Consider the following 54,346-nt stretch of genomic DNA (forward strand, 5'->3'; position numbering starts at 1 on the left):
ATCGAAGTGGTCGACTTCCCGGCGTTCATCATCATCGACGACAAGGGCAACGACTTCTTCAAGGAGTTGAATCTGGGCTGATTTGTTTTCACCTCTCCCCGCTTGCGGGGAGAGGTCGGATTGCATCGAAGATGCAATCCGGGTGAGGTGGACTCTCCACGAGTCCGACTGTCACCGTCCTCGCGGAGACTCCCCCTCACCCTAACCCTCTCCCCGCGAGCAGGGAGAGGAGACTTCTTAAGCCCTTGCGCCGGTGAACGGGAAGCTACCCATCGGGCCGATACCCATCTCGCCGTTGATGTTGTTACCGGACACCGTGCCGGTAAATTCGAGCGTCAGCGGCATCGGGTTGGTGATCGAGACTTTCCAGGAGACGCTGTCACCGTTGACGGTGCCGTCGAAAATTTCGGCGGTATTGCCGTCCGCGCCCTGCGTGCCCGTGAGCGTGCCGCCGGCTTCCTTCAGGCTCAGCGTCGCCTGGCGCTCGCCCATCGGCGTCGTCATGGTCAAATTCCAATTGCCGTCAACGGCCATTCGCGTCTCCCGAACATTGTCCCGGCGGGTTGCGACGATCCGCAACCAGTCCTGGGGCGAGGCTATAGCGCAACTTGAGGCCGCTGCCTAACGCGGCCATTTAACGCGTCTTTGGCGGCAGTCAGGCGCGCGCGGCGGCGCGCCGGCGGCTGGTGACGACGAGTCTGAACACCACGTACTGCACGGCAAAAGCGAGGGCCTTGGCGCCGCCCGCGACGGCGGAGATGTAGAACGCCCACAGCTTCAGATCGCCGGTGGCGGCGACTGCGATCGTACCGGCACCGAGCACGAACATCAGTGCGGCCCAGGCATAGCCCGCAGCGGTGACATATTCCGGCGCCGTCTCGACCACCATCGGCGGCATGTAGCGCAGCATCCAGCCGCGCTTGAGCATGATCGCGCCGATCGCGAAATGCGCGATCGCAGGCTTGGCCAGCATGAAACGGGGATCGTTGGTCAGCAGCGTCACCGTCCCAAGCACGATGACGAGCGCGACGCTCGCATAGGTCATGTAGCCGAGCTTGTGCCCCTTGACGCGGGCATAGATCACCTGCGCGAGCGCACCCGCTATCGCCACCGACGTCGCGAGGATGACGTTGTCGGTCGCCAGATAGATCACCAGGAAGACGATGGCCGAGAGGAAGTCGGAGGCGAGGCGGGCGAATACGTCCTTCATTGTCGGTCCTGTCTCACTGTGCTTCCGGCAGCGCGCCATCAGGCGCACCATACTTGATCTGGCGATATTCGGGATACCATTTGGTGAAATAGATCGCGCTGTTGCGGGCGGCGAAGGCGACCGCGAGGCCCGACCAGACCGGCAGACCAGGGAAGTAGAGTAGCACGATGTTGGCGGCCATCATCAGCAGGGCGGCGACGGTCCATGCCGCGGTGATGATGTAGTTGGCGGTGAGGAAGCCGGGCATTGCCGCGGTCTCGGCCGGAACGGACTCGATCGCGTATTGCAGCGTGAAGGGCCGGCGCGCCAGCATCGAGCCGAGCGAGATGACGAAGATGCCGATATCAACCGAGAGTTTGACGCCGAGCGTGCTGAGCGTGGGGTGCAGCGCGAGGAAGAGGCCGATGCCCGCGAACAGGATCGCCGAGCCCGCGGCGAGAATCTTCACCGAGCGGCCGCGTGCAACATCGATCGCGATCGTCGCGATACAGATCGCGGATCCCGCGAACACGCTGACCGTCGCCGACGTCATGAACATCAGGAAGGTGTAAACGCCGTAGGGGGCAAGGATCAGGAAGATCGTCATGGTCGCCTCGGTCGCACTAATCTTTACGATGTCAAGATCGATAGTTCAGTACCGCCGCCGGGTCAAGCGAAATCTTTACAGTGTCAAAATGACGTGAATGACCTGTAAAAATTCAATTGTTGCAACGGCTTGATCCGATATCTCGCCGGCCATGGCGGCCCAGGGCAGGCGCGACAGGATGGTCAGCGCGCAGGACACCAGAAGGCCGATGGTCAGGACAATGCCGCCGACGCGGCAGATCGTGAATCGGAGCGAGCCCGGCGTCGCATACATGCCGAGCGGATGCAGCAGCCGCGACAGCAGGAGCGCGCCCATCAGCAGGTGAATGCGCAAGGGCGATGCGCCCGACATCTCCAGAAGCGCCACCATCAGCGCGATGATCGGGACGTATTCCATGAAGTTGCCATGGGCCCGGATCGCACTGCGCAGGTTCTCGTTGCCGCCGTCGCTGAAGGGCGCCTTGCTGCTTCGTCGCAGCCGGATGACCTGCAACGCGAGCGCGACGTAGATCAGCGCGAGGATGGCGAGGTAGTTCGCCGTGATCGCGGGGACGTGCATGTGAAGTCTCCCTGATGACATCAGCGAAGGAGCAGGGGAGAGCTACTGCGCTCCCACCCAATTGCCGTGGAAGCCGTCAGGCACGCGATGGCCGAGCTGCACCAGCGCGGCGGGGCCGGCTTCGATGTCGGTGGCGTTGAACACGGCGAGGTCGCTGCGGTTCTCCCGCGCGCGCCAGACCACCGCCAGCAGCCAGCCATCGCCCTCTGCGGCATCTTTCGATCGCTCGACGAAGACAGGCTCGGAGATCGTGTCGCCTGCCGGCAGCAGATACTGGCCGAGCCGCTTTCCCGTGCCGTCGACATGAACGATGCCTGACAACGCGCCGAACATCGGCAGCCGCGGATTGGCGCAGGCGTACCAGCCGTGACGGCTCTTCAGGCCGGCGCGGCGATCGTCGATGCGCGGGAATTCGCCGGTGAGATCGTCCAGATAAGTCTGCTGGAAGCGGTCGGTATTGCCGGAGAGGTCGAAGGTCCAGCGGCAGTGACGGGCGCGCGATTTCTCCGGATCGGTCGGCCGGCCGTCGGGATGCGGAAACAGCGGGGCTTGCTCGAACTGCATGACGTCGGCGATGATGCGGTCGCCGTCCTCCCAGGCATTCATGACGTGGAAGACGTAGCAGGCCTCAGCGCGGAACCAGACGATGTCCTTTGCCGTGCCGTTGCGCTTCATCACGCCGACATAGGCACCTTTCTCGGGCTCCCAGGCATAGGGCGGCTTGCCGCTCATCGCGCGCTCCATGCTGCCGGTGAGGGGGAGGATGGGAAACAGCACGTGATTTTCGGTGACGATGAAGTCGTGCACCATGCTGGCATAGGGCGTTTCGAAACGCTCGAAGCGCGTCACCTTGCCGCCCGCATCGATCGATCCGTAGGAGAGGACAGGCGTCAGAGGGCCCGCCGCATTGTAGCCGAAGAACACTAGCTCGCCCGTAACAGGATCGACCTTCGGATGCGCGGTGAAGGCACCGACGATGCGGCTCTGGTAATCGCAATAGCCGCGCGTTGCCAGCGTGCCCGGCTCGATCTCGGTCGGCAGATGTCCTTCCTCGAGCGCGAGCAGCTTGCCGGCATGAAAGACGATGTTGGTGTTGGCGACGCCGCCGTCGGTCAGGTTCGTGGGCGCATCCGGCAGCTTGCGTCCGAAGACGCCGAACAGCGCGCGGCCTGCATCGTGCTCGGCGAGCCATTTTGGGGTCCGGACCCAGCGATTGCGGTAGGAGGCGCGTCCCTCTTCGAGATGAAAGGCGTGCAGCATGCCGTCGCCGACGAACCAGTGCGCGCCGGGCGAATCGAATTGTGGATTGGGGCCATTGCGATAGAGCGTGCCGTTCAGCTCGCGCGGCAATTCGCCGACGATCTTGAGGAAAGGCGCGTCCGCCTCGAACGGGATCGGCGCAATATTGTTGCGGCGCTCGGCGATGGCGTCCTGCTGCACGGCATAAGCCTCCCTATCTTTACATCGTAAAGATTGCATAGGACCATGCGCGGCTTTCGTCAAGTGAAATCTTTACACTGTCAATATTGCGTCATATAGCTTGCAAATGGCCAGAACCGACACCAAAGGCGTAACGGCGCGAAGCCCGCGCCCCCCGAAAAAGACATCGCCGGCGTCACGCGCGGCGCGCCGCCCCGCAATTGCGAAGACCGAGACGCCCTATCACCACGGTGCCTTGCGCGAGGCGCTGCTCCGGGCGGCCGAACGGGTGCTGGAGCGCGATGGGCTCGCCGGCCTGACGCTGCGCGCGGTGGCGCGCGAGGCGGGCGTCTCGCATGCCGCACCGACGCATCATTTCGGCGATCTCACGGGCCTCGTCAGCGAGCTTGCCGCGATCGGCTTCCGCCAGTTCAACGCAGCGATGGCCTCGGCTTGCGATACGGCCACCTCGCCTTTGGATCGGGCACTGGCGCGGCCAAAAGCCTATGTCGCCTATGCCCAGGCCCATCCCGGCATGTACGGCCTCATGTTCCGCACCGAGCGGCTCGACTATTCTAGGCCGTCGTTGCATGAAGCCGCGGAATCCTCCTTTGCCGGGCTTGCCAATGCCATCAGCGCGATGCGGCAGGAGCCGATCAGCGGCAACGCGCTGACCATCGAGCAGGGCGCCGCGATCGCGCGGGCCTGGTCGATGGTGCACGGCTTCACCATGCTGCTGCTGGACGGACGGCTCGAGGATATCTTGGAGCGGCTGCCCGCGGGCACGACTGCGGAGCAGCTTCTGGAAGCGATCCTGAAGTCGACGGTAGCAGCCAGGATGCCAACAAGCACCTGACCGGACGAAACGATCGATGCCGAGGAACTCAGGGCCTTGCACATTCTTCACTGTGGGCAAGCAGCAAACGCAGTCTCGATAGGCCTGACAGCGGCGCGGAATCGTTCTAGAAGAGCGGCTTCGCTCGGGCTCAAGCAGCCTGGTCCGCGTCCTCGTTACACTTGATCATGCCAGCCATCGCTCCCCGCAAAGCCTACCGCGTCGGCCGTTCCAAGACCGGACTTGGCCTCTTCGCCACCATGCCGATCAAGAAGGGCACAAGGATCATCCGTTATTTCGGGCCGATCCTGGACTGCCGGATTCCTGGGCAGGACGAGATCGAGAACAAATATCTGTTCGAGCTCAACGGCCGCTGGACCATCGACGGTTCGGTGCGCAAGAACCTTGCCCGCTATATCAACCACTCGTGCCGGCCCAACGCCGAATCCGACGTGCGCCCGCGCGAGCGCAAAGTGTTCATCCGCGCCATCAGGAACATCGAGCCTGGCGACGAGATCAACTACGATTACGGCACCGACTATTTTAAGGCTTATTTGAAGCCGATCGGCTGCAAGTGCCCCTCCTGCGAAGCCAAGCGCAAGAAGCAGCGGGCCGAGGCCCGTGCCGAACGCGCCAAGGTGAAGGCGCGCGCGGAACGCAAAGCCCAGAAGGCCGGCGCGAAAACCACCGCGGCAAAAAAGAAGAAGCTGAACGGCAAGCACTTTGCCGGCAAGGTCGGCCGCGCGAAGGCGTAGTTCCCGCTCGACGGCCGCCGGCTTTCACGTCAGTCTCCTGATTGGTCGTCAGGCTGCTAGGCGCTTCGCTTCGGTCGCACCGACGTTGTGGAGAACGCGGACACCTCACTCACGTCTCGTGCCCCCGGCTCTGCGCCGCAACGCGAGAGCGTTGCAGCGCGTCCGGGACGCAAGAGCTTCACGCCGCCACCGCTCTCCCGCTCTTCCGCAGGCCCACATACTGCAACTCGGCGAACACGCCGGTCGCGATCGCCTGCGCCACGATCATGAGCTCGCCGGCGAGGTTCGGTGACACCGCGCCCGAGAACAGCAGCGCGATGCTGCCGACCGTCCAGGCGGCGTTGCCGACCACGACCAGCAGCACCAGCGGCCTCAGTACCGCGGTGCGCGAGGCGAGCCAGCCGACCAGCGCGGTGTAGGCGATCAGGAACAAGCCGGTTTCACGCAGCAGCGCCTCGGGCAGATTGAACAGGGTGGCGAATGCAGCTGCACCAAAAGTCAAACCGAGCGCGGAAACGCCGCTGAAGACCGCGTCGGCGAGCAGGGCACGGCGCAGGAAGGTGGATGCGTCGATCATTAGAGGTCTCCATGGTTGAGTTGGGTAGGCTCGAAGGGAACTCAATGCTTCCAGCGCCACCAGGCGCGGAGCAGGCGGGCGAGCCGGGACGGGCAGAGGCTCCTGCCGACGCTGTGCTCGAAGGCGGTGACATGTGCGACGACATAGTCGCCGGTCGAATGCACCAGCGGCTCCGGCATGTTGAGGCTGCGCGCCAGCATCCGGGTCGCGAGCGTCATGGCCCAGGGAAGAAGGTGGTCTGCAAGGGTACGGTAGAGCAGCAGCGCGATCATGGTCATTCTCCTGTGCTCGGGAAGATGCGCTGGTCGGGTGCCCAATTCGATTACCTCGCGGGTAATGGAAGGGGTGAAATACGCATGATAGGTTTTGGACCATGAACGCACATGCATCCACGGCACGCGCCGAACCCAGCCAGCCGATCCATATCGGCGATCATTTGCGCGAGTGGCGGCAGCGCCGCCGCATGAGCCAGCTCGACCTCGCCGGCGAGGCGGAGATTTCGGCGCGGCATCTGAGTTTCGTCGAGACCGGCCGCGCCGCGCCCTCGCGCGACATGGTGCTGCGGCTCGCCGAGCGCCTCGATGTGCCCTTGCGCGAACGCAACGTGTTGCTGGTTGCGGCGGGCTTTGCGCCGGCCTTTCCGCAGCGCGCGCTGGAGGATCCCGCCTTGAAATCAGCCCGCCAGGCGATCGACCTCGTCCTCAGGGCGCATGAGCCCAATCCGGCGCTGGCCTATGACCGGCACTGGAACCTGGTCTCCGCCAACCGCATGGTGGCGCCGCTGCTCGCCGGCGTTCCGGAGCGGCTGCTGGCGCAGCCGCTCAACGTGCTCCGGCTCGCGTTTCATCCCGAGGGACTGGCGCCCCGCACGGTCAATCTCGCGGAATGGTGCGCGCATCTGCTCGAGCGTTTGCACCGGCAATGCGAGCTGACCGCCGATCCCGAGCTCATCAAGCTCTATCACGACCTCAAGAGCTATCCCGTTCCGGCGCGATCGGGCCCGCTGTCGAGCGACAATGTCGCGATTCCCTTCAAGCTGCGCCAGGACGGAGAGATACTAAGTTTCTTCTCCACCACCATGGTGTTCGGCACGCCTGTCGACATCACGCTGTCGGAGCTGGCGCTGGAGACGTTCTTTCCGGCGGACGAGCGCACGGCTGAGCGGCTCAGACAGATGGCCGCAGCCATGGCCTAGCGCAAGCGTCCAGTCCTCTTGCCTCGGGGCGGGTTCGGCTTATCTTGGAGCAAACCCGCACCGCCAGAAGGAGGCGCTCATGAGCACCCTCAAACTGCTCCAGATCGACGTGGTCTCCGACGTGGTGTGCCCCTGGTGCTATATCGGCAAGCACCGGATCGAGAGCGCGCTCGCGCTTGTGCCCGACGTTCCGGTCAAGCTGAACTTCCGTCCGTTCTTCCTCAATCCCTGGGTGCCGCGCGAGGGCATCAGCCGCGAGGATTATCTCACCACCAAATTCGGCTCGGTCGAGGCCTATAAGGGCATTGCGGGGCGCGTCGTCGCGGCGGCAAGCGAAGAGGGCCTCGTCTACAAGCCCGAACTGGTCGCACGCCAACCTAACACGACCGACTGCCATCGCCTGATCCTCTGGGCTGACGCGATCGGCAAGGCGCCCGAGATGAAGCAGCGCCTGATGGAGCTGTATTTCCGCGACGGTGGCGACCTCACCGATGTGAACGTCCTGGTCCAGGCCGCCGCCGATGTCGGGCTCGATGCCGACGACGTGCGCAAGCGCCTCGCCACCGATGAGGACGTCGCGCGGGTATCGGCCGATGCGCAGGAGGCCGCCGACAAGGGCATCTCCGGCGTGCCGACCTATGTCTTCGCCCAGAAATATGCCGTTTCCGGCGCGCAGGATCCGAACCTGCTCGCCCGCGCCATCCGTCAGGTGTCGGCGGAGATCAACGCGCAGGCGGCGGAGTAGCCTCGGTCTGTTTGCGGAGCAGGTCGATCGCGTGGCGCGCGGCCTTGCGCGCGTAGCCACGTGCGATGAGCGCCGCGTGGATGAGCGCCACCATTGGATCATGTCGTCGTAGCGGGATCAGCACGTCACCAATCGCAAAGCGGTTGCGCCAGATCGGGTTGATCATGGGGTGGTCGGCGCTCGCGGTGGAATCCGCACTCGCGATGGTGGGATCGGCGCAGAGATGGCGCGTCAGATCGAGCGTGAGCTGCACGCCCGGTGAATATTTCGCGAAGCGCTCGTCGATGCCGAGCTTGAAGAAGAACGCGCGATCCTGGTGGCGCAGCACGATGCCGGCCGCCACCGGCGTCGTGCCGGCGCGCAAGCTGACGATCTCGCATTGCGCGGTCTCGGCAAGCGCAGGGACGGCGCGGCGGATGAAGGTCGCGTCGCCTGCGTCCTGAAGCAGCGCGGTGCCGCGCTTGCCCTTCCAGCCGCTAGCCTCGAGCTGCAGGAAAGTTTCAAGCGCAGGCTTGATCTCATCGACCTTGCGCGCGACCTCGAAGCTGATCGCGCCATGCTCCGCCAGGCGATGACGCTGCCGGCGGAGCTCCTTGAGCTTCTTGGCACCGAGCGCCTCGTGCAGCAGCCTGTCGCCATCCTGTGTCGCATCGAGGCTGGCGCGGACATAGGAGCCGAGCACGCGCGGCCTCAGGCCGATACGGCCGAGCGCTTCCTTGAGCGAGCCCATCGCGGCACCATCAAGCGCGACGTCGCGTAGAACCAGCGCATGCGCGCCAGCTTCGCGCGCCCGCTGCAGCAGGCGTGTCGCCGCCTCGGGCGAGGCGTCGCGGTCGATCAGCGGACTGCACAGCGTGCCATAGGGATGCGCGCTCACCAATGCGGGCAGGGGGATCTTCCAGGCTTGCCAGAGCGAGACCACCGGCATCAGCCCGATCAGTCGCGCCGAGGAGCCAGCGCAGACGAACAGGGCCGAAGCTCCGATGCGGTCGCGCGCGGTTGCGCTGACAGCGAGCTCCCAGGCGGGCAAATAATAGCCGTTCGGCTCGGCCGCCCGCTGCGCCAGCGCGCGCCATTGGCCGGGATCGATGGCTGCGAGCGGGACGAGCGCGGGCGTTGCATCCCGTGCCGATGCCGGATTGATCGCAGCCTGATGCGCGATATCGACCACGTCCCGTCGTCCCCGTTCACGCTGGCATCAGCCGGCGTTAGGGGCATGCTTAGCGCAAAGATTGGAAGATACCGTTGGGATGCGCGTTCAATTCGAGCGGTAGTGTTAACCGTTCGTTGACCACAGGCGGCGCGGCTCGGAGTGCAGCATGGAGAAGGCGATGCCCATAAACACGCTGTAGGCGAGCACCATCGCTAGAGAGAAGGCCGCGGGAAGTGCGCCGAGCTCCAGGCGCGCCGCGAACGGTCCTCTTCCCAGAATCGGAAAGTAGAGTAATCCCATCGCGATCCAGCCAATTATGCCGAAGACGAATCCCTTCACGATCGCGTTATGGCCGGGCAGCAGGTGGTAGGTGGACCGGAAAAGGATGCCGAGCACGAAAGTGCCATTAACGAAGGACATGGCCCAGGGCACGGTCGGGTGGACGGCGCCGCCGAGCCAATCGCTCAGGCCATGCTGAAGGTCCCGGTAGGGGTGAAAAGTCGGAAGCCAGTGCATCCAGCGCTTCAAGAACATGACAGTGCTGTGGGCGGCGTTGCCACACAGGCCGGCCGCGATGGATTTCCAGGCTTTATGGGCTCCTATCTGATGCATGGCCCTTTCGCTAAGTCCATCATCGATCGGCCGGTACAAAATGGTCGCGGGCGGTCTCGGTCTGTCCGCTCGCAATATCGGTCGACCGGATCTCGACATTGACGGCCGATTTCGGCAATTGCCCTGGAGGAACCTGCACCGACATCCTGATCTCTCGGGTCTGGTCCTGCCCGACCTCGACGATCAGCCTGCCGTCTGGCTGGCGCTCGATGCCGGCGATGCGCGCGGTCGCATCCGGCAAACCCGAGACCTCGATCGCGAATGATCGCGCCATGCCTTTGTTGAGGAGGCGAACGGTGTAGTCGTTGCGTACCCCACCATCGGCGAGCTGTACAAACAGCGGATTGCGCTCGTGCAGGACATTGATGCTCATCGTGCTGCGTGTCGCAAGGGTATAAAGCATGATGCTCCCGACGAGGCCGATGGCCGCGACATAAATCAGCGTGCGCGCGCGGATCAGGCGGTAGATCGGCGCCTTGCCGTCGCGGCGGCGCTGCATGTTGATGTCGGTGTCGTAGCCGATCAGGCCCGTGGGCCGGCCGATCTCGCGCATCACGTTGTCGCAGGCGTCGATGCACAGGCCGCACTGGATGCAGCCGAGCTGGATGCCGTGGCGGATATCGACGCCGGTCGGGCAGACATTGATGCATTGATGGCAATCGACGCAGTCGCCGGCGAGATCGCCATGGGCGCGGGCAGCGTCGGCCTTTTTCACCGACATGCGCGGCTCGCCGCGGTCGCGACGATAGGTGACGTTGAGGGCCCACTCGTCGGTCAGCGCCGCCTGGATGCGCGGCCAGGGGCACATGTAGATGCAGACCTGCTCGCGGGCGTGGCCGGCGAAGAGGTAGGTCGTTGCGGTCAGGATGCCGATCCAGAGATAGGCGACGAGGGGAGCCTGGAAGGTGGCGAGGTCCTTCACCAGCGTCGGCGCGTCGGCGAAATACAGGACCCACGCACCGCCGGTCCACCAGGCGATCATGATCCAGAGAAAGTGCTTCAGCGCGACCTTCCGGACGTGAGCGAGTGTCCAGTATCGCTTGTCGCCCTGCATGCGCTCGCGCCGGTCGCCCTCGACCCAGCGCTCGACGGCGTAGAACAGGTCGGTCCACACCGTCTGCGGGCACATGTAGCCGCACCATAGCCGGCCGGCGACGGCGTTCATCAGGAACAGCGTCATTGCCGCGATGATGAGGAGGCCGGTGAAATAATAGACCTCCTGTGGCCACAGTTCGATGAAGAAGAAATAGAAGCGGCGATGAGGAAGGTCGACCAGCACGGCCTGGTCAGGCAGGCCGGGTCCGCGATTCCAGCGTACGAACGGCAACAGATAATAAGTTCCGAGCGTAACGCAGAGGATCGCCCATTTGATGCGGCGGAACGGGCCGCGCACCGACTGCGGATAGACCTTCTTGCGCTTCTCGTAGAGAGGCCCCTCGATGAAGGTGTCGTCAGTCATGGCAAATCCCCCGCATCACTGGCTGATCGGCGTGTCTTACGAGAAGGCGCAGCCGCCCCGCAGGCCGAGCTTCTTGAAGACCATCGCGGCCGGGCAGAAGCCGGTGAACGAGGCCTGGATCATGTTGAGACCGGCGAAGGCCGTCAGCAGGTACCAGTACGCATTCACATAGGTTCCCAGTGCGAGCCCGAGCAGGACGACGCATCCGGCGAAGGCAAGAACGGCTTTATCGACATTCATGGCATGCTCCCTTGTTACTATCTGGTCAGATTGGCTTCGGTCCACGCGACGATGCCGCGTGTATCCATGGCCCCGGAATGGCGGGCGATCTCACGGCCGCCACGCATCAGCAGCAGCGTCGGGATGCCGCTGATGTTAAGCCGCGACGACAGCGCCGGTGCGCTGTCCGAATTCAGCTTCAACAGCCGGACACCAGGCTCAAGCGCCTGAGCCGCGCGCTCGAACATCGGCGCCATCGCGCGGCACGGTCCGCACCACGGCGCCCAGACGTCGACCAACACTGGAATGTCGCTGCCGGCGACATGGCGACCAAAGGTCGCTTCATTCACTTCGATTGGGTGACCGGTGAAGATCGGCTGGTGACAGGCGCCGCAACGCGCTCCTTCCGGCGCGCGCTCGACGGGCAGGCGGTTGATGCGCCCGCAATGTCCACAGACGATCTGGCGTGTCGTGCTCATGTGCCCGTTCGAACCTCCTTGATCTTGGCGATGTTCAGTCTGTCGAGCAGGAAGCGCTCGTAGAAAGGCTCGCTCTCGCCGCGCCGCATCTTGCGGAGGAAGTATTTCTCGAAGGCGACCTTGGCGTAGTGCACCCACTCGCCCTTGGACGACCAATTGACGTTGCGTGGCGGAATTTGCGGCTGCGCGAGGAAGGCGACGCCGGAATCGCCGAAGTCGGCGAGGCAGATCGCATTCCAGGTCGGCTGCGCGGTCGGTGTCTTGCCGCGAAGCAGGGCGCCGATGTTCATCGCTGTCGCCGTCACCATGGATTCGATCATGAAGCCGGTCTTTGGGACGCCGACCGGCACCGGTGTCGCGCCGACGGGCGCAATCGCGACGCAGACACCGACCGCGAAAACATTGGGGAAGGTTGGGTTCTGCTGATGTTTGTCGACGATGACGAAGCCGCGCGGGTTGGTCAGCTTCTCGATGCCGCGGACAGCCTCGACGCCGCGAAAGGCCGGCAGCATCATCGAATAGGCAAAAGGCAGATCGTGCGCCTTGTGTGTCGTGCCGTTGTCTGCCAGTTCCTCCACCGACATCAAGCCGGAACTGACGCTGTCGACACGTGCGTTCGTGATCCACTTGATATGCTTCTCGCGCATCTCGCTTTCGAGAAGACCCTTGGTGTCGCCGACGCCGTCGAGACCGAGATGCCCGATATAAGGCTCCGAGGTGACGAACGTCATCGGCACCCGGTCGCGCAGCTTTCGCCGGCGCAGCTCGGTTTCGAGAATGAACAGGAATTCGTAGGCCGGTCCGAAACAGGAAGCGCCCTGGACCGCGCCGATCACGACAGGCCCGGGGTTTGCGGCTAGGATTTCGAACGCTTCCTTCGCGCGCGCCGCATGGTCGACATGGCAGATGGACTGCGTATAGCCCTGAGGCCCAAGCCCCGGAATTTCGTCGAAGGCGAGTTCGGGGCCGGTCGCGACGACCAGATAGTCGTAGTCGATGGACGATCCGTCGCTGAGCTCGACTCGGTTTTCGGTGGGATGGACTCGCTTGGCGCCTTGCGTCAGCAGGCGAACGCCCTTGCGCGACATGATGCCGGCAAGATCAATCTCAATCTCGTCGCGCTTGCGCCAGCCGACCGCGACCCATGGATTCGAGGGTACGAAGTGATAGACCGCGCCCTGCGCGACCAGGGTCAGGCGATCACCGCTTCTCAACTGGGGCAGCAATTCATAGGCCATCAGTGTTCCGCTCAGACCGGCTCCGACTACGACAACTTCCGCCATGGGTTCCTCCGTTGGATCAGGCTGCCCCACCGGTTGAGCTCCGGCTGTCCTGCAGCGCTTGACTATATATTCGTATTATCGTATATACGCAAGTATGAAAATAGATAGCGAGATCATGGAGCGCGCCGCCGATCAGGCGAGCGAATTGTTGAAGGCGCTCTCCAACCGTCACCGCCTCCTCATCATCTGCCAGCTGATCGACGGCGAGCGATCGGTCGGCGAGTTGGCGGAGTTCCTGAATCTGCGGGACTCCACGGTCTCCCAGCATCTGGCGCTCCTTCGTAAGGATGGCCTGGTGTCCTCGAGGCGGGATGCGCAGACGATCTTCTATTCGATCGCCAGCGAGCCGGCGCGCGAAATCCTGAAGACGCTCTACCAAGTGTTCTGCGCGCCGAAGCCCGCAAGGACGAAATGAAATCTAGGAAATGGCGGACGGGCGCGCCTTGCGCGAGATCAACGCGCCTGCCTTCGATGTCGATGAAATGAGAAGGACACCGCAGCGCGGTGTGAGCAAGCCGATGACGACAGGGACCCGTCCCATGCAATATTTGGCGCAATGTCTTGTGCTTCTGGCTGCGCTGGTGGCGATCGACGCGGCGCCGGGATACGCCGCGGCTGCGGGAACGCTCACCGTTGCGCAGCAGCCGGTCACCGACGAGAAGGCGGTCTTCGCCACAGTCGAGAGCATCAGCGTGGTCCCCGCACGCAGTCGCATCGGCGGAACCGTCGTCCAACTCTCGGTGCGCGAGGGTGATCGCGTCGCCGCCGGCCAGGCCATTGCCACGATTGGCGACGAAAAGCTCGTGCTGCAGATGAAGTCGCTCGACGCGCAGATCGAGGCGCTCCAGGCGCAGGCAAACCAGGCGCAGCTCGATTTCACCCGAACGGAGGGGCTGGTCGAGCGCGGCATCCTGCCGCGCGTCAAGCTCGATGAGCAGCGCACAGCGCTCAATGTCGCCGACAATGGCTTGCGCGCCAAGACCGCAGAGCGTGCCGTGATCAACGAACAGCTCAATCAGGGCCAGGTTCTCGCGCCGGCGGACGGGCGCGTGCTCAAGCGGCTGATCACGGTGGGGTCGGTCGTGCTGGCGGGCGATCCGATCGTGACCGTGGCCCAGCAGAACTTCAAGCTGCGGCTGCGCGTGCCGGAACGACACGCGCGCTTCCTGAAGGCCGGCGACAAGGTGCGCGTCGACGGTGCCGAGCTCGCTGGCGAGGCTTCGAAATGGGGCGTGATCGACCTCGTCTACCCGCAGATCGAGGAGGGGCGCGTTATCGCGGACGCGACCGTCGAGGGCTTAGGCGAATATTTCGTCGGCGACCGCCTGCGGGTCTGGATTTCCGGCGGCACGCGGCCGGCTTTCGTCGTCCCATCGAGCTATGTGACGACCCGGTTCGGTATCGACTATGTTCGGCTCCGGAAGGGTGACGACACGATCGACGTGCCGGTGCAGCGCGGCCGCGACATGCCGACGCCGGCACTCCCCGACGGGCTAGAGATTCTGTCCGGCATTCGGACCGGCGATCAGTTGGTGCAACAGTGAATCTCGGACTTTCAGGACGGTTGACCAGGGCGACGATCGCATCGCCGCTGACGCCCTTGTTCCTGCTCGCGTCGCTCGTTGTCGGGCTGATCGCCGTCGTGGTCATCCCGCGCGAGGAGGAACCGCAGATCAGCGTTCCCATGGTGGATATCCGCATCAACGCCGACGGCTTGCATGGACCGGATGCAGTGGAGCTTGTGACAAAGCCGCTGGAATCGATCGTCAAGGGTATCGACGGCGTCGAGCACGTCTACAGCCAGACCGAGGACGACCGCGTGATGGTCACCGCGCGCTTCCTCGTCGGCACCAAATTCGAGGACGCTATCCTGCGGGTGCATGAGAAGATCCGCGCCAATCTCGATCGGATTCCCGTCGGCATTTCCGAGCCACTGATCGTTGGCAGGGGCATCAATGATGTTGCCGTGACGGTGCTGACGCTATCTCCCAAGCCGGAAGCAGCCAGTCGCTGGACCGAGAAGGATCTTTATGAACTCGCCGACAAGCTGCGCGCAGAGCTGATGAAGGTCGACGATATCGGCTTGACCTACATCTCCGGCGGCGCAGCGCAACAAATCCGGGTCGAGCCCGATCCCGAGAAGCTGTCGCTGTTCGGCATCACGCTGCAGCAGCTTGTGGCCAAGGTGAAGGACGCCAACCGCTCATTCCTGGCAGGGCAGGTCAGAGATGCGGGTATCGTGCGGAGCGTCGCGGCCGGCCAGACGCTGTCCGGCGTCCCCGACATCGGATTGCTGCTCATCACGACCCGTGACGGCCGACCGGTCTACGTCAAGGACGTTGCCTCTGTCGTCGTCGGTCCGAGCACCATCGAACATCGGGTCTGGACGGACACGCGGGACGCTGGGGGGCAGTGGGCGCGTACGCCGGCGGTCAGCCTGGCGCTCGCCAAGCGCGCCGGTGCCAATGCGGTCGTCGTGTCCGAGAATATTGCCAAGCGCCTCGACGGACTAAAGGCCCGCCTGATCCCCGATGATGTTCAGGTGACGGTGACGCGCGATTACGGTGAGACGGCGAACGAGAAGGCCAACGAGTTGTTGTTCCATCTCGGCCTCGCGACGGTCTCGATCGTCGTCCTGATTGCGATCGCGATCGGTTGGCGCGAGGCTCTGGTGACTCTCGTCGTGATCCCGACGACGATCCTGCTCACGATGTTCGCCGCCAACCTGATGGGCTACACCATCAATCGCGTCAGCCTGTTCGCGCTGATCTTCTCGATCGGCATTCTCGTCGACGACGCCATCGTCGTTGTCGAGAACATCGCGCGGCACTGGGGCATGCGCGACGGAAGGCCGCGTTTGCAGGCGACCATCGAGGCGGTGGCGGAAGTCGGCAATCCAACCATCGTCGCCACGTTGACGGTGGTCGCCGCGCTGTTGCCGATGCTGTTCGTGTCGGGCCTGATGGGTCCCTATATGGCACCGATCCCGGCCAATGCCTCGGCAGCCATGTTGTTCTCCTTCTTCGTCGCGATGGTCGTGGCGCCATGGCTGATGCTCAAGCTCGCGCCAGAAGGCGATATTGCGTCGACGCACGCAATCCACGACGAAGGCCGGCTCGGTCGAATCTACAGGCGCTTCGCCACGCCAATCGTGCGGAGCAAGCGGTCGGCCTGGATATTTCTGCTCGGCGTCGGCATCGCGACGCTGTTGTCAATGATACTCTTCGCGACGAAGTCCGTGACGGTCAAGCTTCTGCCGTTCGACAACAAATCCGAGATCGCGGTCGTCGTCGACCTGCCGGAAGGAGCGAGCCTGGAAACGACTGAGCGCACCCTGTTCGGTGCGGCCGAGATCGCGCGGCAATTGCCAGAGGTCACCTCGCTTCAATCCTACGCCGGCACGCCGGCTCCCTTCAACTTCAACGGCCTGGTGCGGCATTACTACTTGCGGGAAAGACCCGAGCTCGGCGAAGTACAGGTCAACCTGACAGCGCGCGGCGAGCGCAAGCGCGCGAGCCACGAGATCGCGCTCGAGCTGCGCGAGAAGCTGAAGGCGCTCGATCCTCCCAAGGGTACCAGCGTCAAGGTGGTCGAAGTACCGCCCGGGCCGCCCGTGCTTTCGACGCTGCTTGCTGAGGTCTATGGTCCCGATGCGGCCACGCGCCGCGCAGTCACTGCGGAGCTCAAGAAGGTTTTCGCGGAAGTGCCGTTCATCGTCGATGTCGACGATTCCATCGGTGAGAAACGGCCACGGCTGCGACTCTCGATCGACCAGGACCGGCTCGAATTCTTCGGCGTCGAGCAACGCGACGTCTACGACACGATCCAGGCGTTGTTCGGCGGCATTTCGATCGGCTATTCGCATCGCGGCGAGGACCGCAACCCGATCGAGATTGCAGTGCGTCTCGGGAAGAGCGACCTGGTCTGGGACGAGGCGTTGGCCTCCACGCCCGTGCCGGCCAATACGTTGCCCGGTAGCAAGACGGTGGTCGAACTCGGTCAAGTCGTGAAGGCGACCATGGAAGAGGGCTCACCGACGATCTTCCGCCGTGACGGCCGCTTCGCCGACATGGTGATGGCCGAGCTTGCCGGGCGCTTCGAGGCTCCGCTCTACGGTATGCTCGCGGTGGCCGATCGTGTGGATGCCCATGACTGGGGCGTGCTGCCAAAGCCAGCGATCGCCCTGCATGGTCAACCGTCTGACGAGTCGCGGCCGACGCTGCTGTGGGACGGCGAATGGGAAATCACCTGGGTGACCTTCCGCGACATGGGGGCAGCGTTCGGCGCGGCGATCCTCGGCATCTACGTGCTGGTCGTTGCCCAGTTCAGGAGTTTTCGGCTGCCGCTCGTGATCCTGACGCCGATCCCGCTAACGCTGATCGGCATCCTGATCGGGCATTGGCTGTTGGGCGCGCCGTTCACCGCGACCTCGATGATCGGATTCATTGCGCTGGCGGGTATCATCGTGCGCAACTCGATCCTGCTGGTCGATTTCATCAGGCATAGCGGGGGAGACGGCAAGTCGCTCCGCGAGGTGGTGCTGGAGGCCGGCGCAGTCCGTTTCAAGCCAATCCTGCTCACCGCCCTTGCGGCCATGATCGGCGCCGCGACGATCCTGCTCGATCCGATCTTTCAGGGATTGGCGATCTCGCTTCTGTTCGGGCTCGCGTCGTCAACGCTGCTCACCGTTCTGGTGATACCCGCGATCTACATCGCCCTGCGCGCGCCGCGCGAGGCGACTTCGACCATAGCCAAACCGAGCTAGCGAGGGTCCGATGGACAAGAACTACGTCGATATCACCAAGAGTATCTCTGCCAATCTGAGAAAGCTGCGCGATGACATTCCCGACACGATGAAGGGATTTGCCGTACTCGCCCAGGCGGCCACGCGTGACGGCGTGCTGGACAAGAAGACCAAGGAGCTGATTGCGCTCGCGCTCGGCGTTGCCGCGCATTGCGACGGCTGCATCGGCTTTCATATCGAGGCGCTGGTCAAGCTCGCTGCGACACGCGAAGAGGTCGAGGAAGCGCTTGGCATGGCCGTCTATATGGGCGGCGGGCCATCGCTGATGTATGCCGCGGATGCGATCGCGGCCTACGAGCAGTTCCGACAGCAGGCGGTCGCCGCCTGACGCATACGAACGGGACCGGGCGAGTCGTCTCGTCCGGTCCCGTCCACACTGTCTGGACTACCAGCGGTCGTCGCCGACACCGACGCCCACGCTCACGCCGGGCGCGCGAATGCCGACGCCGGCGCGGGGACCATCGTCCCAGTCACGACGATAAGTGCGGCGCTCGTAATAGCGCTCGCGTGGCATCGCATTATAGGAATCGCGCACGATCACGCGCGCACCGCCATGCGTGCGATAGCAATTGCCGGCGTCATCGCAGACGAGCCGCACTTCCTGCATGAGATCGGGGCTGGCGTATTCGCTGGTCGTGTAGAGATCCGCAGCCTTCGCGCCGCTTCCCGCTGCGAGAGCGCCGACACCGGCCAGCAGTGCAATCGTGAACAACCTCATCCTGTCCTCCTCCGAAACTGCCCTCGGCGGTAACAAGAATGGGAGGCCGCGATCGTTCCGGCTGAATTACAGGTTTTTCCCGGAACCGAATTGTTGTGTGGCCCGGTGCTTCGCTAGATCGGCTGGTAGGCTTCCGACCCGCAGATGTCATCTGCTTCCGCGCGCCGCCGGTCGATGACCTTTCCGCCCGATATCGTGACGACGTAGGTCTGGGTGCCCAGTGCCGAGCCGGTGGCGGAGGTGAGTTGTGCGCGGACACAGGCCGTCCAGCCCGATCCGCGGACCTCGTGATGGGGCAGGGCGACCTGTACCTCGCGCGGATAGGATGTGTTGAGAAAGACCACATCAATCTGCTCGCGGACCACGCGCTTGACATCCGGCGGCGGTTCGGGCGGCGGCTGTTCGGCCTCCTTGATGCGCATGAACTCTGGCACCGGCGCGCGGCTGTCAGCAAAGCCGCACGCACCGAGCGCGAGCCCGCAGGCCAGCAGCGCCACATGAGCAACAATCCGCAACATTCGTGAAGGTCCCCCCGCGGGCCAACAGATAGGCGCGAATTCGTCGGGACGAAGTCCTGCCCGATCAACATTTGCTGAAGGGCTGGCACTCGCCGCGTTGGCTATTATCGGACTGTAGGCTGGTTTGTACCCCAGATGAGGGGGATCGCGCCAATGAGGATTTTGATCATGGCGGCCTTGGTGCTGGCGCTGATGGCTGCTTCGGCGCAGGCGCAGATGGGCGGCGGCCGGCGCCATTCCAATGAAGCGGCGAGAAGGCCGATAACAAGCCCAAGGTCGACGAGAATGCCTACAAGGCCGCGCTCGAGCGCATTCCACAGTCCAAGGAAAAGTATGACCCCTGGAGCGGGCGCGTCCGAGCGAACCCGTCAAGAAGTCGAAATAGTGAGGCGGGTGGTGGCGGGGCGGTTGCGCTATCTGATCGGCCTCGTCCTGATCCTTGCGGTTCGGCCATGTCTCGCCTGGGAGAGTTGGGGTGGCGATCCCGGCGGTTCGCGCTTTTCGCCCTTGCGCGAGACCGCCAATGTCGGCCAACTCGTCCGCGCCTTAGAATTCCACACCGGCGATATCGCGGCGCGACCGCCTGAAGTGATGCGGCGAACCAAGTTCGAGGCGACGCTCCTGTTCGTCGAGGACAGTCTGATCTTCTGCGCGCCCTTCAATGAGGTGATCGCCCTCGGTCCCGGCACAGGCGTGCAATAGTGGCGCTATGATCCGAAGATCGGCATCAGCCAGCGTCCAGCCAATCGCTATGTCTGCCGCGGTGTCACCCACTGGGCCGACGATTCTGCGCCAGAGGGATCTGCCAACTGGGGCAGCGCTGCGTTTGATCCGGTCAACTAGATTCTCTACGCCAACACGAGCCGTGCCGTTCATCTCATCAAGCTGATCCCGCGCGCGGAGGCCGCCGGATTCAGTCCGCCGCCTGATCATGATTTCGGCCAGCAAAAAGGCGCGCCCTTTGCGATGTCGCGTGCGGTGGTGACGTCGCCGTTTGGGTTGCTCTGCAACAAGCCGCCGTGGGGAGAGATGGTCGCGGTCGACGTGAAGGCCGGCAAGATTGTCTGGCGTTCGACCGTCGGCACCACCGAGGATTTGGCGCCGCTCGGCATGCTGCTGCGGTTCGGCGCGCCGCTGGTCAACGGGCTCGCGGTGACTGCAGCTGGCCTTGTTTTCACTGGCGCGATGGACCCCTATCTGTGTGCCTTCGATGCGCGCAGCGGATGCGAGCTGTGGCAGGGACGGCTGCCGGTGCCCGGCGTTGCCAATCCCATGACCTATGTCTGGAAGGGCGAGCAATATGTCGCGATTGGCGCCGGCGGCCATTCCGAAGCCGGTACCTCGATCGGCGACAGCCTCGTGGCGTTTCGTCTGGCGCGTCCGGGCGAGGCGCCGTCATTGCGGTCGCGCACGATCGATCGCCCTGGCGGGCGATTTTTTTCGGGATCGTTGGCGACCGCGCTCGCGATCGTCACGCTGGCGATCGTGGCTTTGCGCTGGCGTCGACGGCGCCGTATCCGATCAACGTGATGTTTGCGTGCGTATTGTGCGAACGGTCATTCACATCGTGCGCGCTATTGCATGAAGGCGAGGCCGACGCGCCTGTCGTTTCGCCACACCGCGCGGCAATTCCGCACGAAATTGTCGCATGAAATCGACAGCGTGAACGCGTGCGGCAATAAACCAGGGTTTTCAAGGTCGATCGCGGCACCGCTGTCCGAGATGTTGCGCACCGTGCAAGCCACTCCGCTGCCTTCAAAGGTGACCGTACCACCCTTGAAAACCCGGTGACGTTGAGTTGCACGCTTCTCGATCATCCGCGTTAATCCAAAACGATGATTGTGAAATAGCGCATAGAAATTGCGTTGATATGAATTCAATACTGGCGCTACTTGCACAACGCTTCAGACTTCGTTTACGACGTTGAGGCGGCAAGTCACTTCCCGCCGAGTTTTGCCCCAGGCCTTTCTTTTATGGCGTTATGCGCCGATGGAGATTCCGATGAAGACCACGCTTTCGCTTTTGTTCGCCGCAGCGCTCTCGCTGACATCGATGCCCGCCCACGCTGTCAAGTGGGATCTCTCGACCATGACCTGCAAGCAGTTCCTCGAGAGCGGCGAGGACAACATCGGGGTCGTGCTGACCTGGATGGACGGCTGGTACAAGGGTGACGAGGACAACGCGATCATCGACACCGACGTGTTCATCGAGAACGCCAAGAAGTTCGGTGCCTATTGCGGAAAGAATCCGACCGTCAGCGTCGTCACCGCGGCTGACGAAATTCTCGGCAAGTAGTTCTTGAAGCGAGCTGGCCGAGGCAAGATTGCGATCTCACCTCGGCCTCTCGCTTCGACATCTCGCTTCGACATCACTGTCACCGAGAGCCGCCGTACGCTTCGCGCTCATGCGGCTCTCTTCGTTTCGGATGATGCTCAGCCCGGCAGCATCGCGAACGCGCTCGACACCATCGCAACCTGCTTGTTGTCGGTGGCGGATAGCAGGGTGACGCGGCCGAAGCTCATGGTACGTCCGAGCCGCACTACGCGCGCATCAGCCAGCACGTCCGAGGAGGCGACCGCGCGCATGAAATGCGTGGTCTGGTCCACCGTCGTCATCGGACGATAGCCTCTGTTGGCCGCGAGATTCGCGATCACCACCGCGGTGTCGGCCAGCGCCATCAAGGCCTGGCCGCAGACAACGCCACCGTTGCGGCACAGCTTCTCCGAGAACGGCATGCGGAGCAGCGCGCCGGGCTGCCAGTCCGGCGCATCCGCTGGCGGCGTGTGCTCGATGCGCTCGACGGAGAGGTTGAGATCCTGGACCCAGGGCGCAAAGACCTCGCCGAGGATGCGTCTGGCCTCGGCGATGCCGAACTCGGCTTCTGGCTGTGATGGCATTGCGGTCGTTCCCTCCTGTGTTGCCGGATGTTTCGTCCACTCTGCGCGCTTGGGCGCGGTAAAGTCACTGCGGCGGTCGGCTTGAAAATGCCTGACTTCGCCCGATATGATGCCATGCTTGGGAGCGGGTGGACGATGTTGCGTCGATGTGTCCTGATATTCTGCCTGGCCGCGCTTGGTCTGGCACTGAACGGCTGCACCAAGTGCGGCCCGATTTGGGACGACTGGCTCCATGGGCCGAAATCGTGCAGATCGGATCGGCTCTAGCGGGTTGAAGCGGCGCTCGGAGCTGCGAAGACGGGCAGGGTGTGGTATCCGCCCCTTCGATCCATGATCAAGGAGTGAGTGATGAAGCTTTTCCGTATGGTGGCGGTGCTGGCGCTGGTGGTTGGACCGGCCTTCGCGCAGGACGCGCCCCATATCAATCTGATGGCCGATGGCCCCTCCAAGACCGATGACGAAAAGGCCGCGGATGCCGCGCGCGACAAGGCCTACAAGGAAACGCTGAGGAAGATTCCGGATGCCAAGGCGTCCAGCGATCCCTGGGGCGGAATGCGCGCCGACCCGCCGAAGCAACCCGCACCGAAGGCCGCGGCCGCTACCGGTGCACCCAAGAAGCCCAAGGCCGGAACGGCCGCCAATTGATCTTGGCGCCAACGGCGGGCTGGCCGTCCGGCGGGACTCCCGTTCGCCGGATACGGATCCTACATTCCTTCGCAGTGTTGCGTTGAGGAGCCAGGATATGGCGGATCGCCCGCGGGACCTCGCCGAGCGGATGGCGCGCCGGCGCAAACCGGCGGCCGGCTCGGGCGACCCGGCCGGCGACGGCTATCTGCGCGAGAAGTTCACCCTGCCGCGCGACGCGGCACGGGCAAAGGCGAAGGCCTTTTTCGCGCGCTATCCGAAGGCCGGTTACATGAGCGAGGTCGAGACTTGGCGCGAATTGCCCGGCGGCGAGATCGAATTCACCATGCGGCGGTTGCCCAGCGCGGACTAGTCGTCCCGGTTGTGGCCAACCCGATCGGTTCAGGCCGTCTTCCGCCCGATGGCCTTCAGTTCCCGGTCGATGCGCAGTTGCACCCGACGGATGGCCAGGAGGTCGATCTTCGTCTCGGTCTTGCCCGTCTTGGTTTCGTCGCCAATCCGGAACTGCCATTGCCAGACACCCGGGATCGCCGTCTTTGCAACCGTGAACTCTACGCCCCTGTGATTCATGGTCACCTCCACGATTCACCCATCCATGTCCGCAAACATGTTGGGCGTGAGAATATTCCGCCGACAAGCGAAATTTGCCGTTAAGTCGAGGAAAATTCACGAAAATCCCGAAAGCGCGCGCAGTTCGAAGCATGCGAAATCAGATTCCGAAAGTCGGGGCCGATGATCGCGTTGCAGGCACGGCGGAACCGTGTCCCGGCCGGGTGCCCGCGTACCAGGGCCGATATCGGCCCTACAGCCAGGAACTCTGTTCACGGCAGGAGAACCACGGAAAAAGACGCCGAATTGGCGGCGAATCCGCGGTTCCATCGCGGGCGAGCCAAGGCGGTCGCGGAACCGCCGCGGCCGGCCCCGTGAGAACTTTCTTGTGCACAATGTGTAAGTCTACGACCTTCGCAGCAAATGCGCACGCGCCTCACATTTCCACTTTTGCGTGCGCTGCGATTATGATCTGGTGAGTCTGGACGACCGGGACCCGCGTGTCGTGCAAGAGGAAGACGTGATCTGGCTCAGACATCTCGCTCAGCGTTGGGGTGCAAGACATCTCCCCTTGGTCTGTCCGCAATGCCAGCAGCCGGCTTCTTCGGATGTGTACAAGCGTGGACGCTTCAAGCTCGGTGACGAGAACCTCGTCTGCGAGCAGTGTGGCGGGACCAGCGTCGTCACCTTCTGGCGTTTCGAAGGCCTGGCAAGCCATGACGATCGCACCCCCGCCAAGGACAGGCGTGGCTGGCAAACGCACCGCGCCGACGTCGCCTGAAGCGCGCGCGACATGGACTCACATGCAAAAAAAACCCGCCAGGGGAGAGCCGGGCGGGCAGAAGGTTATTGGAGGCTGAGGTGCTGGGCTGCAACACCATAGCCGAATGACCGTAGCCCGCTCAGCTTACGACAGCCTGACATCCCCGAGCACAGTCGAATTCCACACACCGAACTTCCGCCATGAGCCGGCACCGCAACGCGTCCGCCAAAAACGAAGACCCCGCTCGGGCCGAGCGGGGTCGACTGGGTATGGGGGCCCGGTGTTGGTCCACCGGGCAAACCGACGCTAGAGCATTCGGCTTACAGTTGCCTCACGCGAGGCTTGCGCGAACCTTGCGATCGGACCCGCGCGTCCCAATTCAGACATCTCCGCGCACAACTTCAGACACAAGCGTTGGCGACACTCTCCGCGCACGGCGAAGCCATGGGGGATACGTGGCGCGCCGATAGCGGGGTGGCATCATGGACAAGGTTGAGCGGTCATTCGCCGCCGCGACGGCGGCTGGCTTCGTGGTGTTGGTGATCGGCATCGTGCTGCTGGCGCTGATGTAGCGAGGCCCGGCCGGGACGCGTCGCCAGAACTGGCGAAAACAACCCCCATGCACAGTAGGCCGCGGCCTGTCTCGTCTTGGCCGTTGCTTGGCCGCTTCTTGGCCTTTCCTCAGTGCACCCTGATCTCGTCCAGGGGCAGATGGAGATCGGCGGCGCGTTCCTCGCGGTCCTTCTTGCGGAACTCGCTTTCCCTGCGCTCGAACTTCAGCATCTCCTCGAGCGCGGTCTCGAGCAGTGGGTTGCGCCTGCTCGCATCGCGGTGCGCATCTTCCGTCATGATCCGATCCCCAACTGTCGCGGCGCCGTTCTCAAGGAAAGCCCGCGGCCACGGAAAAGTTCTGTGCCGAAGGATTGCGGACGGCAGAACCGCGCTGCGTCCTTGATGAGCATCATCCTCGGGTGCGGAGGCGTGACCTCACATTTTGCGGAGGGGCAGGAGCGTCTCATTGCTTCCATGCTATCGTATCGCGTCGCCTCGGCGACGATCATGGAGATGGTCATCGGAGACGGTTCATGGGCTTCTGGCTTTTTATCATCATCTCGCTTGGATCGATCCCGCTCGCAGGCGCGATGGCGCGCGAGCGCAACAGGTCGTCGCGGGTGTGGCTTTTGGTTGCCGTCGCGGTCGGGCCCTTGGCGCCTCTGCTGCTGTTGATTCTCGGGGATGCGAAGCGCCCGGCCGCCGTCAATTGAGGGAGGGTCAGGGCGCAACGACGTGTAGAACGACTGCCGCCGCGATGCACAGGCCAATGGAGATGGCCGCTCCATAACGGGCATAAGGCCAAGCCCCGCCCGTGACGAACACGAGGCCGGCAGAGGTGACTACCTTCAGCGCGTTCATGACCATGCGCCCAGTATGGGTCGCGTCTCGCCTTGGGAACACTCACAAATCCGAAACCGGGAATTCCCAGCGGTCAAAATCGCCTCAAATCTGGTGCTGTCCTCATTCGAACAGTCATTCGGGAAATCAGGACACTCGAAGTTCCGGTAGTGGAACACCGCATTTTCCCGGACTCCACATCCTCAGCGTTCTCGGTAGAAATACGTGGGCCGGGGCTGGCATTTTATCCCGAACAATTATTGCAACCGGCAAGGGGCTACCGCGAGGTGGCCCCTTTCGATTCCGACACCCGCAGAGGCGGATTGATCTGGTCGTTTGGGCTGGCGCTTTTGCCAACCGCAATTCCGGCCGTGAACAGGAAGGCATTGCCCAAGATTTAACTTCGGATACCCGGGGTCAAATACGGGCAGGCCCCAGATTCAGGTACTGGCCGACAGGCCAGCGCCCAGATTCACAAAAGAACATATTGCGAACTGAGAACAAATAGTGTACGGTATTTTTATCGACGACCCGCCGCGCCAATCGTTTGTCCCACACGCGAATCCTCGCCATAAGGAGCACGACCCAATGTCCACCACTGCCCTGCGTATCGTCGAAGGATCCTCCATGGACAAGAGTAAAGCTCTGGCTGCCGCGCTCTCCCAGATCGAGCGTCAGTTCGGCAAGGGCTCGGTGATGAAGCTCGGCAAGAACGACCGGTCCATGGACATCGAGGCGGTGTCGTCAGGCTCGCTCGGGCTGGATATCGCACTTGGCATCGGCGGCCTTCCGAAGGGGCGTATCGTCGAGATCTACGGTCCGGAATCCTCGGGCAAGACGACGCTGGCGCTGCACACGGTGGCGGAAGCCCAGAAGAAGGGCGGCATCTGCGCCTTCATCGACGCCGAGCACGCGCTCGACCCGGTCTATGCCCGCAAGCTGGGGGTCAACATCGACGAGCTGCTGATCTCCCAGCCTGACACCGGCGAGCAGGCGCTGGAAATCTGCGACACGCTGGTGCGCTCGGGTGCGGTGGACGTGCTGGTGATCGATTCGGTCGCGGCGCTGGTGCCGAAGGCCGAACTCGAGGGCGAGATGGGCGATGCGCTGCCGGGCCTGCAGGCCCGTCTGATGAGCCAGGCGCTGCGCAAGCTGACGGCCTCGATCAACAAGTCCAACACCATGGTGATCTTCATCAACCAGATCCGCATGAAGATCGGTGTGATGTACGGCTCGCCCGAGACCACGACCGGCGGCAACGCGCTGAAATTCTATGCCTCCGTCCGCCTCGACATCCGCCGCATCGGCGCGATCAAGGAGCGCGACGAAGTGGTTGGCAACACCACCCGCGTCAAGGTGGTGAAGAACAAGCTGGCGCCGCCGTTCAAGCAGGTCGAGTTCGACATCATGTACGGCGAAGGCGTCTCCAAGATGGGCGAGATTCTCGACCTCGGCGTCAAGGCCGGCCTCGTGGAAAAATCCGGTGCCTGGTTCTCCTATGACAGCCAGCGTCTCGGTCAGGGCCGCGAAAACTCGAAAGCGTTTTTGAAGGCCAACCCCGACATCACCGCCAAGATCGAGACCGCGATCCGCCAGAACTCCGGCCTGATCGCCGAGCAGATCCTGGCCGGCACGCCCGAGCGCGACGCCGACGGCGAAGAGCCGACGGACGAGTAAGCCTTAGACCGAAAAGTTTTCGCGAGGAGCGGGCGCTGAGGACGTTGAGTTGCCGACGTCGTCAGTGCCCGTTTCGTTTTGTGATGTAGCGGTCGGATGGTGCGATGAAGCGTCTGATCTTGACCAGTTCGGCAGGCCTTTGCCTCATGTTGGCAGATCGTGCCGACGTCGTGATTCCGTTCTTCTTCCGTTTTGCATGGGGACCACTACCGTCTCCAGGCGTTCTCGCCAACGAACCACCGTGGCGCTGGGACTCGCAACGCCGCATGTTGGTCGCGCCGACTTAATGTGCATTGCTCGAGGTTCTAAGTATCGATTTTGAGAGGCGATTGCGTCTCGTTTTGGAGTAGGTCACGGGGGCCATGAAACGCGTCATCCTGACCAGTCCGTCCGGCGTCGGTCTCACCTACGCGGATCGCGCGGACATGGTCGTCCCGCTGATCTTTCGATTTGTCTGGGGCCCGCTGCCTACGTCGCACCACCTTGGGGAGTACCTCACAGGAGGCTATTTCAGAGGCGACCCGGAAGTACGTTGGTCCGACCTTGTCGCGCGGTCGCCCAAGAGCGGTCTCGCGCACAAGGAGCTCGGACTGGTCTGGTTCTGCGAGGCCTATGGCGTCGAAGAGATCGAGCTGTGGTTTGATCCCAGCCCGAGCAATTAATTGCAACTGATCTGGATCCTCGACTATCTCCGTTCCGAGCCCTGCGGCCGAGCGTACAAAGCTGCGACTGGTCGATTTCGATTTGCTCGGAGCAGACGCCGACAGGCTTCGCGATCACACCATCCGGCAATTGGACATCGCAGAGCCCGACTTCGAGGACGCCCGTATCGCCTGGGAGGCCTACCGTGCGCCAACGCCGGAGCTCTGTTTCGGGTTGCTCAATCGGGAGTTTCCCACGCTCCCCTTCCTGAAGCCGGCGATGGAAGAATTGTTGGCAGAGCTGCCGTCTCCAGGCACCGGGCTGGGCGCGACGGAAACGCAACTGCTCGATTTAATCGCGAAGGGGCACAATCGCACCAAGGAGCTATTTGAGCCGGGCGGGCTGCTCGACACGCGCGTATTCGACCAGTGGGAGCTCGGTCCGTTGCTTGAAGGGCTCGCCTCTGACCCGATGCCAGCGATTGCCGGTCTCGATCCGAAACTTGCAACCCTCCCACGGCACGATGCGAGAGGTCGCAATGCCGCCTATCGCCGAAGCCGGCTGTCGCTGACGGAGTTTGGTCGCGCGGTTCTGGATGGCCGGGAGGATTTTCGCCGTCACAACCCGATCAGGCGCTGGTGGGGCGGCACGCTTCTGACCAACGAGCGGCTATGGCGGTGGGATCGCGAAAGCCGAAGTTTTGGTTGCGCCTTAGAGGCGCATTCAAGACCGTAGCGTCGGGTGGGCAAAGGCGCGCAAGCGCCGTGCCCACCATACTTCAACAATCTAGAGGTCGTGGGCACGCTCCGCTTTGCCGACCCTTGAGAGACCTACGCCGCATCTTACTCCGCAGCTTCCGCGTAATCGCTCACCGGCGGGCAGGAGCACACGAGGTTGCGGTCGCCATAGACGTTGTCGACGCGGCCGACGGGGCACCAATATTTGTCGGTGCGCGAGACGCCATCGGGGAAGCAGCCCTCGCTGCGGGCGTAGGCGCGCTTCCAATCGTCGTCTGCGATGTCGTGCACGGTGTGCGGGGCGTGACGCAGCGGCGATGCCTCGATCTTGAAGCGGCCGGCCTCGACCTCGGCGATTTCTTTCCGGATCGCGATCATGGCATCGCAGAAGCGATCCAACTCCGCCTTCGATTCCGACTCGGTTGGCTCGATCATCAGCGTGCCCGGCACCGGGAAGCTCATGGTGGGCGCATGGAAGCCGTAATCGATCAGGCGCTTTGCGATGTCGTCGACGGTGACGCCCGAGGTCGTCTTCAACGGACGGGGATCGACGATGCACTCATGCGCGACGCGGCCCTTCTCGTTCTTGTAAAGCACCGGGAAATGCGCATCGAGGCGCGCGGCGATGTAATTGGCATTGAGGATCGCGATCTCGGTGGCGCGCTTCAATCCTTCGCCGCCCATCATCAGGATGTAGATGTAGGAGATCGTGAGGATCGAGGCTGAGCCGAACGGCGCGGCTGAAACCGGACCCACGGGTGCGTCAGCCTGAGTTGCGGGATGACCGGGCAGGAACGGCGCCAGATGCGCCTTCACGCCGATCGGGCCCATGCCGGGGCCGCCGCCGCCATGCGGGATGCAGAAGGTCTTGTGCAGGTTGAGATGGCTGACATCGGCGCCGTAATCGCCAGGCCTGCTGAGGCCGACCTGTGCGTTGAGGTTGGCGCCGTCGAGATACACCTGGCCGCCATGGCCGTGGACGATGTCGCAGATCTCCTTGATATGCTCCTCGAACACACCATGGGTCGAGGGATAGGTGATCATCACAGCGGCAAGATCGTTCGAATGCTGTTCCGCCTTGGCACGGAGATCGTTGACGTCGACGTCGCCATTCTTCTCGCAGGCGACCACCACCACGTCCATGCCGACCATCGCGGCCGAGGCCGGGTTGGTGCCGTGGGCAGAGGAGGGGATCAGGCAGATCTTGCGGTGGCTCTCTCCACGCGCCGCGTGATAGGCGCGGATCGCGAGCAGGCCCGCATATTCGCCTTGCGCGCCCGAATTCGGCTGCAGCGAGATCGCGTCATAACCGGTGATGTCGCACAGCCATTTTTCCAGCCGCGCGAACAGCGCGTGATAGCCGGCGGCCTGCTCGCGCGGGGCGAACGGGTGAAGGTTGCCGAATTCCGGCCAGGTCAGCGACATCATCTCGGTGGTCGCGTTCAGCTTCATCGTGCAGGAGCCCAGCGGGATCATGGCGCGGTCGAGCGCGAGGTCGCGATCACTGAGCTTGCGCATGTAGCGCAGCATCTCGGTCTCCGAGCGATGCGCGTGGAACACCGGATGGGTGAGGAACGTCGTGGTGCGCTTCAGATCGTCCGGCAGCGCCTCGCGCGTGGTGGCATCTAACTCGGCGTAGGCAAGCGTGCCGCCGAAGGCGCGCCAGACGGCTTCGACCGTCGCCGGCGTCGTGGTCTCGTCGAGCGCGATGCGCAAGCTCGCGTCACCAACACCGAGATTGATCTTCTCGGCAGCTGCGCGCGCGACGATCTCAGTGCGCTTGGCGCCCGCATCGACGCTGAGCGTGTCGAAGAAGGTATCGCTATCAGGCGCAAAACCGAGCTTGCGCAAGCCCGCGGCAAGCACCGCGGTGCGGCGATGGACAGTACGCGCGATCTGCGTGAGGCCCTCGGGGCCGTGATAGGTCGCATACATCGCGGCGATCACGGCGAGCAGCACCTGCGCGGTGCAGATGTTGGAGGTCGCCTTCTCGCGGCGGATGTGCTGCTCGCGGGTCTGCAGCGCGAGGCGATAGGCGGGGGCACCGCGGGAATCCACGGAGAGGCCGACGATGCGGCCGGGCAGCGAGCGCTTCAGCGCATCGCGCACCGCCATATAGGCCGCGTGCGGTCCGCCATAACCCATCGGCACGCCAAAGCGCTGCGCCGAACCAACAGCGATGTCGGCACCGAGCTCGCCGGGCGAAGCAATCAGCGTCAGCGCCAGCAGATCGGCCGCAACGATCGCAAGCGCGCCCTTGGCCTTCAGCGCCGCGATCGCGGGCCGGAGGTCGCGCAAGGCGCCGGAAGTTCCAGGATATTGCAGCAGCGCACCGAGCACGTCCGCCTTGTCGAGATCGGTGAGCGGATCGCCGACGACCAGAGTCCAGCCGAGCGGCTCGGCGCGGGTGCGCATCACAGCCAACGTCTGCGGATGCACGTCCTTGTCGACGAAGAAGGCCTTTGCTTCGACCTTCGAATGCCGCTCGGCGAGCGCCATGGCTTCGGCCGCCGCGGTCGCCTCGTCAAGCAGCGAGGCGTTGGCGACGTCGAGCCCGGTGAGATCGCAGATCATGGTCTGGAAATTGAACAGCGCTTCCAGCCGGCCCTGGCTGATCTCGGGCTGGTAGGGCGTGTAGGCCGTGTACCAGGCCGGGTTCTCCAGGATATTGCGCTGGATCACCGCGGGCAAAATCGTGCCGGAATAGCCTTGGCCGATCAGCGAGGTGAAGACCTGGTTCTGCCGTGCGAGCTCGGCCATATGCGCGATCGCCTCGGTCTCGCTCAGCGGCTTGCCGAGATCGAGCGGGGCGGCCTGCCGGATCGAACTGGGGAGCGTTTCCGCCATCAGCGCGTCGACGCTTTTGGCGCCGACCGTCTCTAACATTGCGGTGACATCGCGCGCGGAGGGGCCGATGTGGCGGCGAGCGAAATTGGCGGCGGTCTCGCCGCTGGATTTACGGTGCGCGGTCATCGCTTGCTCCATCGTCTTTAAGCCGTATGTGCCTTGTAGGCGGCTTCATCCATAAGGCCGCCAAGCTCGCTCTTGTCGGCAATTTTCATCTTGAAGAACCAGGCTTTGCTTTGCGCGTCCGAGTTCACCAGTGCGGGCTCGGCGGCGAGCGCGTCGTTGGTTTCGAGCACTTCGCCCGAGATCGGTGCGTAGACGTCGGAGGCGGCCTTGACCGATTCCACGACGGCGGCGGCTTCCGCCTTCTTCAAGGTACGGCCGACCTTGGGCAATTCGACGAACACGACGTCGCCGAGCTGCGACTGCGCGTAATCGGTTATGCCGACGGTGGCGACATCGCCGTCGATCGCGAGCCATTCATGGTCGGAGGTGTACAGCGTCGTGGTCATTTTCGATCCTCAGCGTTTGTAGGTGTTTTTCACGAAGGGCATGGCGGCGACGGTGAGCGGCAGACGTTGCCCGCGCACCTCGGCGAAGAGTTTTGTGCCGAATGCGCTTAAGGCAGTGGGCACGTAGCCCATCGCAACAGGCGCATTCAGGCTGGGGCCGAAGCCGCCTGAAGTGACCTTTCCGATTGCCTCGCCGCCTTCGCTATCTGCAAACAGCAATGCGCCCTCGCGCACCGGCGCGCGGCCCTCGGCACGCAGGCCGACGCGGCGGCGGGACGCGCCGTGATCGAAATGCGCGAGGATCTTTTCAGCCCCGGGACATCCGCCGGCGCGGGCGCCGCCGGTGCGGCGGCTCTTCTGCACCGACCATTCCAGCGCGGCTTCGACCGGCGTGGTCTCGGTGTCGATATCGTGGCCGTAGAGGCAGAGCCCGGCCTCGAGCCGCAGGCTGTCGCGGGCGCCAAGGCCGACCGGCATCACATCCGGATTTTCGAGCAGCATCTTCGCCAGACGTTCGGCGTCGGCCGCCGGGACAGAAATCTCAAAACCGTCCTCGCCGGTGTAGCCCGAGCGCGAGACCAAGCACTTGATGCCGGCGACCTCATGCGCGCCCGCATCCATGAACTTCATGGTGGGCGCCGCTGCACATAATTTCGCCAGCGCCGACTCCGCCTTTGGGCCCTGCAGCGCAATCAGCGCCCGATCGGCAAGCGAATCGATGATGCAGGTGTCCGACAGATTCGCGCGCAGATGCGCCTCGTCCTCGGCCTTGCAGGCGGCGTTGACGACCAGGAACAGGTGGTCGCCGAAATTGGCGACCATGAGATCGTCGAGGATGCCGCCGGCTTCATTGGTGAACTGGGCGTAGCGCTGGCGGCCCGGTGCGATCGCCACGATGTCCTGCGGCACCAACCGCTCCAGCGCGCGGGCGGCATCCTCGACCTTGCCGGACTTCGGCAGGACGCGGATCTGGCCCATATGGGAGACGTCGAACAGGCCGGCGGAGGTGCGGGTATGGAGGTGCTCTTTCAGCACGCCGGCGGGGTACTGCACGGGCATGTCATAGCCCGCGAACGGCACCATCTTGCCGCCAAGAGACACATGCAGGTCGTAAAGGGGGGTACGTTCCAGGGAGTCTTTGTCATCACGCACGGACATCACAGGGGCCCTCGGCGGTTCCCCGGGGATGATTCCCCGAGACAAACCAGTCGAAGCCCCATCTGTCGCTGTGCCTGAGAGTATTATCCCGTCGGCGGACACTATCCGGGTCTTAAGCCCGTCAGCGCCTCTTTCCAGATGTCGTCAAAGCCACGCGGTCCTTTTGCCTGAGAGTTTCCGGGGCGGTTGCTCCTTCGGCGCCGGCTAGCTGATGCCGGTCTCTCCCGACGTGGCCGTACGATACAGATGGGTACAGACCACAGGCCAGCCAAGCCTGTCAACGCAGGGATTGCGGCTTTCAACGGGATTGCTGGGGGATGACGCGACTGCGGCAACCCTCTGATCTGCTTGCACAGTTTCTGGACAGCGAAGCTGGCCTTGTCTAAAAGCGCTTTGGCCCGCAGATATCAGCCCAAATCGACAGGTTTGGATGGCAAATTGGCGGGTCCAAGCACACCCGATTGGATGAACATGAGCGGCGTCAACGAGATCAGGTCGACCTTTCTGAACTTCTTTGCCGAGAACGGCCACGAGATCGTGTCGTCCTCGCCATTGGTGCCGCGCAACGATCCGACGTTGATGTTCACCAATGCCGGCATGGTGCAGTTCAAGAACGTCTTCACCGGCGTCGAGAAGCGGCCTTACCAGCGCGCGACCACCTCGCAGAAATGCGTGCGCGCCGGCGGCAAGCACAACGATCTCGACAATGTCGGCTACACCGCGCGCCATCTCACCTTCTTCGAGATGCTCGGCAACTTCTCGTTCGGCGACTATTTCAAGGAGCGCGCGATCGAGCTCGCCTGGAAGCTCATCACCAAGGATTTCGGGCTGAAGAAGGACAAGCTGCTCGTCACTGTCTACCACACCGACGACGAGGCGCACGGGCTCTGGAAGAAGATCGCCGGCTTCTCCGACGACCGCATCATCCGCATCCCGACCTCGGACAATTTCTGGGCGATGGGCGACACCGGTCCGTGCGGTCCGTGCTCGGAAATCTTCATCGATCGCGGCGACCACATCTGGGGTGGCCCTCCCGGCTCTCCGGAAGAAGACGGTGACCGCTTCCTCGAATTCTGGAATCTCGTGTTCATGCAATATGAGCAGGTGACGAAGGAGGAGCGCGTGGATCTGCCGCGTCCTTCGATCGACACCGGCATGGGCCTCGAGCGCATGGCTTGCATCATGCAGGGCGTCGACAGCGTGTTCGAGACCGACTTGTTTCGTCATTTGATCGATGCGACGTCGTCGGCGCTCGGCGCCGGGCCGAACGAGCAAACGGTTGCCTCGTTCCGCGTCATCGCCGATCATCTGCGCTCCTCGGCCTTCCTCGTCTCTGACGGCGTGCTGCCTTCGAACGAAGGCCGCGGCTATGTGCTGCGCCGGATCATGCGCCGCGCGATGCGCCATGCGCAGCTGCTCGGCGCCAAGGAGCCGCTGATGCATCGCCTGGTCTGGGCGCTGGTCCGCGAGATGGGCCAGGCCTATCCCGATTTGATGCGCGCGGAAAACCTGATCGAGGAAACGCTGCGGCTGGAAGAGACCCGCTTCCGCAAGACGCTTTCGCGCGGCCTCGCCATCCTCGACGAGAAGAGCGCGTCCTTGAAGAAAGGCGACATGTTCGATGGCGACGTCGCCTTCACGCTGTACGATACCTACGGCTTCCCGCTTGACCTGACCCAGGACGCGCTGAAGTCGCGCGGCATCGGCGTGGATCAAGCGTCGTTCACGGATGCGATGGAGCGTCAGAAGGCCAAGGCGCGCGAGTCCTGGAAGGGATCGGGCGAAGCGGCGAGCGAGGCGATCTGGTTCCCGCTGCGCGAGAAGCTCGGTGCGACCGAATTCCTGGGCTATGAGACCGAGAGCGCCGAAGGCGTGGTCTCGGCCTTGGTAAAGGACGGCGCTGAAGTCGCCAGCCTGAAGGCCGGCGATACCGGCGCGCTGCTGCTGAACCAGACGCCGTTCTACGCGGAATCCGGCGGCCAGGTCGGCGACACCGGCGTGCTCACGGGTGAGGGAGGCATCAAGTTCCGCGTCACCGACACGCAGAAAAAGCTCGGCGATTTCTTCGTGCATGTCGGCACCGTCGAGAGCGGCGAGCTGAAGGTCGGCACGGCGCTGCAGCTCGAGGTGGACCATTCGCGGCGCTCGTCGATCCGTGCGCATCACTCGGCGACGCATCTCATTCACGAGGCGCTGCGCCAGGTGCTCGGCGATCACATTGCCCAGCGCGGCTCGATGGTCGCGCCGGATCGCCTGCGCTTCGACTTCGTGCATCCGAAACCGATCACGGCGGAGGAGCTTGCCCGCGTCGAGGACATCGCCAACGACGTGGTGCTGGAGAACGACGAGGTCACCACCCGCGTGATGGGTGTCGATGAAGCACGTGAGGCTGGGGCGCGCGCCCTGTTCGGCGAGAAGTACGGCGACGAGGTTCGTGTCGTCTCGATGGGCAAGACCGCGCGCGAGCGCGGCGCCAATGCGCTCGGCTGGTCGGTCGAGCTCTGCGGCGGGACGCATGTGCGGCGCACCGGCGATATCGGCCTGATCACGCTGACCGGCGAGAGCGCGGTGGCCTCCGGCGTCCGCCGTATCGAGGCGCTGACCGGCAATTTCGCGCGCCGGCATGCCAACGAGACCATGGCGCTGGCGAAGACCGCGGCGAACGAGCTGCGCACCTCGCTCGACGACGTCCCGGCGCGCATCACCGCGCTGATGGAGGAGCGCAAGAAGCTCGAGCGCGAGCTCTCCGACGCCCGCAAGAAGCTGGCGATGGGCGGCGGCGCGTCCGCCGGTGGCGGCGCAGCTGCTGGCGTGCGCGAGGTCGGCGGCGTCAAGCTGATGGCGCGTGCGGTCGAGGGCATCGAGATGAAGGATCTCAAGAGCCTCGCGGACGAGGCTAAGAAGCAGATCGGCTCCGGCGTGGTCGCCATCATCGGCGTCACCGAGGACGGCAAGGCGGGCGTCGTGGTCGGCGTCACCGCGGACCTGACCGCGCGCTTCAACGCCGTGAACCTCGTGCGCGTCGCATCCGAAGCGCTCGGCGGCAAGGGCGGCGGCGGCCGGCCCGACATGGCGCAGGCCGGCGGCCCCGATGGCGCCAAGGCGTCCGAGGCGCTGGCGGCGATCGAGAAAGCGATGGGGGCTGCGTAATCGCCATGCGCCTCGTTCCGCGAGGACGTGGGCTTCGCGATCCGAACTTAAGGGATCGCCTCTACGAATTGCTGGAGCACGATCCGCTGGCCTATTCGGCCGGATCGCGCTTCATCCAGATCATCATCGGCGTCATCGTGCTGAACGTGACCGCGATGGTTCTGGCCTCGGTGCCGGATCTCGACGCGCAATTCGGGACGCTGTTCTCGGCGATCACGATCCTGTCCGTGATCGTGTTCGCGCTGGAATATGCGGCACGGCTGTGGACGGTGGCGGGCCACACGCCGCGCAAGGGCTCGGCGCTCGCCGACCGGCTCGGCTACGCCTTCTCGGCGCTCGGCATCATCGACCTCATGGCATTCCTGCCGGCTGCGATCGTGCTGACCACGGGGCGCCACGCGACGCTCGCAGCCCTCGGCGTGCTGCCGTTCTTCAAGCTGATCCGCTACTCGCCGGCGATGCGCTCGCTGCTGGCGGCTGTGCATGCCGAGCGGCGGGCGCTGATCGGCTGCGTCGTCATCCTGATCGGCGTGGTGCTGACCTTCGCCTCGCTGCTCTACGCCATCGAGCGCGACGTGCAGCCGGACAAGCTCGGCACCATCCCGCAGGCGATGTGGTGGGCGATCGTGACGCTCGGCACCGTCGGCTATGGAGACGTCGTGCCGGTGACGGCGCTCGGAAAATTTGTCTCGGTGTTCGCGATCATCTCAGGTTTTGCCATGATCGCGCTGCCGGTCGCCATCATCTCGACCGCGTTTGCCGAAGAGGTGAAGCGGCGCGACTTCGTCGTGACCTGGGGCATGCTGGCCCGGGTGCCGCTGTTCTCGCATCTGGCGGCCGCGGAGATCGCCGACATCATGCGGCTCTTGCGCGCACGCACCGTCGAGCAGGGCGAGATTTTGGTGCGGCGAGGGGATCCCGCCTCGTCGATGTATTTCATCACCGCAGGCGAGGTCGAGATCGCGCTGCCGAGCCAGCATGTGCTGCTCACCGACGGCACCTTCTTCGGCGAGATCGCGCTGCTACACAAGACAAAACGCAGCGGCACGGTGACGGCGACGCGCAAGACGCGCCTCTTGGTGCTCGACGCGCAGGATTTTCACGCCCTGATCGCGCGCATGCCCATGCTTGCCGCCCATGTCCACCAGACAGCGAAAGCGCGGCTGGAAGAGACCGGCGATCTCGCCGCAGCCGAGCTCGCGCAGGCCGAGCGCGACGGCGGCGACCGCTGAGCGATCAGCCCTTTTTCAGGAAGACGTATTCAGCCGAGTAGGGCGCGCTTCTGAACTCGCCGGCCTTGTCGCAGGCCCCGTCTAGCTTGCCGCCATGGGTGTTGATGCGCTGGACGGTGGTCACAGGCGTCAACACGCCGCTGCCGCGGCGGGAGGCAACCTCGAGCTTCAGCAAGGGGATATCGGCAGCCGTTGCGCCCGGTGCGTTGCCGATGGCCTTGCCGACCACGGCGCTGCCGTCGGCATGCTCCCAGTTCGGCCCGGCATAGTGACGGCCGATGGTCTTGCCCTCGGAGAGCAGCGTCGCGATCGGCTCGCGGAAGGCCCAGGCGAGCTTGCCGTCGGCACCGGCCTTGCACTCGTAGACCTGCGCGCCCTCGGCGTGGACGCTGAGGACCGTGGTCTCGCCCGATGCGGCGATGGCGTCGGGAAGCTCCGCAGCCCCTGCTGGTCCAATCATGGCCGCAAGTGACAACAGGCAGGGGACGGCAAACTTGACGAACATAGTCTATCTCCGCAAAGGGCTCTCAAAAAACGAATGGGCCGCGCCTGCGCGCGGCCCATCATGATGTTTAACCCCGACCGGGCGAAAATAATGCGCGGGCGAATTACGCCGCGAGCGCCTTCACGAGATTGTCAGCGACCTTGTCGAGGAAGCCTGTGGTCGAGAGCCAGCGCTGGTCGGCACCGACCAGGAGCGCGAGGTCCTTGGTCATGTAGCCCTCTTCGACGGTGTCGACGCAGACCTTCTCCAGCGTGCTTGCGAACTTCGCTAGCTCGGCATTGTTGTCGAGCTTGGCGCGGTGCGACAGGCCACGGGTCCAGGCGAAGATCGACGCGATCGAGTTGGTCGAGGTCTCCTTGCCCTTCTGGTGCTCGCGGTAGTGACGGGTCACGGTGCCGTGGGCGGCTTCCGCTTCGACGGTCTTGCCGTCCGGGGTGAGTAGCACCGAGGTCATCAGGCCGAGCGAGCCGTAGCCCTGCGCGACCGTATCGGACTGCACGTCGCCGTCGTAGTTCTTACAGGCCCAGACATAGCCGCCGGACCATTTCAGCGCCGAGGCGACCATGTCGTCGATCAGGCGGTGCTCGTAGGTCAGGCCCTTTGCCTCGAATTCCTTCTTGAACTCGCGGTCGTAGATGTCCTGGAAGATGTCCTTGAAGCGGCCGTCATAGACCTTCAGAATCGTGTTCTTGGTCGACAGATAGACCGGGTAGTTGCGCAGCAGGCCGTAGTTCAGTGAAGCGCGGGCGAAGTCGATGATGGAGTCGTCGAGATTGTACATCTCCATGGCCACGCCGGCGCCCGGAGCCTTGAACACTTCCTTCTCGATCACGGTGCCGTCCTCGCCGACGAACTTCATCGACAGGGTGCCCTTGCCGGGGAACTTGAAGTCGGTCGCGCGGTACTGGTCACCATAGGCGTGGCGGCCGATGATGATCGGCTTGGTCCAGCCGGGAACCAGGCGCGGCACATTCTTGCAGATGATCGGCTCGCGGAAGATCACGCCGCCGAGGATGTTGCGGATGGTGCCGTTCGGCGACTTCCACATCTGCTTGAGGTTGAACTCCTTCACCCGGGCTTCATCAGGGGTGATGGTGGCGCACTTGACGCCGACGCCGACCTTCTTGATCGCCTCGGCGGCGTCGATGGTCACCTGATCGTTGGTGTGGTCGCGGTACTCCATGCCCAGGTCGAAATACTGCAGCTCGACATCCAGGAACGGGTTGATCAGCTTGTCCTTGATGTACTGCCAGATGATCCGGGTCATCTCGTCGCCATCGAGTTCGACGACGGGATTGGATACCTTGATTTTTGCCATGATCGGAGAAGCCTTCTTGGGAACTGGTGGTGGAAATCTCCCGCGCTATAGCACCGCCCGGGGGCGGGCGGAAGCGGAGCGGTTATGCACTTTCAGCCCATCTTTTCGCCGAGATCAGTCATTCCGGCGAGGCCGGAATGACTGATGCAGCACCTTGTTTGGGCACCCATCCCGCACGCGATCCGGGGCCCTTCCGGAGCGCCTCTAAAAGGCGGCCTGGGTGGCCGTGCCTGCTACGATGTACCAGGTCACGAACAGGCCCGAGATCAGGGCGCCCGGCAGGCTCGATCCGGTCCGTCGCCAGGTGAAGGTCGCGATCACGGCGACGATGGCGAGCAGCGGCACGAACTGGATGGCGACGATGGTCGAGAGCGGCACGAAGCCGGGGTCGGGCAGCGGGTTGAACAGCTTCCCGGTCAGCCAGAGCGTGCCGTATTGCAGGGCCAGCAGCACGATGAAGCCGAACGTGAGCGCCAGGATATTGGTCAGATAAAGCGCGAGCCGCGGCGCCTCCATGGTCGAGAAATTCCGGTGCAGCACGTGCAGTGCCACGACGAAAAATGCCGTGAACGGAGCGAGGTAAATCAGGAAGATCAGAACCTGCTTCGGGTTCATCAGCTTCAGCGCGATGATCCAGAAGCGGAAGTCGATCTTGAAGGCGAGGTCGGTGAGCCACAGCGCGGCATAACCAACCGCGACCGAGACGACAGCGATCACGAGCGACTGGCCGAGCAGCCCGGCCCGGCTCTTGCGCTTCGGGGCGAAGCCCATCAGCGCCAGTGTGATCAGGCCGTTGATGATGGCCCAGACCAGGATCTGGTTGGTGATGCCCTGCGGCAGGAATGCTGACGGCGTCACGAAGGTACCGCCGAGCGCAAAGGCCGGGTAATAGGTCAGCGCCGGGATGAAGGCGGACAGGATGAACGCCGTGGTCCAGCGCCGGCCCGCGGCGGCCTGATGGGGCGGCATGCTGCCGTCGGGGACGGCGGGCAGGCGCAGGCGGGAGAACATCGGCGCCTCCAGCAGGCCGTCGAAGGTGCCGATCAACAGCACGACGAAACCGACGAGCGCGATCAACGTGCCGAACTCCTTGCGGAACCAGATCTGGTCGTCGGCCGGCCGGGGCGTGCCGCCTTGCAACGTCTTGGCGAACCAGTCGAGGCTGTAGCCGATCGCTTCATGCGAAATGTGCTCGGCCGGGTGCGTGATAGCAGGCGTGTACAACACCCGGGCGGTGCCGGCCGCCGGATCGCCATAGACCTTGCCTGGCTCGACCGGCCCCTGCGTGCCGAACATCGCCCACAGCTTCGGGCTCTTGGTGACATCGCGGGCAAGGTCGACGCCCCACATCAAAGTGGAGAATTCCTCGTACTGGGCGAACACGAGCGCCACATTGCGCGGCCAGCTCGTGGTGCCGTCCGCAGCGAAAGGTTTGCCGGTCGAGGAGCCTTCCAGCACCATCGACTTGTAATCATCAGGCATCGCGGCTGCCGCGGCCAGGACCGTCCAGCCACCCATGGAGTGGCCCTCGAGGCCAATATTCGCCTTGTCGACCATGTCGAGGCTTCGGAGATAGGCGAGGCCGTCGGGGCCGCCAAAACCGTTGGCGAAGGCGGGTGGGTCGCTATAGCCATGGCCGGTCTGGTCCAGCGCCAGCACGACATAGCCGCGACGGGCGAATTCGATGGCGAAGCCGTCCTGGGTCTCGCGCGAATTGATGTAGCCGTGGACGGCGAGGATGCCGGGTGCCGGGGTCTTCGCGGTGGCATTCGCGGGGATGTAGAGCAGCGCACTCATGGTGTTGCCCTTGGCGCCCTTGAACCTGACATCCTGGATCCGGACGCCGCCGGCGGTTTGCGTCAGATGGGCGATGAGGCCGCCCACCACGATCAGGACCAGTCCCAGAAGCGCCAATTTCCATCGGCTCAGCATCGCCATCCCCCCACTCAATTGTTGCTTCAGCTCAGGCCTTTCGGCTTCGCTTTGGTTGTGGTTGATAGCCATATCCGAAAGCAAAGCGCGCGCAAGCCGGGCGGCGAAATCGTCCCCAATTGAGGTGCGATTGCGGTTTCGCAAACGCCGCTAACCCTGTTATCTCGGCTTAAGAAATTGCGCCGCACGGAAGGCGGCACGACTGCGTGGATGAGGGCTTGGATCAGCGTCTTCGGACTGGAGTTCAACCTCCTTCGGAAGCTGAACGAGACGAACGCTGAACCAGAAAGTGAACTGAGAATGTCCGGCACCGACAAGACCAAGGCAGGGCTCGCCCTCGACGGCCCGATCGTGATCCTGGTCGAGCCGCAGCTCGGGGAAAACATCGGCATGGCCGCGCGCGCCATGGGCAATTTTGCCTTGAGCGCTTTGCGCATCGTCAATCCGCGCGACGGCTGGCCGAACATCGCCGCGCAGCGGGCCGCCGCCGGGGCCGACCACATTCTGGACAAGGTCGAACTCTTCGACACGGTCGAGCAGGCGGTCGCCGATCTCGACCTGTTGTTCGCCACCACCGCGCGCCCGCATGACCAGGCCAAGCCGGTGGTGGGGCCGGAAGCCGCAGCCAGCGAGATCGCCGGGCATGTGGCGACCGGCGGCAAGGCCGGCATCCTATTCGGGCGCGAGCGCTGGGGACTGACCAATGAGGAGGTCGGACTCTCCAACCGCATCATCACCTTCCCGGTCAATCCGGGCTTTGCCTCACTCAACCTCGCCCAGGCCGTGCTGCTGGTCGGCTACGAATGGTTCAAGCAGGCGACGGCGGGCGAGCTGCCGCACGCCATGCCTGAACGTTCCGAGCGCGCCTCGCAGCACCAGATGCAGGCCTTCTTCGACAACCTCATCCGCGAGCTCGACCGCGTCGAATTTTTGCGCCCGGCCGAGAAGCGCGACACCATGCTGGTCAACCTGCGCAACATTTTCAGCCGGATGGAGCCGACCAAGCAGGACATGCACACCCTCCATGGAGTCGTCATGGCGATCGCGGAGGGACGCAAGGGCCCGGCAAAGGGCGGCGTGCTCGACGGCGAGCAAGCCACGCGCCTGCGTGCGCTGCTGGCCGAGCATGGGCAGGCCGGCGGCACGCCCGACAGCGGCTCGACCGTGCGCGGCCTCGCGCGCCTGCTCCGCCGCAACCCGACAGATGCCGAACGCCTGCTCTGGCAGGCGCTCACGCGCGACCGCCGCTTCGCCGGTGGGTTCAAGCGCCAGACCCCGGTGGGGCGGCACATCCCGGACTTCGTCTCGTTCCCGCATCGGATCGCGATCGAGCTGGTCAACCCGGGCGAGGGCGAGACCATCGCTGCCGACCGCGCGTCAAGGCGGGCATGGCTGGAGGCGCGCGATTATCGCGTGCTGGAGATCCGGGCCGCGGATGTGGAGCGGGATCTGGAGGCGGAGTTGGTGCGGCTGCAGGGGATGGTGGAGCAGAGCGCGTAGGTCTCGTCACGCACAGGTCTCGTAGGGTGAGCAAAGCGAAACGTCCCACCATTGCCCCGCGCGAAGCCGAGATAGAAGTCGTGGGCACGCTTGCGCTTTGCCCACCCGAGACCTCGCTTGTAGCGAGGGTTACGATCCGCGCCGCCGTAGCTCGAAGCGCAAAGGCGGAAGCGGTGACCCATGTCGCTTCGCCCTCGGCTTGCAATCGGTGGATTGTCAATGCTACGATTTGTAACATTGCGGGTCGTCATCCAGCGGTTGTGGCGGCGAACGGAAGAAAGAGCGTGCCATGTCCAGCCGATCTGCCCGAAGCGACACGACCATCACAGCCCTCATCCCCGAGCTCGACGCGCTGGCTGCGGAGGTGATGGCGGAGTGGCAGGTGCCGGCCACGACGCTCGCCGTCGTGCAAAACGGCGAGACGGTCTTGCTCAGGGCGTGGGGCCAGCGCGACGTCGAGACCGGGCTGCCCGCGACGCCAGAGACGCAATTCCTGATCTGCTCGATCACCAAAACGTTCACCGCCACGGCGTTGGCGCTGCTGGTGGACGAGGGACGGCTCGACTGGACCAAACCTGTCCGCGACAGCATTCCCGAATTCCGCCTGCATGACGCGATCGCGACCGATCGAGTCACCGTGCGCGACCTGCTCAGCCATCACTCCGGCCTGCCTCGCCACGACTGGATATGGATTCCAGCCGATCTCTCGCGCGGCGAGATGATGAGCGCGCTGCGTCACCTCGAGCCGGCCCGGGACATCCGCACCGAGTTTCAATACAACAATCTCGCCTACAACGTCGCCGGCCTTGTCGTCGAGCGCATCAGCGGTCAGAGCTATGAGGATTTCGTCCGCACCCGGCTGACCGATAAACTGCGAATGTCGGTCGGCTTTTCAGCAGAGGAGTACGCCGCTGCCGCTGACGCCGCCGTTCCCTATCTGGTGGAACGCGGCGACGTGCGCTCGCGCAGCAAGTTCTTCCCCATCACCACGACGGGCGCCGGCGCCATCGTCACCTCGGTTGCCGCCCTCGCCAACTGGATGAAATTCCTGTTGGCCGAGGGCGAATTTGCCGGCGAACGCCTGCTGTCGTCTACGCTGATCCGGGAGATGCAATCGCCGCGCGTCTTCTCAGGCGCTGCGGAGTGGCAGGAGTTCGGCCATTCGCACTACGGGCTGGGCTTCAACAACACCGCCTACCGCGGCGAGCGCGTGGTCGGACACTCCGGCGGCTGGCTCGGCTGGAGCACGCTGATGCGCCTCATCCCGGCGCGAAACACCGGCATCGCCGTCTTCACCAACACCGGCGGCAATCCGGTGCACAGCATCCTGATCAACCGCATTCACGATCATCTCGCCGGCAACGAACCGGTGTCGTGGCTGGACCGCCTGCGCGACATGCGCCGCAAAGCGCTGGCGCAGCAGAAAAGCGACGATGCGGCGAAGCCGACGGCGCGCAAGCTGAATACGAATCCCAGCCATGATCTCGCGGATTTTTGCGGCGCCTATGAGCACCCGGCCTATGGCCGGGTTGTCATCACACAAGACGGCGACAGCCTGCATTGGGCCTGGCGCCGCACGAAGGCGAAGCTCGCACACCGGCACTACGATTCGTTCCAGTTGCCTTACGTGTTGGGAGACCTCAATCCGGACGATCTCGTGATCACCTTTGCGACCGACCGCGACGGCAGCATTGCGAGTCTCTCGGCCCAGCTCGAGGTGCTGGTGCCGGACATCGTCTTCACGCGCGCCGCCGCGGGCGAATGCATTGACCCCGCGTTCCGGTCGGCCTGCGTCGGCGAATATATTCGCGGCGACCAGACCCACGTCGTCACAGAGGATGCCGAGGGCGAGCTTACGCTGAAAATTCCGTTCGTGCCGCTCTACCGTTTGCGGCCTTATCAGGGCGCGACGTTCAGCATCGTCCAGCTCGACGGCTACCGCACCGAATTCCGCCGCGGCCCGTCCGGCGCGATCGAGGAACTCGTTTATCATCAGCCGAACGGCACCTTCATTGCGAAGCGCAAACTGTAGGGTGATTGGTCAGCTAGCCGAAGGCGCAATCCACCCCGCGTATGCGCCGTCACTTCCCTGGCGGATCGAGGAACACATATAGCGCAGCGATCCTGTCGTTCTCCACGATGATGACGTCCCAGCCGGTGTAATCAGGGGCTTCGCCGCGCGGACCTGATGACCAGGCCAGCCGTCCGGCGTTGTGAAGCGCCTGCGGCTCGCCAATCGGCGTGTAGACGAAGTGGGGATGCGTGGCCCGCAGATCGCCGGCGAACTTGTCGATCGCGTCGCGGCCGACAATGACACCTGGCGGGACATACAGGGCGGCGTTCTCGGTCCAGAGTTCGTCGATTGCGGCACGGCGGCGCTTCGCGTCGCCCTCGCCGAAAACCTCCTGAAGGTTGCGGTGAAGCAGCTCGTGGATGCGATCGGTCGATGTGTTGGTTCGGGTCATTGGTTGTCTCCAAACTGCATTGGTCTTGTAGGGTGGGCAAAGCGATAGCGTGCCCACCCAACGAACTGCGTCAGATCTGAACGAGACCGCCATCGACGAAGAGCTCGATGCCGTTGACGAAGCTTGCATCATCGGAGGCGAGGAACAGCACGGCCTTGGCGATCTCCTCGGGCTGGCCGACCCGACCGGCCGGGATGAGCGCGGCGAGTTGGGTCTTGGTGCCCTCCGCTTGCTCACCGCCGCCGAACAGATGATTCAGTCCGTGCGTCTCGGTGACGCCGGGGCTGACTGCGTTGACGCGGATGTGCCGGTCCTTCAGATCGAGGATCCAGTTGCGTGCGAAGTTGCGCACGGCGGCCTTTGTCGCGGAATAGACGCTGAAGGCCGGCGTGCCGGAGACGCTGGTGGTCGACGCGTTCAACACGATGGACGCGCCGTCGCGGAGCAGGGGCAGCGCCTTCTGCACCGTGAACAGTACGCCCTTCACGTTGGTGTCGAACGTGCGCTGGTAGTGCTCCTCGGTAATCGCGCCGAGCGGCGCGAACTCGCCGCCGCCGGCATTGGCGAAGATCACGTCGATCTGCTGGTGCTTCTTCTGAACGGCGTCGTAGAGCCGGTCGATGTCGGCGAGATTGGCCATGTCGCCCTGCACGCCGGTGACTCGACCGCCGATCGATTTCATCGCCGCCTCGAGCGCATCCTTGCGACGGCCGGTGATGAACACCGAGGCACCCTCGGCTGCGAAGGCCTTGGCGGTGGCGAGGCCGATACCGCTGGTGCCGCCGGTTACCACCACGACCTTGTTGTTGAACCTATCCGTCATCGTCCGTCTCCGTTGGAAGCTGCGGCGAAAGTGCCGTTGCCCGACGTAGATGTATTCAGAACGATGATGCGAGTAGTCGCCTGATATGGTACTTAGCGTTCCATGAGAAGAACGATGAAGGCCGATTTGAACGACTTCGCCTATTTTGCCGAGGTGGTGGGCCATGGCGGGTTCGCGGCTGCGGGGCGGGCCTTGCGGGAGCCCAAGTCAAAGCTCAGCCGGCGGATTGCCGGGCTGGAGGAGCGCCTGGGCTTGCGCCTGATCGAGCGATCGAGCCGGCGTTTCCGCGTGACCGAGGTGGGGCAAGCCTTTTACGAGCGCTGCCGCGCGATCCTTGCTGAAGCCGAGCAGGCCGAGGCGCTGGTGACGCAGGCGCAGGCCGAACCTCACGGCCGCGTTCGTTTCAGCTGCCCGACCGGCATGGTTGCGGAGATCTCCGCGCTGATCTCGAGCTTCCTGATCCGCTATCCCAAGGTGCGTCTGCAACTCGTCGCCATCGACCGGCCTATCGACCTGATCGAGGAGCGGATCGATGTGGCCTTGCGCGTGCGGTCCGAGCTCACGGGCGATGCAGCGCTCACGATGCGGTCGCTCGGCACGTCCAGGCGCATCCTTGTCGCGAGCCCCCAGCTGGCGAGCCGGTTGCGCACGCTGGATGATCTGGCCGTGCTTCCGACACTGGCAACGTCAGATGACGACACGTTGGTCGAATGGCATCTGCAGACCGACGATGGGCAGGCCCGCATTCACAAGCACGAACCGCGCATGGGCTGCGGCGACTTTGGCGCGGTGCGCGATGCAGCGGTTGCGGGCCTCGGTGTCGCGCTACTGCCCGATCATCTCTGCCGGGACGCGCTGGAGCAAGGCAGGCTCGTTCATGTGGTGTCGGAATGGCGCGGTCATCGCGGCATGGTGCATCTCGTGTTCACCACTCGACGCGGCCTGCCTCGCGCCGTTCGCGCGCTGATCGATCATCTCGCGGCGGGATTTTCCAAGACGTTGGTGTAGCGTCACCCGCGTCCGAGCTGCACGTCGCGTTCGACGGCAATCCATGTGGTGCGGGCCACCGCCAGCAACCTCCCGGCCTCATCATGCAGCGCGGCCTCCGCCATGCGCTTGCGGCCGTCGCGGCCGGTCGGCCAGGCGGTGATGATGCAGCGGTCGCCGGCACGCGGGCGGGATTCGATGCGCGCTGACATTCGTCCCAGCAGGAGCGGCGTCTTGTCGACGGCGTTGCTTTGCGGATCGCAATTGCAGGCGAAGCCGGTGGGACAATCGAGCGCCGACCAGAGAAATTCTGAGGCGACGAGGCCGTCGTCGGCGGTCAAGTTCTGATCGGGAATCCAGCTCGCCGCGAGAACGGGAGGCTGCGCACGAAGTCCGAGCGGTCCGGCGAAGATGCGCAGGCCGTCTCCCTTGGCCCTCGCGGGGCCGCAGACGAAGCAGGTCGGTAGCGGATGCTCGTGCGGTTTGACGGGCGTCAGCAATTCGGCGGCGCAGGCTTCGTCGAATCTGGCTGTTTCCAGCCGCGGAAGCTCGACGCTCACCGCGCGACCGGTCGCGACAACCTTGATGCCGTCGCGAAGCTCCCATGTACGGTCATCGGTCGCGATCGCACCGAGGGGCGTATCCAGGGGAGGCGGCGCGCGCAGCGTCACCTCGGCAGCCCCGGGAATGTGCTGGGCCAGCCGGCCGCAAACATAACCGCCGTTGCCGGAGTTCGGCGGGCCGCAGAAGCGCTTGTCGATGACGATCTCGGTCAAGTTTTCTTCCTGTCTTGAAGTTCCGCGCGCACTCTATCGGATCCTGAGCACAATTCTTCCCTGAACCGTGCGGTTCGCTACCGCGCGCATGGCTTCGCTGGCGTCCTCCAAAGGGAGGACGCGGTCGATATGCGGGCGGATGTGTCCCTCGGCCAGCCATTGCATCAGCGTGTCGTTCATGCGCGCGGCCTCAACGGAAAACTTTTCGGCCCAGGCGCCGACGAAGACGCCGAGGATGGCGTAGTTCTTGAGGAGCGGCAGGTTCATCGGGATCGAGGGTATCGTGCCGCTGGTGAAGCCGATCGGCATGAGACGGCCGCCCCAGTTCATCAGCCGGGCCATCTGCTCGAGGATCGCACCGCCGACGTTGTCGAATCCGATATCGATGCCCTGATCGGTGCCTTGGCCCGATGTGATGGACTTGATCCGCTCACGCAGATCCTCGCTACGATAGTTGACCACCTCGCTGGCGCCGTAGCGGCGCACCAGCGTGGCCTTGTCGTCAGAGCCGACGCCGGCGATGACGTTCAGGCCCAGATGACGGCTGAGATCGACTGCGGCGAGACCGACACCGCCGGCGGCGCCCGTGATCAACACGGTCTCGCCGCGTTGCGCCCGCGCGCGCTCGACCAGCGCATAATGGGCGGTGCCGTAGACATGCAGCACGGTTGCTGCCGCGTCAAAGGCAACGCCGTCAGGCAGATGCACGGCCTTCGATTCCTTGGCGACCATCCGTTCGGCGTAGCCGCCGGTCCAGCTGCTGCAGGCCACGCGATCGCCGGGCGCGAATCGCGTGACCTTGTCGCCGACAGCGACGACAACACCTGAGGCTTCCGTGCCGGGCACGAAGGGCAAGGGTGGCCGCATCTGGTAGAGGCCCGAGACCAGCAACTGGTCCATGAAGCTGACGGAGGCCGCATGGACGTCGATCAGGATCTCGTCGCCCGTCGGCTTCGGCTCGGCGATCTCACCGAGCCGCAAATCCTGCGGACCGGTGAAGGAGCTGCACAGCACGGCCCTCATCGCACATCTCCCATGTCGCGGAGCGGCGTCGCATATCCCGCGACGAGCTTGACGAAATCGGCCTGCCGCGCTGCGCCGGTCTTTTCAAACAGGCGATTGACGTGCGTCCGGATCGTCGTGTTGGCAACGCCGAATGCCGCGGCCACTTCCGGAACGCCGCCGAGCTCGACGATCGCGAGCAGCACGCGCAATTCGGTCGGCGTCAGCCTGAAGGCCTTGCCGATCACCTCGGATCGGGGCGGGACCATCAGCGCGACCTTGCGAACGAACAGGGCCGCGACGGCGGCGTAGGCTGCGCCCGCACGTCGCCGCGCGCCGGAGGCCAACGGCAGGGCATGTGCGACATAGCGCTGCCCATCGCTCCCCGTCATCGGCACGGCTACGCCGCCGGCGTCGAGGGCGGACGTGAAGGCGTGCCGCAGCGCGTGGTTGACGACGGGATCGCAGGCCGCGAGCTGTCCGCGCGCCTCGTGCAGGATGTCACGCGCGTCGAGGAGAGCTTGGCCGGCCGTATTGGTGTGAATGAGCCGCCCGTCCACGTCGAGGAGATAGACACCGACGTCGAGCCCGTCGAGCGTATCGGCGAATGTGGCGGCCTCTGCAGACATGTTAGGGATCGGAAACATCGCGTTCATCGCGGCGCTCCTTTCGTCTGGCGGCGCGCGAACAGGCGCGGCAGCAGCATGGGAACGCGGCGGCGATAGTCCTGGTAAGTCGCGCCGAACTCGGCGATCAGATCCCGCTCCTCGAACTGAAGCGCGACCAGGATGTAGGCGGTGTTTGCGAGCGCGAACAGGAGATGGCCAAGAGTCATCACGGGCGTGGCCCAGAATGCGAGCAGGAAGCCGAGCATGATCGGATGCCGTACGATCTTGTAGAGCAGGGGCGTTCGGAACGATTGACCTGGTATCTTGGCTCCACGCCACGCGACGAACGCCTGGCGCACGCCGAACAGATCGAAATGATCGATCATGTGAGTGGATGCGAATGCGATCAGCCAGCCGAGCCAATGCACTGATGTCAGCAGGAAGGCCGCAGGTCCGTCAGTCCGCCAGATCACAGTCGGGATCGGACGCCACTGCCAGAACAACAGAATGAGGATCAGGCTCGACAGCAGCACATAGGTGCTGCGCTGGCAGGCCGGGGCAAGGAATTGGGCCGACCATCGTTTGAACGCCGGGCGTGCCATGACGCTGTGCTGGACGGCAAACAGACCCATCAGCAACAGGTTGAGGATGATGGCTTCGTTCAAGGTCGCCGTGCTGCCGACATCGATCGACTTGTCGATTGAATTGGGCACGACATAATTGCCGACGAAACCGAGCGCATAGAGAAATGAGACCGTGAACAGGGCGTAACTCACGAGCGCGTAGAGCAGGATCAGAAGGCGCGAGACCATGTTTTTTCCTATTGTGCCAGACACGGCGGTGCCGCATGCAGGAGCCTAGATCGCCCGCTGGCGAAGGGGCTCGATCTGGTTCGATGGCTACCGCTCGACCGTCCCCTGTGCGTCCCCCGAGCGGAGGAAGGATTCCATGACGGCTTTCTCGCTTGGGACGTTCGGGTTCCCCGAGGTCCATGCCGATGGCCGCCCGATCAAGCTGGCCCTGCGCAAGGGGCTTGCGCTGCTGGTCTACCTTGCGGAGGCCAAGGGCGCCGTCAGCCGGGACGTCATGGCCACGTGGCTGTGGCCCGAGGCCGACCGCGAGACCGGGCTGGCGCGCTTGCGGCGGCTGCTTCATCGCATCGAGCTCGCGCTCGGCGAGCCGGTTTTCGAGACCGACCGTACCAGCATGCGTTGGTCCCCGGCGGTCGCGCTCACGGTTGACTCGCATCAGTTCGAGACCGCCTGCGACCGTGCTGCGTTTGAAGAGGCCTGCCAGATCTATCGCGGCGACTTCCTCGCTGGCTTCTCGCCGGAGGACTCTCCCGAGTTTGACGATTGGGCGTTCTTTCGTCGCGAGGCGCTACGGGGACGGCTTGTGCATGCACTCGAGCGTCTGGTGCAGGACAAGAATGCGGCCGGCGACCATTTCGCCGCGACCGCGTATGCGGGGCGTCTCGTCCAGCTCGATCCGCTCAGCGAAGTCTATGGCCGGCATCTGATCCGCAGCCTGCTGCTGTCAGGCGATCGCAGCGCGGCGGAACGGCACCATGCGGCGCTGACGCAGCGGCTGCGTGATGAGCTCGGCGTCGTGCCGGAAGCCGAGACCGAAGCGCTGATGAGCCCTGCTGCTACAGCGCAGGCGGTGCCGACGACGCGCTACGTCAAGGGCTCGGGCGTGCATCTGGCGTATCAGACTTACGGCAGTGGCGCGCTCGACATCCTCGTCATGCCCGGCTTCGTCTCGCATGTGGAGCGCGTCTGGGAGCATCCTGCAAGCCGGACGTTCCTGGCGTCATTGATGAAGCTTGGGCGCCTCATCGTGTTTGATCGTCGCGGCATCGGATTGTCAGATCGGGTCGGAGCGGCCCCCGGCATCGACGTCACGGCAGAGGATATCGGCACCGTGCTGCGCGCGGCGGAGTCGCGCCGCGTCGTGCTGTTCGGCGCCTCTGAATGCGGTCCAGCCTGCGTCAAGTTTGCTGTCGATCAGCCCAGCCGCGTCGCCGGGCTTATTCTGTTCGGCGCGCTGGCCAAGGGGTGCTGGGCGGAGGACTATCCGCACGCGCTGCGCGCCAGCCAGTACGATGCCTGGCGCAGGCAACTCGTCGCGCAATGGGGCGGACCGGTCGGGATCGAAGCCTTTGCGCCGAGCCTTGCAGGTGATCCGCAGGCGCGCGCCTGGTGGGCGGGGCTATTGCGCGCGGCGTCTAGTCCCGGCGGCATCTCGGCGGTGCTGGAAGCGTTTCGGGATGCGGACGTGCGGCACCTGCTGCCGCAAATCACCGTGCCGACGCTGGTGCTGCACCGGCAGGGCGACAAGGCCGTGCGCATCGCGGCAGGCCGTGACGTGGCGAGCCGGATTCCCGGTGCGCAGTTCGTCGAGCTCGACGGTCACGATCACTGGTTCTTTGCCGGCGATCACCGGCCGGTGCTGGAGGCGGTCAGGCGGTTTACGGAAACTTTGCAGCCATAAGCCTCATTTATTGGCACGTTTCGTGCCTCCGAAAGCGGCAGGCCCATCACATGCCTGACCAACGGAGACCTGCATGAAACGCGAAGACCTCACCGAAAAGCTGCTCGACATCAAGCGCGAGAAGGGCTGGAGCTGGAAACACATCTGCGAAAAAATCGGCGGCTATTCCGAGGTGCTGATAACAGGCGCGATCCTCGGCCAGATGAAGCTGACGAAGCCGCAGGCCGCCAACGCCGCCGAGCTGTTCGGCTTGTCGAAAGCCGAGACCGCGATGCTGAATGAGACGCCGATGCGCGGCATGCCGATGCCGCCGACCGACCCCCTGATCTATCGCTTCTACGAACTGGTGATGGTCAACGGTCCGGCCTGGAAGGCGCTGATCGAGGAGGAATATGGCGACGGCATCATGTCGGCGATCGATTTCGACATGGTGATGGAGCGTTTGCCCAACCCGAAGGGCGATCGCGTCAAGATCACGATGTCAGGCAAATTCCTGCCGTACAAATATTACGGCGCTAGCGGCAACGTGCCGGAATACGGCTTCAAGGAGGGCTAAGAGGCGAATGGCGAGTAGCGAACCGTTCGCTACTCGCACGTCGCTATTCGCTTACAGGATCGCGCCCGGCGTGTATTTGGCCGCCTCGGGCTTCGCCCTGGCCAGCGCGTCGACCTGCTCGGCGAAATAATCGACCTGGGCGCCGGCGTCGCCGGAATTGGCGCGGCCGTGCTCGAGCACTTGGCTCAGCTCGGCTTCGCTGAGGCCGAGGCGCTGGTCGGCGGCGAGGCGCTTGAGCAGATCGTTCTGCACGATCTTGCCGGTGCGCAGGTCTCTGATGGCGGCGACCGCATGCTCCTTGATCGCTTCATGCGCGCCTTCGCGGCCCGCACCCTTCTTCACCGCCTCCATCATCACCGTGGTGGTGAGCAGGAAGGGCAGATAGCGGTTGAGCTCGGTCGCGACGACGGCGTCAAATATTTCCATCTGGTCGAGAACCGAGAGCAGGGTCTCGAGCAGGCCATCCATGGCGAGGAAGGCGTCGGGCAGCATGACGCGGCGCACGACGGAGCAGGAGACGTCGCCCTCGTTCCACTGATCGCCGGCAAGGCCAGCGGCCATCGCGAGATAACCCTTCAACACCACATGCAGGCCGTTGATGCGCTCGCAGGAGCGGCTGTTCATCTTGTGCGGCATCGCGGACGAGCCGACCTGGCCCTTGGCAAAGCCTTCGCTGGCGAGTTCGTGGCCCGCCATCAGCCGCAGCGTCTTGGCGAAATTGCCGGGACCGCTGGCGAGCTCGGTGAGCACGCTGACGGCGCGGAAGTCGAGGCTGCGCGGATAGACCTGGCCGACCGCATCGAAGCTCTTGGGCAGGCCGAGATGGACGAGAATGCGCTGTTCGAGCGCGCGTGCCTTGCCGGCATCGCCGTTGAACAGGGTGATCTGGTCGAGCCGCGTGCCGACCGCGCCCTTCAGGCCGCGCGCGGGATAGCTGTCGAGCACGCTGACGAGGCTCTGGTGCGACACCAGCATCTCCTCCCCGAACATGGCGATGCGCTTGCCGAGCGTCGTGACCTGCGCGGCCACATTGTGCGTGCGCGCCGTGAACGGCATGTCGCGCAATTGCTTGGCGTGCTTGGCAAAGCGAATGAGCGCGGCGATGCTCTTGGTCTCGATCAGCTGGAGGCCGCGATAGACCTGCAACTGCTCCACGTTCTCGGTGAGGTCGCGGCTGGTCATGCCCTTGTGCAGGTGCTCGTGACCGGCGAGGTCACAGAACTCCTCGATTCTCGCCTTGACGTCGTGGCGGGTGATGCGCTCGCGCCGCATGATGGAGTCGAGGTCAACCCGGTCCTTGACGCGCTCGTAAGCCTCGATCACGCCATCGGGCACCGGGATACCGAGATCGCGCTGGCCTTTCAGCACGGCGATCCAGTAGTCGCGTTCGAGGCGGACCTTGCCTTCGCCGCTCCAGATGGCGCGCATGGCAGGCGAGGCGTAACGTTGGGCGAGGACGTTGGAGATGTGATCCTGAGACATGCCGCCCATTTGGCATTGCCGGGGGCTGGCTGCAAGCCCGGGAGGCGGGCGGCTCACGGGCCTTCCATGGCCCATCCGCCGCGCGCTGTTGGGATTACTTGCCGCCCTTCACCTCGGCCGCCGCGACCGCAATCAGCTCGCTCATCTTGGCCCGAATCGTCGGCTCGGTGACGGCCACGTTCCTGGCGGCGAAATCGGCCATGACCTTGCGCAGGACGTCGCCATCGCCGGCCTCCTCGAAATCGGCTGCGACCACCTCCCTGGCATAGGCGGTGGCGGCTTCGCCCGTGATTCCGAGCTTTTCGGCCGCCCACAGCCCCAGCAGACGGTTACGGCGGGCCTCCGCCCTGAACTTCTGCTCCTCGTCGAGGGCAAACTTCTTCTCAAAGCCTTCTTCGCGCTTGTTGAATTCGCTCATGCGTCTTCCGATTCCTCAGGGCTATGGACGTGGGCCCTCCTCGTTGCGAGGGCCCCTCTGCATGCCTAGATAAAGGGCATGATCGGCGAAACAACGAGCCGTAAAGCCGCAGGCAAGGCGGTATAAGTCAGCGTCGGATGGGCCGGATCGATTGT

57 protein-coding genes, 2 pseudogenes and 1 riboswitch (1 of these 60 cut by a window edge) are annotated in these 54,346 nt (G+C 64.1%); of the genes and pseudogenes, 26 read left to right on the forward strand and 33 right to left on the reverse strand.

What is annotated here, in order from left to right; translation table 11 throughout:
• Nucleotides 1-81, forward strand: partial view of a fumarate hydratase gene (locus XI06_RS03710; RefSeq protein ID WP_237891163.1) — the 3' end only. It extends 1,575 nt beyond the left edge of the window; 81 of the gene's 1,656 nt are visible here — the last part of the coding sequence; the start codon falls outside the window, past its left edge; the stop codon is at nucleotides 79-81.
• A 156-nt stretch (nucleotides 82-237) separates the two neighbouring features.
• Here the strand turns inward: XI06_RS03710 and XI06_RS03715 are convergent, their stop codons facing one another.
• From XI06_RS03715 to XI06_RS03735, 5 genes are all read right to left on the reverse strand, one after another.
• Nucleotides 238-534 (reverse strand): hypothetical protein, encoded by a 297-nt coding sequence (locus XI06_RS03715; RefSeq protein ID WP_237865643.1) that lies wholly within the window; start codon nucleotides 532-534, stop codon nucleotides 238-240.
• Between the two features lie 121 nt (nucleotides 535-655).
• Nucleotides 656-1,210, reverse strand: a complete 555-nt coding sequence (locus XI06_RS03720) for an inner membrane-spanning protein YciB (RefSeq protein ID WP_237865644.1) — start codon at nucleotides 1,208-1,210, stop codon at nucleotides 656-658.
• 13 nt (nucleotides 1,211-1,223) lie between these two features.
• Nucleotides 1,224-1,796 carry a hypothetical protein gene (locus XI06_RS03725; RefSeq protein ID WP_237865645.1) on the reverse strand — a complete coding sequence of 191 codons (573 nt, stop codon included), beginning with the start codon at nucleotides 1,794-1,796 and terminating at the stop codon, nucleotides 1,224-1,226.
• A 75-nt stretch (nucleotides 1,797-1,871) separates the two neighbouring features.
• A complete protein-coding gene (locus XI06_RS03730; protein WP_237865646.1) occupies nucleotides 1,872-2,354 on the reverse strand; it encodes an MAPEG family protein in 483 nt (160 codons plus the stop codon).
• A 42-nt stretch (nucleotides 2,355-2,396) separates the two neighbouring features.
• A complete protein-coding gene (locus XI06_RS03735; RefSeq protein WP_237872679.1) occupies nucleotides 2,397-3,794 on the reverse strand; it encodes a carotenoid oxygenase family protein in 1,398 nt (465 codons plus the stop codon).
• Between the two features lie 106 nt (nucleotides 3,795-3,900).
• Between XI06_RS03735 and XI06_RS03740 the strand changes: the two genes are divergently transcribed.
• Nucleotides 3,901-4,629 carry a TetR/AcrR family transcriptional regulator gene (locus XI06_RS03740; protein ID WP_237865648.1) on the forward strand — a complete coding sequence of 243 codons (729 nt, stop codon included), beginning with the start codon at nucleotides 3,901-3,903 and terminating at the stop codon, nucleotides 4,627-4,629.
• A 167-nt stretch (nucleotides 4,630-4,796) separates the two neighbouring features.
• Nucleotides 4,797-5,363, forward strand: coding sequence for an SET domain-containing protein (locus tag XI06_RS03745; RefSeq protein WP_237865649.1), 567 nt, complete (start codon nucleotides 4,797-4,799; stop codon nucleotides 5,361-5,363).
• Nucleotides 5,364-5,541: 178 nt separating this feature from the next.
• On the opposite strand, the gene XI06_RS03750 is transcribed toward XI06_RS03745, so the two are convergent.
• Nucleotides 5,542-5,940 (reverse strand): hypothetical protein, encoded by a 399-nt coding sequence (locus tag XI06_RS03750; RefSeq protein WP_237872681.1) that lies wholly within the window; start codon nucleotides 5,938-5,940, stop codon nucleotides 5,542-5,544.
• 41 nt (nucleotides 5,941-5,981) lie between these two features.
• Nucleotides 5,982-6,212 (reverse strand): hypothetical protein, encoded by a 231-nt coding sequence (locus XI06_RS03755; protein ID WP_237865791.1) that lies wholly within the window; start codon nucleotides 6,210-6,212, stop codon nucleotides 5,982-5,984.
• A gap of 101 nt (nucleotides 6,213-6,313) precedes the next feature.
• On the opposite strand from XI06_RS03755, the gene XI06_RS03760 reads away from it, so the two are divergent.
• A complete protein-coding gene (locus tag XI06_RS03760; RefSeq protein WP_237865651.1) occupies nucleotides 6,314-7,135 on the forward strand; it encodes a helix-turn-helix domain-containing protein in 822 nt (273 codons plus the stop codon).
• A 79-nt stretch (nucleotides 7,136-7,214) separates the two neighbouring features.
• Entirely contained in the window at nucleotides 7,215-7,880 is a 666-nt protein-coding gene (locus tag XI06_RS03765; RefSeq protein WP_237865652.1) for a DsbA family oxidoreductase, read from the forward strand.
• Here the strand turns inward: XI06_RS03765 and XI06_RS03770 are convergent.
• The 6 genes from XI06_RS03770 to XI06_RS03795 form a co-directional block, all read right to left on the reverse strand.
• Nucleotides 7,858-9,051: a GNAT family N-acetyltransferase gene (locus XI06_RS03770; protein WP_237872683.1), complete on the reverse strand. Its 1,194-nt coding sequence runs from the start codon at nucleotides 9,049-9,051 to the stop codon at nucleotides 7,858-7,860. The genes XI06_RS03765 and XI06_RS03770 overlap by 23 nt on opposite strands.
• Before the next feature lie 105 nt (nucleotides 9,052-9,156).
• Nucleotides 9,157-9,645 (reverse strand): DUF6789 family protein, encoded by a 489-nt coding sequence (locus tag XI06_RS03775; protein WP_237865654.1) that lies wholly within the window; start codon nucleotides 9,643-9,645, stop codon nucleotides 9,157-9,159.
• Between the two features lie 19 nt (nucleotides 9,646-9,664).
• A complete protein-coding gene (gene ccoG / locus XI06_RS03780) occupies nucleotides 9,665-11,104 on the reverse strand; it encodes a cytochrome c oxidase accessory protein CcoG (RefSeq protein WP_237872685.1) in 1,440 nt (479 codons plus the stop codon).
• A 36-nt stretch (nucleotides 11,105-11,140) separates the two neighbouring features.
• A complete protein-coding gene (locus XI06_RS03785; protein WP_237865656.1) occupies nucleotides 11,141-11,344 on the reverse strand; it encodes a YgaP family membrane protein in 204 nt (67 codons plus the stop codon).
• 17 nt (nucleotides 11,345-11,361) lie between these two features.
• The gene (gene trxC / locus XI06_RS03790) at nucleotides 11,362-11,802 is read right to left on the reverse strand and encodes a thioredoxin TrxC (protein ID WP_237865657.1); all 441 of its coding nucleotides are present in this window, start codon (nucleotides 11,800-11,802) and stop codon (nucleotides 11,362-11,364) included.
• Complete coding sequence (locus XI06_RS03795) at nucleotides 11,799-13,085, reverse strand: NAD(P)/FAD-dependent oxidoreductase (RefSeq protein WP_237865658.1); 1,287 nt, start codon at nucleotides 13,083-13,085, stop codon at nucleotides 11,799-11,801. Before XI06_RS03795 ends, trxC begins: the two co-directional genes overlap by 4 nt.
• A 94-nt stretch (nucleotides 13,086-13,179) precedes the next feature.
• On the opposite strand from XI06_RS03795, the gene XI06_RS03800 reads away from it, so the two are divergent.
• The 4 genes from XI06_RS03800 (at nucleotide 13,180) to XI06_RS03815 (ending at nucleotide 18,217) form a co-directional block, all read left to right on the forward strand.
• Nucleotides 13,180-13,500 carry an ArsR/SmtB family transcription factor gene (locus tag XI06_RS03800; protein WP_237865659.1) on the forward strand — a complete coding sequence of 107 codons (321 nt, stop codon included), beginning with the start codon at nucleotides 13,180-13,182 and terminating at the stop codon, nucleotides 13,498-13,500.
• Nucleotides 13,501-13,624: 124 nt separating this feature from the next.
• A complete protein-coding gene (locus tag XI06_RS03805) occupies nucleotides 13,625-14,629 on the forward strand; it encodes an efflux RND transporter periplasmic adaptor subunit (RefSeq protein ID WP_237865792.1) in 1,005 nt (334 codons plus the stop codon).
• Nucleotides 14,626-17,850: an efflux RND transporter permease subunit gene (locus XI06_RS03810; protein WP_237865660.1), complete on the forward strand. Its 3,225-nt coding sequence runs from the start codon at nucleotides 14,626-14,628 to the stop codon at nucleotides 17,848-17,850. Before XI06_RS03805 ends, XI06_RS03810 begins: the two co-directional genes overlap by 4 nt.
• Before the next feature lie 10 nt (nucleotides 17,851-17,860).
• Nucleotides 17,861-18,217 (forward strand): carboxymuconolactone decarboxylase family protein, encoded by a 357-nt coding sequence (locus XI06_RS03815; protein WP_237865661.1) that lies wholly within the window; start codon nucleotides 17,861-17,863, stop codon nucleotides 18,215-18,217.
• A 57-nt stretch (nucleotides 18,218-18,274) separates the two neighbouring features.
• Here the strand turns inward: XI06_RS03815 and XI06_RS03820 are convergent, their stop codons facing one another.
• Nucleotides 18,275-18,607, reverse strand: a complete 333-nt coding sequence (locus XI06_RS03820; protein WP_237865662.1) for a hypothetical protein — start codon at nucleotides 18,605-18,607, stop codon at nucleotides 18,275-18,277.
• A 113-nt stretch (nucleotides 18,608-18,720) separates the two neighbouring features.
• Complete coding sequence (locus tag XI06_RS03825) at nucleotides 18,721-19,125, reverse strand: hypothetical protein (RefSeq protein ID WP_237865663.1); 405 nt, start codon at nucleotides 19,123-19,125, stop codon at nucleotides 18,721-18,723.
• Nucleotides 19,126-19,278: 153 nt separating this feature from the next.
• On the opposite strand from XI06_RS03825, the pseudogene XI06_RS03830 reads away from it, so the two are divergent.
• Together XI06_RS03830 and XI06_RS03835 are read left to right on the forward strand one after the other, a co-directional pair.
• A pseudogene (locus tag XI06_RS03830) lies at nucleotides 19,279-19,510 on the forward strand (hypothetical protein).
• Nucleotides 19,510-20,655 (forward strand): annotated as a pseudogene (locus XI06_RS03835) (outer membrane protein assembly factor BamB family protein). The pseudogenes XI06_RS03830 and XI06_RS03835 overlap by 1 nt, the downstream one beginning before the upstream one ends.
• 44 nt (nucleotides 20,656-20,699) lie before the next feature.
• Here the strand turns inward: XI06_RS03835 and XI06_RS03840 are convergent.
• Complete coding sequence (locus XI06_RS03840; RefSeq protein WP_237865664.1) at nucleotides 20,700-20,942, reverse strand: PilZ domain-containing protein; 243 nt, start codon at nucleotides 20,940-20,942, stop codon at nucleotides 20,700-20,702.
• A gap of 184 nt (nucleotides 20,943-21,126) precedes the next feature.
• Between XI06_RS03840 and XI06_RS03845 the strand changes: the two genes are divergently transcribed.
• Nucleotides 21,127-21,420, forward strand: coding sequence for an HdeA family protein (locus tag XI06_RS03845; RefSeq protein WP_237865665.1), 294 nt, complete (start codon nucleotides 21,127-21,129; stop codon nucleotides 21,418-21,420).
• Nucleotides 21,421-21,557: 137 nt separating this feature from the next.
• Here the strand turns inward: XI06_RS03845 and XI06_RS03850 are convergent, their stop codons facing one another.
• The gene (locus tag XI06_RS03850) at nucleotides 21,558-22,022 is read right to left on the reverse strand and encodes a PaaI family thioesterase (RefSeq protein ID WP_237872689.1); all 465 of its coding nucleotides are present in this window, start codon (nucleotides 22,020-22,022) and stop codon (nucleotides 21,558-21,560) included.
• A gap of 348 nt (nucleotides 22,023-22,370) precedes the next feature.
• Between XI06_RS03850 and XI06_RS03855 the strand changes: the two genes are divergently transcribed.
• Entirely contained in the window at nucleotides 22,371-22,667 is a 297-nt protein-coding gene (locus tag XI06_RS03855; RefSeq protein ID WP_237865667.1) for a hypothetical protein, read from the forward strand.
• A 97-nt stretch (nucleotides 22,668-22,764) separates the two neighbouring features.
• The gene (locus XI06_RS03860; protein WP_237865668.1) at nucleotides 22,765-23,019 is read left to right on the forward strand and encodes a hypothetical protein; all 255 of its coding nucleotides are present in this window, start codon (nucleotides 22,765-22,767) and stop codon (nucleotides 23,017-23,019) included.
• 29 nt (nucleotides 23,020-23,048) lie between these two features.
• Here XI06_RS03860 and XI06_RS03865 read toward each other — a convergent pair whose 3' ends face one another.
• The gene (locus tag XI06_RS03865) at nucleotides 23,049-23,237 is read right to left on the reverse strand and encodes a hypothetical protein (RefSeq protein WP_148751438.1); all 189 of its coding nucleotides are present in this window, start codon (nucleotides 23,235-23,237) and stop codon (nucleotides 23,049-23,051) included.
• 499 nt (nucleotides 23,238-23,736) lie between these two features.
• Between XI06_RS03865 and XI06_RS03870 the strand changes: the two genes are divergently transcribed.
• The gene (locus tag XI06_RS03870) at nucleotides 23,737-23,997 is read left to right on the forward strand and encodes a hypothetical protein (RefSeq protein WP_237865669.1); all 261 of its coding nucleotides are present in this window, start codon (nucleotides 23,737-23,739) and stop codon (nucleotides 23,995-23,997) included.
• Between the two features lie 663 nt (nucleotides 23,998-24,660).
• On the opposite strand, the gene XI06_RS03875 is transcribed toward XI06_RS03870, so the two are convergent.
• Nucleotides 24,661-24,828, reverse strand: a complete 168-nt coding sequence (locus tag XI06_RS03875) for a hypothetical protein (RefSeq protein ID WP_237865670.1) — start codon at nucleotides 24,826-24,828, stop codon at nucleotides 24,661-24,663.
• Nucleotides 24,829-25,064: 236 nt separating this feature from the next.
• Between XI06_RS03875 and XI06_RS03880 the strand changes: the two genes are divergently transcribed.
• The 4 genes from XI06_RS03880 to XI06_RS03895 all read left to right on the forward strand — a co-directional run bounded on the left by XI06_RS03880 (nucleotide 25,065) and on the right by XI06_RS03895 (nucleotide 28,425).
• Nucleotides 25,065-25,244: a hypothetical protein gene (locus XI06_RS03880; RefSeq protein WP_237865671.1), complete on the forward strand. Its 180-nt coding sequence runs from the start codon at nucleotides 25,065-25,067 to the stop codon at nucleotides 25,242-25,244.
• 715 nt (nucleotides 25,245-25,959) lie between these two features.
• On the forward strand, nucleotides 25,960-27,048 hold the full coding sequence (recA, locus tag XI06_RS03885) for a recombinase RecA (RefSeq protein WP_237865672.1): 1,089 nt from the start codon (nucleotides 25,960-25,962) through the stop codon (nucleotides 27,046-27,048).
• A gap of 362 nt (nucleotides 27,049-27,410) precedes the next feature.
• Complete coding sequence (locus XI06_RS03890; protein WP_237865673.1) at nucleotides 27,411-27,710, forward strand: hypothetical protein; 300 nt, start codon at nucleotides 27,411-27,413, stop codon at nucleotides 27,708-27,710.
• 82 nt (nucleotides 27,711-27,792) lie between these two features.
• Nucleotides 27,793-28,425 (forward strand): hypothetical protein, encoded by a 633-nt coding sequence (locus XI06_RS03895; protein WP_237865674.1) that lies wholly within the window; start codon nucleotides 27,793-27,795, stop codon nucleotides 28,423-28,425.
• Nucleotides 28,426-28,532: 107 nt separating this feature from the next.
• Here the strand turns inward: XI06_RS03895 and gcvP are convergent, their stop codons facing one another.
• Genes gcvP through gcvT form a run of 3 tightly spaced genes read right to left on the reverse strand, consistent with a single transcriptional unit; the run spans nucleotide 28,533 to nucleotide 32,944 of the window.
• Nucleotides 28,533-31,400, reverse strand: coding sequence for an aminomethyl-transferring glycine dehydrogenase (gene gcvP, locus XI06_RS03900; protein ID WP_237865675.1), 2,868 nt, complete (start codon nucleotides 31,398-31,400; stop codon nucleotides 28,533-28,535).
• Between the two features lie 17 nt (nucleotides 31,401-31,417).
• Entirely contained in the window at nucleotides 31,418-31,786 is a 369-nt protein-coding gene (gene gcvH, locus XI06_RS03905; protein ID WP_237865676.1) for a glycine cleavage system protein GcvH, read from the reverse strand.
• Nucleotides 31,787-31,795: 9 nt separating this feature from the next.
• Nucleotides 31,796-32,944: a glycine cleavage system aminomethyltransferase GcvT gene (gene gcvT, locus XI06_RS03910; RefSeq protein WP_237865793.1), complete on the reverse strand. Its 1,149-nt coding sequence runs from the start codon at nucleotides 32,942-32,944 to the stop codon at nucleotides 31,796-31,798.
• A 146-nt stretch (nucleotides 32,945-33,090) separates the two neighbouring features.
• Nucleotides 33,091-33,181, reverse strand: a riboswitch (glycine riboswitch).
• Nucleotides 33,182-33,415: 234 nt separating this feature from the next.
• On the opposite strand from gcvT, the gene alaS reads away from it, so the two are divergent.
• Entirely contained in the window at nucleotides 33,416-36,094 is a 2,679-nt protein-coding gene (gene alaS, locus XI06_RS03915; RefSeq protein WP_237865677.1) for an alanine--tRNA ligase, read from the forward strand.
• A gap of 5 nt (nucleotides 36,095-36,099) precedes the next feature.
• Complete coding sequence (locus tag XI06_RS03920; protein WP_237865678.1) at nucleotides 36,100-37,326, forward strand: cyclic nucleotide-gated ion channel; 1,227 nt, start codon at nucleotides 36,100-36,102, stop codon at nucleotides 37,324-37,326.
• A gap of 4 nt (nucleotides 37,327-37,330) precedes the next feature.
• On the opposite strand, the gene XI06_RS03925 is transcribed toward XI06_RS03920, so the two are convergent.
• The 3 genes from XI06_RS03925 to XI06_RS03935 form a co-directional block, all read right to left on the reverse strand.
• The gene (locus XI06_RS03925; RefSeq protein ID WP_237865679.1) at nucleotides 37,331-37,831 is read right to left on the reverse strand and encodes a DUF3455 domain-containing protein; all 501 of its coding nucleotides are present in this window, start codon (nucleotides 37,829-37,831) and stop codon (nucleotides 37,331-37,333) included.
• Between the two features lie 103 nt (nucleotides 37,832-37,934).
• Nucleotides 37,935-39,149: an NADP-dependent isocitrate dehydrogenase gene (locus XI06_RS03930; RefSeq protein WP_237865680.1), complete on the reverse strand. Its 1,215-nt coding sequence runs from the start codon at nucleotides 39,147-39,149 to the stop codon at nucleotides 37,935-37,937.
• A gap of 204 nt (nucleotides 39,150-39,353) precedes the next feature.
• On the reverse strand, nucleotides 39,354-41,081 hold the full coding sequence (locus XI06_RS03935) for an alpha/beta hydrolase family protein (protein ID WP_237865681.1): 1,728 nt from the start codon (nucleotides 41,079-41,081) through the stop codon (nucleotides 39,354-39,356).
• 300 nt (nucleotides 41,082-41,381) lie between these two features.
• Between XI06_RS03935 and XI06_RS03940 the strand changes: the two genes are divergently transcribed.
• Together XI06_RS03940 and XI06_RS03945 are read left to right on the forward strand one after the other, a co-directional pair.
• Nucleotides 41,382-42,581, forward strand: a complete 1,200-nt coding sequence (locus XI06_RS03940; protein WP_237865682.1) for a TrmJ/YjtD family RNA methyltransferase — start codon at nucleotides 41,382-41,384, stop codon at nucleotides 42,579-42,581.
• Between the two features lie 289 nt (nucleotides 42,582-42,870).
• A complete protein-coding gene (locus XI06_RS03945; RefSeq protein WP_237865683.1) occupies nucleotides 42,871-44,613 on the forward strand; it encodes a serine hydrolase in 1,743 nt (580 codons plus the stop codon).
• A 49-nt stretch (nucleotides 44,614-44,662) separates the two neighbouring features.
• On the opposite strand, the gene XI06_RS03950 is transcribed toward XI06_RS03945, so the two are convergent.
• A complete protein-coding gene (locus XI06_RS03950) occupies nucleotides 44,663-45,046 on the reverse strand; it encodes a nuclear transport factor 2 family protein (RefSeq protein ID WP_237865684.1) in 384 nt (127 codons plus the stop codon).
• Between the two features lie 70 nt (nucleotides 45,047-45,116).
• A complete protein-coding gene (locus XI06_RS03955; protein ID WP_237865685.1) occupies nucleotides 45,117-45,869 on the reverse strand; it encodes an SDR family NAD(P)-dependent oxidoreductase in 753 nt (250 codons plus the stop codon).
• Nucleotides 45,870-45,983: 114 nt separating this feature from the next.
• Here XI06_RS03955 and XI06_RS03960 point away from each other — a divergent pair, with 114 nt between their 5' ends.
• Nucleotides 45,984-46,877 (forward strand): LysR family transcriptional regulator, encoded by an 894-nt coding sequence (locus XI06_RS03960; protein ID WP_237865686.1) that lies wholly within the window; start codon nucleotides 45,984-45,986, stop codon nucleotides 46,875-46,877.
• 2 nt (nucleotides 46,878-46,879) lie between these two features.
• Here XI06_RS03960 and XI06_RS03965 read toward each other — a convergent pair whose 3' ends face one another.
• From XI06_RS03965 to mddA, 4 genes are read right to left on the reverse strand one after another with little or no spacing between them, the layout of a single operon-like run.
• Nucleotides 46,880-47,632, reverse strand: coding sequence for a PaaI family thioesterase (locus tag XI06_RS03965; RefSeq protein ID WP_237865687.1), 753 nt, complete (start codon nucleotides 47,630-47,632; stop codon nucleotides 46,880-46,882).
• A 33-nt stretch (nucleotides 47,633-47,665) separates the two neighbouring features.
• Complete coding sequence (locus tag XI06_RS03970; protein WP_237865688.1) at nucleotides 47,666-48,655, reverse strand: NADPH:quinone oxidoreductase family protein; 990 nt, start codon at nucleotides 48,653-48,655, stop codon at nucleotides 47,666-47,668.
• Nucleotides 48,652-49,290, reverse strand: a complete 639-nt coding sequence (locus XI06_RS03975; RefSeq protein ID WP_237865689.1) for a helix-turn-helix transcriptional regulator — start codon at nucleotides 49,288-49,290, stop codon at nucleotides 48,652-48,654. Before XI06_RS03975 ends, XI06_RS03970 begins: the two co-directional genes overlap by 4 nt.
• Nucleotides 49,287-50,054 (reverse strand): methanethiol S-methyltransferase, encoded by a 768-nt coding sequence (mddA, locus tag XI06_RS03980; RefSeq protein WP_237865690.1) that lies wholly within the window; start codon nucleotides 50,052-50,054, stop codon nucleotides 49,287-49,289. The genes XI06_RS03975 and mddA overlap by 4 nt, the downstream gene beginning before the upstream one ends.
• Nucleotides 50,055-50,190: 136 nt before the next feature.
• Between mddA and XI06_RS03985 the strand changes: the two genes are divergently transcribed.
• Entirely contained in the window at nucleotides 50,191-51,735 is a 1,545-nt protein-coding gene (locus tag XI06_RS03985) for an alpha/beta fold hydrolase (protein ID WP_237865691.1), read from the forward strand.
• 73 nt (nucleotides 51,736-51,808) lie between these two features.
• On the forward strand, nucleotides 51,809-52,291 hold the full coding sequence (cynS, locus tag XI06_RS03990) for a cyanase (RefSeq protein ID WP_237865692.1): 483 nt from the start codon (nucleotides 51,809-51,811) through the stop codon (nucleotides 52,289-52,291).
• 51 nt (nucleotides 52,292-52,342) lie between these two features.
• On the opposite strand, the gene purB is transcribed toward cynS, so the two are convergent.
• Nucleotides 52,343-53,773, reverse strand: coding sequence for an adenylosuccinate lyase (gene purB / locus XI06_RS03995; protein WP_237865693.1), 1,431 nt, complete (start codon nucleotides 53,771-53,773; stop codon nucleotides 52,343-52,345).
• Between the two features lie 94 nt (nucleotides 53,774-53,867).
• On the reverse strand, nucleotides 53,868-54,191 hold the full coding sequence (locus XI06_RS04000; protein WP_237865694.1) for a DUF1476 domain-containing protein: 324 nt from the start codon (nucleotides 54,189-54,191) through the stop codon (nucleotides 53,868-53,870).
• Nucleotides 54,192-54,346: the final 155 nt, after the last annotated feature.

The organism is Bradyrhizobium sp. CCBAU 11434 (genome assembly GCF_028128895.1).
In the GTDB taxonomy this organism is placed as follows: Bacteria; Pseudomonadota; Alphaproteobacteria; order Rhizobiales; family Xanthobacteraceae; genus Bradyrhizobium; species Bradyrhizobium zhengyangense.

What these genes read in the sequence shown, in the direction of transcription:
- XI06_RS03875 (WP_237865670.1), bottom strand. Translation starts at nt 24,828, where the DNA reads ATGACGGAAGATGCGCACCGCGATGCGAGCAGGCGCAACCCACTGCTC.
- XI06_RS04000 (WP_237865694.1), bottom strand. Translation starts at nt 54,191, where the DNA reads ATGAGCGAATTCAACAAGCGCGAAGAAGGCTTTGAGAAGAAGTTTGCC.
- XI06_RS03840 (WP_237865664.1), bottom strand. Translation starts at nt 20,942, where the DNA reads ATGATCGAGAAGCGTGCAACTCAACGTCACCGGGTTTTCAAGGGTGGT.
- XI06_RS03715 (WP_237865643.1), bottom strand. Translation starts at nt 534, where the DNA reads ATGGCCGTTGACGGCAATTGGAATTTGACCATGACGACGCCGATGGGC.
- gcvP (WP_237865675.1), bottom strand. Translation starts at nt 31,400, where the DNA reads ATGACCGCGCACCGTAAATCCAGCGGCGAGACCGCCGCCAATTTCGCT.
- alaS (WP_237865677.1), top strand. Translation starts at nt 33,416, where the DNA reads ATGAGCGGCGTCAACGAGATCAGGTCGACCTTTCTGAACTTCTTTGCC.
- XI06_RS03955 (WP_237865685.1), bottom strand. Translation starts at nt 45,869, where the DNA reads ATGACGGATAGGTTCAACAACAAGGTCGTGGTGGTAACCGGCGGCACC.
- XI06_RS03740 (WP_237865648.1), top strand. Translation starts at nt 3,901, where the DNA reads ATGGCCAGAACCGACACCAAAGGCGTAACGGCGCGAAGCCCGCGCCCC.
- XI06_RS03985 (WP_237865691.1), top strand. Translation starts at nt 50,191, where the DNA reads ATGACGGCTTTCTCGCTTGGGACGTTCGGGTTCCCCGAGGTCCATGCC.
- XI06_RS03845 (WP_237865665.1), top strand. Translation starts at nt 21,127, where the DNA reads ATGAAGACCACGCTTTCGCTTTTGTTCGCCGCAGCGCTCTCGCTGACA.
- ccoG (WP_237872685.1), bottom strand. Translation starts at nt 11,104, where the DNA reads ATGACTGACGACACCTTCATCGAGGGGCCTCTCTACGAGAAGCGCAAG.
- XI06_RS03820 (WP_237865662.1), bottom strand. Translation starts at nt 18,607, where the DNA reads ATGAGGTTGTTCACGATTGCACTGCTGGCCGGTGTCGGCGCTCTCGCA.
- XI06_RS03755 (WP_237865791.1), bottom strand. Translation starts at nt 6,212, where the DNA reads ATGATCGCGCTGCTGCTCTACCGTACCCTTGCAGACCACCTTCTTCCC.
- gcvH (WP_237865676.1), bottom strand. Translation starts at nt 31,786, where the DNA reads ATGACCACGACGCTGTACACCTCCGACCATGAATGGCTCGCGATCGAC.
- XI06_RS03750 (WP_237872681.1), bottom strand. Translation starts at nt 5,940, where the DNA reads ATGATCGACGCATCCACCTTCCTGCGCCGTGCCCTGCTCGCCGACGCG.
- XI06_RS03865 (WP_148751438.1), bottom strand. Translation starts at nt 23,237, where the DNA reads ATGAATCACAGGGGCGTAGAGTTCACGGTTGCAAAGACGGCGATCCCG.
- XI06_RS03950 (WP_237865684.1), bottom strand. Translation starts at nt 45,046, where the DNA reads ATGACCCGAACCAACACATCGACCGATCGCATCCACGAGCTGCTTCAC.
- XI06_RS03785 (WP_237865656.1), bottom strand. Translation starts at nt 11,344, where the DNA reads ATGAATGTCGATAAAGCCGTTCTTGCCTTCGCCGGATGCGTCGTCCTG.
- trxC (WP_237865657.1), bottom strand. Translation starts at nt 11,802, where the DNA reads ATGAGCACGACACGCCAGATCGTCTGTGGACATTGCGGGCGCATCAAC.
- XI06_RS03855 (WP_237865667.1), top strand. Translation starts at nt 22,371, where the DNA reads ATGAAGCTTTTCCGTATGGTGGCGGTGCTGGCGCTGGTGGTTGGACCG.
- XI06_RS03975 (WP_237865689.1), bottom strand. Translation starts at nt 49,290, where the DNA reads ATGAACGCGATGTTTCCGATCCCTAACATGTCTGCAGAGGCCGCCACA.
- XI06_RS03825 (WP_237865663.1), bottom strand. Translation starts at nt 19,125, where the DNA reads ATGTTGCGGATTGTTGCTCATGTGGCGCTGCTGGCCTGCGGGCTCGCG.
- XI06_RS03880 (WP_237865671.1), top strand. Translation starts at nt 25,065, where the DNA reads ATGGGCTTCTGGCTTTTTATCATCATCTCGCTTGGATCGATCCCGCTC.
- XI06_RS03730 (WP_237865646.1), bottom strand. Translation starts at nt 2,354, where the DNA reads ATGCACGTCCCCGCGATCACGGCGAACTACCTCGCCATCCTCGCGCTG.
- XI06_RS03800 (WP_237865659.1), top strand. Translation starts at nt 13,180, where the DNA reads ATGAAAATAGATAGCGAGATCATGGAGCGCGCCGCCGATCAGGCGAGC.
- XI06_RS03795 (WP_237865658.1), bottom strand. Translation starts at nt 13,085, where the DNA reads ATGGCGGAAGTTGTCGTAGTCGGAGCCGGTCTGAGCGGAACACTGATG.
- XI06_RS03925 (WP_237865679.1), bottom strand. Translation starts at nt 37,831, where the DNA reads ATGTTCGTCAAGTTTGCCGTCCCCTGCCTGTTGTCACTTGCGGCCATG.
- XI06_RS03760 (WP_237865651.1), top strand. Translation starts at nt 6,314, where the DNA reads ATGAACGCACATGCATCCACGGCACGCGCCGAACCCAGCCAGCCGATC.
- recA (WP_237865672.1), top strand. Translation starts at nt 25,960, where the DNA reads ATGTCCACCACTGCCCTGCGTATCGTCGAAGGATCCTCCATGGACAAG.
- XI06_RS03775 (WP_237865654.1), bottom strand. Translation starts at nt 9,645, where the DNA reads ATGCATCAGATAGGAGCCCATAAAGCCTGGAAATCCATCGCGGCCGGC.
- cynS (WP_237865692.1), top strand. Translation starts at nt 51,809, where the DNA reads ATGAAACGCGAAGACCTCACCGAAAAGCTGCTCGACATCAAGCGCGAG.
- XI06_RS03850 (WP_237872689.1), bottom strand. Translation starts at nt 22,022, where the DNA reads ATGCCATCACAGCCAGAAGCCGAGTTCGGCATCGCCGAGGCCAGACGC.
- gcvT (WP_237865793.1), bottom strand. Translation starts at nt 32,944, where the DNA reads ATGTCCGTGCGTGATGACAAAGACTCCCTGGAACGTACCCCCCTTTAC.
- XI06_RS03860 (WP_237865668.1), top strand. Translation starts at nt 22,765, where the DNA reads ATGGCGGATCGCCCGCGGGACCTCGCCGAGCGGATGGCGCGCCGGCGC.
- XI06_RS03765 (WP_237865652.1), top strand. Translation starts at nt 7,215, where the DNA reads ATGAGCACCCTCAAACTGCTCCAGATCGACGTGGTCTCCGACGTGGTG.
- XI06_RS03970 (WP_237865688.1), bottom strand. Translation starts at nt 48,655, where the DNA reads ATGAGGGCCGTGCTGTGCAGCTCCTTCACCGGTCCGCAGGATTTGCGG.
- XI06_RS03725 (WP_237865645.1), bottom strand. Translation starts at nt 1,796, where the DNA reads ATGACGATCTTCCTGATCCTTGCCCCCTACGGCGTTTACACCTTCCTG.
- XI06_RS03960 (WP_237865686.1), top strand. Translation starts at nt 45,984, where the DNA reads ATGAAGGCCGATTTGAACGACTTCGCCTATTTTGCCGAGGTGGTGGGC.
- XI06_RS03745 (WP_237865649.1), top strand. Translation starts at nt 4,797, where the DNA reads ATGCCAGCCATCGCTCCCCGCAAAGCCTACCGCGTCGGCCGTTCCAAG.
- XI06_RS03930 (WP_237865680.1), bottom strand. Translation starts at nt 39,149, where the DNA reads ATGGCAAAAATCAAGGTATCCAATCCCGTCGTCGAACTCGATGGCGAC.
- XI06_RS03940 (WP_237865682.1), top strand. Translation starts at nt 41,382, where the DNA reads ATGTCCGGCACCGACAAGACCAAGGCAGGGCTCGCCCTCGACGGCCCG.
- XI06_RS03815 (WP_237865661.1), top strand. Translation starts at nt 17,861, where the DNA reads ATGGACAAGAACTACGTCGATATCACCAAGAGTATCTCTGCCAATCTG.
- mddA (WP_237865690.1), bottom strand. Translation starts at nt 50,054, where the DNA reads ATGGTCTCGCGCCTTCTGATCCTGCTCTACGCGCTCGTGAGTTACGCC.
- XI06_RS03920 (WP_237865678.1), top strand. Translation starts at nt 36,100, where the DNA reads ATGCGCCTCGTTCCGCGAGGACGTGGGCTTCGCGATCCGAACTTAAGG.
- XI06_RS03890 (WP_237865673.1), top strand. Translation starts at nt 27,411, where the DNA reads ATGAAACGCGTCATCCTGACCAGTCCGTCCGGCGTCGGTCTCACCTAC.
- XI06_RS03945 (WP_237865683.1), top strand. Translation starts at nt 42,871, where the DNA reads ATGTCCAGCCGATCTGCCCGAAGCGACACGACCATCACAGCCCTCATC.
- XI06_RS03935 (WP_237865681.1), bottom strand. Translation starts at nt 41,081, where the DNA reads ATGCTGAGCCGATGGAAATTGGCGCTTCTGGGACTGGTCCTGATCGTG.
- XI06_RS03805 (WP_237865792.1), top strand. Translation starts at nt 13,625, where the DNA reads ATGCAATATTTGGCGCAATGTCTTGTGCTTCTGGCTGCGCTGGTGGCG.
- XI06_RS03720 (WP_237865644.1), bottom strand. Translation starts at nt 1,210, where the DNA reads ATGAAGGACGTATTCGCCCGCCTCGCCTCCGACTTCCTCTCGGCCATC.
- purB (WP_237865693.1), bottom strand. Translation starts at nt 53,773, where the DNA reads ATGTCTCAGGATCACATCTCCAACGTCCTCGCCCAACGTTACGCCTCG.